The 57,671-nt window shown below is 40.5% G+C and carries 44 protein-coding genes and 1 pseudogene (1 of these 45 running past the window's edge); 36 read left to right on the forward strand and 9 right to left on the reverse strand.

The window, feature by feature from the left end:
* The 6 genes from infB to T546_RS0120770 form a co-directional block, all read left to right on the forward strand.
* Positions 1-2,259: translation initiation factor IF-2 (gene infB / locus T546_RS24125; protein ID WP_034600173.1), on the forward strand; the 2,259-nt coding region annotated here is incomplete at its 5' end.
* Positions 2,260-2,347: 88 nt separating this feature from the next.
* Complete coding sequence (rbfA, locus tag T546_RS0120750) at positions 2,348-2,710, forward strand: 30S ribosome-binding factor RbfA (protein WP_026893272.1); 363 nt, start codon at positions 2,348-2,350, stop codon at positions 2,708-2,710.
* A 12-nt stretch (positions 2,711-2,722) separates the two neighbouring features.
* Positions 2,723-3,673: a DHH family phosphoesterase gene (locus T546_RS0120755; protein ID WP_026893273.1), complete on the forward strand. Its 951-nt coding sequence runs from the start codon at positions 2,723-2,725 to the stop codon at positions 3,671-3,673.
* A 12-nt stretch (positions 3,674-3,685) separates the two neighbouring features.
* Positions 3,686-4,585 carry a tRNA pseudouridine(55) synthase TruB gene (truB, locus tag T546_RS0120760; protein ID WP_026893274.1) on the forward strand — a complete coding sequence of 300 codons (900 nt, stop codon included), beginning with the start codon at positions 3,686-3,688 and terminating at the stop codon, positions 4,583-4,585.
* 2 nt (positions 4,586-4,587) lie between these two features.
* Positions 4,588-5,541, forward strand: coding sequence for a bifunctional riboflavin kinase/FAD synthetase (locus T546_RS0120765; RefSeq protein WP_026893275.1), 954 nt, complete (start codon positions 4,588-4,590; stop codon positions 5,539-5,541).
* A gap of 57 nt (positions 5,542-5,598) precedes the next feature.
* Positions 5,599-6,642 (forward strand): C40 family peptidase, encoded by a 1,044-nt coding sequence (locus T546_RS0120770; RefSeq protein WP_026893276.1) that lies wholly within the window; start codon positions 5,599-5,601, stop codon positions 6,640-6,642.
* Between the two features lie 128 nt (positions 6,643-6,770).
* Here T546_RS0120770 and T546_RS0120775 read toward each other — a convergent pair whose 3' ends face one another.
* The 7 genes from T546_RS0120775 to T546_RS0120805 form a co-directional block, all read right to left on the reverse strand.
* Positions 6,771-8,846: a M6 family metalloprotease domain-containing protein gene (locus tag T546_RS0120775; protein ID WP_026893277.1), complete on the reverse strand. Its 2,076-nt coding sequence runs from the start codon at positions 8,844-8,846 to the stop codon at positions 6,771-6,773.
* 312 nt (positions 8,847-9,158) lie between these two features.
* Positions 9,159-9,869, reverse strand: a complete 711-nt coding sequence (locus tag T546_RS0120780) for an ABC transporter ATP-binding protein (RefSeq protein ID WP_026893278.1) — start codon at positions 9,867-9,869, stop codon at positions 9,159-9,161.
* A complete protein-coding gene (locus tag T546_RS0120785) occupies positions 9,856-10,722 on the reverse strand; it encodes an ABC transporter ATP-binding protein (RefSeq protein ID WP_026893279.1) in 867 nt (288 codons plus the stop codon). The genes T546_RS0120780 and T546_RS0120785 overlap by 14 nt, the downstream gene beginning before the upstream one ends.
* Positions 10,722-11,825 (reverse strand): branched-chain amino acid ABC transporter permease, encoded by a 1,104-nt coding sequence (locus T546_RS0120790; RefSeq protein ID WP_026893280.1) that lies wholly within the window; start codon positions 11,823-11,825, stop codon positions 10,722-10,724. The genes T546_RS0120785 and T546_RS0120790 overlap by 1 nt, the downstream gene beginning before the upstream one ends.
* A gap of 10 nt (positions 11,826-11,835) precedes the next feature.
* Positions 11,836-12,717: a branched-chain amino acid ABC transporter permease gene (locus T546_RS0120795; protein ID WP_026893281.1), complete on the reverse strand. Its 882-nt coding sequence runs from the start codon at positions 12,715-12,717 to the stop codon at positions 11,836-11,838.
* Between the two features lie 122 nt (positions 12,718-12,839).
* Complete coding sequence (locus tag T546_RS0120800) at positions 12,840-14,021, reverse strand: ABC transporter substrate-binding protein (RefSeq protein ID WP_026893282.1); 1,182 nt, start codon at positions 14,019-14,021, stop codon at positions 12,840-12,842.
* 204 nt (positions 14,022-14,225) lie between these two features.
* Positions 14,226-15,830 carry a CTP synthase gene (locus T546_RS0120805; protein ID WP_026893283.1) on the reverse strand — a complete coding sequence of 535 codons (1,605 nt, stop codon included), beginning with the start codon at positions 15,828-15,830 and terminating at the stop codon, positions 14,226-14,228.
* Between the two features lie 425 nt (positions 15,831-16,255).
* Here T546_RS0120805 and T546_RS0120810 point away from each other — a divergent pair, with 425 nt between their 5' ends.
* From T546_RS0120810 to T546_RS0120850, 9 genes are all read left to right on the forward strand, one after another.
* Complete coding sequence (locus tag T546_RS0120810) at positions 16,256-17,515, forward strand: BMP family ABC transporter substrate-binding protein (protein ID WP_026893284.1); 1,260 nt, start codon at positions 16,256-16,258, stop codon at positions 17,513-17,515.
* A 116-nt stretch (positions 17,516-17,631) separates the two neighbouring features.
* Complete coding sequence (locus T546_RS0120815) at positions 17,632-19,161, forward strand: ABC transporter ATP-binding protein (RefSeq protein WP_026893285.1); 1,530 nt, start codon at positions 17,632-17,634, stop codon at positions 19,159-19,161.
* On the forward strand, positions 19,158-20,258 hold the full coding sequence (locus T546_RS0120820) for an ABC transporter permease (RefSeq protein ID WP_081752422.1): 1,101 nt from the start codon (positions 19,158-19,160) through the stop codon (positions 20,256-20,258). Before T546_RS0120815 ends, T546_RS0120820 begins: the two co-directional genes overlap by 4 nt.
* Before the next feature lie 16 nt (positions 20,259-20,274).
* Positions 20,275-21,255 carry an ABC transporter permease gene (locus T546_RS0120825; protein ID WP_024838494.1) on the forward strand — a complete coding sequence of 327 codons (981 nt, stop codon included), beginning with the start codon at positions 20,275-20,277 and terminating at the stop codon, positions 21,253-21,255.
* 140 nt (positions 21,256-21,395) lie between these two features.
* Positions 21,396-23,372: an ATP-dependent zinc metalloprotease FtsH gene (gene ftsH / locus T546_RS0120830; protein WP_026893286.1), complete on the forward strand. Its 1,977-nt coding sequence runs from the start codon at positions 21,396-21,398 to the stop codon at positions 23,370-23,372.
* 277 nt (positions 23,373-23,649) lie between these two features.
* Entirely contained in the window at positions 23,650-25,800 is a 2,151-nt protein-coding gene (locus T546_RS24130) for a methyl-accepting chemotaxis protein (protein WP_051630009.1), read from the forward strand.
* Positions 25,801-26,022: 222 nt separating this feature from the next.
* Positions 26,023-27,384, forward strand: coding sequence for a Wadjet anti-phage system protein JetA family protein (locus T546_RS0120840; protein ID WP_026893287.1), 1,362 nt, complete (start codon positions 26,023-26,025; stop codon positions 27,382-27,384).
* Positions 27,381-28,031, forward strand: a complete 651-nt coding sequence (locus T546_RS0120845) for a DUF4194 domain-containing protein (protein WP_026893288.1) — start codon at positions 27,381-27,383, stop codon at positions 28,029-28,031. The genes T546_RS0120840 and T546_RS0120845 overlap by 4 nt, the downstream gene beginning before the upstream one ends.
* Positions 28,012-31,380, forward strand: a complete 3,369-nt coding sequence (locus tag T546_RS0120850) for an ATP-binding protein (protein WP_026893289.1) — start codon at positions 28,012-28,014, stop codon at positions 31,378-31,380. Before T546_RS0120845 ends, T546_RS0120850 begins: the two co-directional genes overlap by 20 nt.
* A gap of 123 nt (positions 31,381-31,503) precedes the next feature.
* On the opposite strand, the gene T546_RS0120855 is transcribed toward T546_RS0120850, so the two are convergent.
* Complete coding sequence (locus T546_RS0120855) at positions 31,504-31,956, reverse strand: GNAT family N-acetyltransferase (protein ID WP_026893290.1); 453 nt, start codon at positions 31,954-31,956, stop codon at positions 31,504-31,506.
* A 652-nt stretch (positions 31,957-32,608) separates the two neighbouring features.
* On the opposite strand from T546_RS0120855, the gene uvrA reads away from it, so the two are divergent.
* Positions 32,609-35,434 (forward strand): excinuclease ABC subunit UvrA, encoded by a 2,826-nt coding sequence (gene uvrA, locus T546_RS0120860; protein ID WP_026893291.1) that lies wholly within the window; start codon positions 32,609-32,611, stop codon positions 35,432-35,434.
* 551 nt (positions 35,435-35,985) lie between these two features.
* Positions 35,986-37,527: a glutamine-hydrolyzing GMP synthase gene (gene guaA / locus T546_RS0120865; RefSeq protein WP_026893292.1), complete on the forward strand. Its 1,542-nt coding sequence runs from the start codon at positions 35,986-35,988 to the stop codon at positions 37,525-37,527.
* 161 nt (positions 37,528-37,688) lie between these two features.
* Here the strand turns inward: guaA and T546_RS24815 are convergent, their stop codons facing one another.
* A complete protein-coding gene (locus tag T546_RS24815) occupies positions 37,689-37,889 on the reverse strand; it encodes a hypothetical protein (RefSeq protein WP_026893293.1) in 201 nt (66 codons plus the stop codon).
* A 681-nt stretch (positions 37,890-38,570) separates the two neighbouring features.
* Here T546_RS24815 and T546_RS0120875 point away from each other — a divergent pair.
* The 19 genes and pseudogenes from T546_RS0120875 to T546_RS0120980 form a co-directional block, all read left to right on the forward strand.
* Positions 38,571-38,750: a hypothetical protein gene (locus tag T546_RS0120875; protein WP_026893294.1), complete on the forward strand. Its 180-nt coding sequence runs from the start codon at positions 38,571-38,573 to the stop codon at positions 38,748-38,750.
* A gap of 168 nt (positions 38,751-38,918) precedes the next feature.
* On the forward strand, positions 38,919-39,218 hold the full coding sequence (locus tag T546_RS0120880) for a hypothetical protein (protein ID WP_026893295.1): 300 nt from the start codon (positions 38,919-38,921) through the stop codon (positions 39,216-39,218).
* Between the two features lie 294 nt (positions 39,219-39,512).
* Positions 39,513-39,698 (forward strand): helix-turn-helix domain-containing protein, encoded by a 186-nt coding sequence (locus T546_RS0120890; RefSeq protein WP_026893296.1) that lies wholly within the window; start codon positions 39,513-39,515, stop codon positions 39,696-39,698.
* A 218-nt stretch (positions 39,699-39,916) separates the two neighbouring features.
* On the forward strand, positions 39,917-40,507 hold the full coding sequence (locus tag T546_RS0120895) for a hypothetical protein (RefSeq protein WP_026893297.1): 591 nt from the start codon (positions 39,917-39,919) through the stop codon (positions 40,505-40,507).
* A 308-nt stretch (positions 40,508-40,815) separates the two neighbouring features.
* Complete coding sequence (locus T546_RS0120900; RefSeq protein ID WP_026893298.1) at positions 40,816-43,251, forward strand: type I restriction-modification system subunit M; 2,436 nt, start codon at positions 40,816-40,818, stop codon at positions 43,249-43,251.
* Entirely contained in the window at positions 43,245-44,501 is a 1,257-nt protein-coding gene (locus T546_RS24820) for a restriction endonuclease subunit S (protein WP_051630012.1), read from the forward strand. The genes T546_RS0120900 and T546_RS24820 overlap by 7 nt, the downstream gene beginning before the upstream one ends.
* Before the next feature lie 64 nt (positions 44,502-44,565).
* Positions 44,566-44,811, forward strand: coding sequence for a hypothetical protein (locus T546_RS26030; RefSeq protein ID WP_242842270.1), 246 nt, complete (start codon positions 44,566-44,568; stop codon positions 44,809-44,811).
* Positions 44,808-45,383 (forward strand): annotated as a pseudogene (gene rhuM / locus T546_RS24145) (RhuM family protein). The gene T546_RS26030 and the pseudogene rhuM overlap by 4 nt, the downstream one beginning before the upstream one ends.
* Before the next feature lie 154 nt (positions 45,384-45,537).
* A complete protein-coding gene (locus tag T546_RS0120925; RefSeq protein WP_026893301.1) occupies positions 45,538-48,669 on the forward strand; it encodes a type I restriction endonuclease subunit R in 3,132 nt (1,043 codons plus the stop codon).
* Positions 48,669-49,376, forward strand: coding sequence for a M48 family metallopeptidase (locus T546_RS0120930; RefSeq protein WP_034600177.1), 708 nt, complete (start codon positions 48,669-48,671; stop codon positions 49,374-49,376). The genes T546_RS0120925 and T546_RS0120930 overlap by 1 nt, the downstream gene beginning before the upstream one ends.
* Entirely contained in the window at positions 49,364-52,348 is a 2,985-nt protein-coding gene (locus T546_RS0120935) for a reverse transcriptase domain-containing protein (protein WP_156951384.1), read from the forward strand. The genes T546_RS0120930 and T546_RS0120935 overlap by 13 nt, the downstream gene beginning before the upstream one ends.
* A gap of 258 nt (positions 52,349-52,606) precedes the next feature.
* Entirely contained in the window at positions 52,607-53,296 is a 690-nt protein-coding gene (locus T546_RS24825) for an HNH endonuclease (RefSeq protein ID WP_026893304.1), read from the forward strand.
* Between the two features lie 20 nt (positions 53,297-53,316).
* On the forward strand, positions 53,317-53,913 hold the full coding sequence (locus T546_RS0120955; RefSeq protein ID WP_026893305.1) for a hypothetical protein: 597 nt from the start codon (positions 53,317-53,319) through the stop codon (positions 53,911-53,913).
* Positions 53,914-53,931: 18 nt separating this feature from the next.
* Positions 53,932-54,255 (forward strand): hypothetical protein, encoded by a 324-nt coding sequence (locus tag T546_RS0120960; protein ID WP_026893306.1) that lies wholly within the window; start codon positions 53,932-53,934, stop codon positions 54,253-54,255.
* Between the two features lie 226 nt (positions 54,256-54,481).
* The gene (locus tag T546_RS24155) at positions 54,482-55,351 is read left to right on the forward strand and encodes a helix-turn-helix domain-containing protein (RefSeq protein ID WP_034600180.1); all 870 of its coding nucleotides are present in this window, start codon (positions 54,482-54,484) and stop codon (positions 55,349-55,351) included.
* Between the two features lie 129 nt (positions 55,352-55,480).
* Complete coding sequence (locus tag T546_RS0120970) at positions 55,481-55,729, forward strand: hypothetical protein (protein ID WP_026893307.1); 249 nt, start codon at positions 55,481-55,483, stop codon at positions 55,727-55,729.
* A gap of 190 nt (positions 55,730-55,919) precedes the next feature.
* Entirely contained in the window at positions 55,920-56,087 is a 168-nt protein-coding gene (locus T546_RS25610; RefSeq protein WP_166429844.1) for a hypothetical protein, read from the forward strand.
* A 176-nt stretch (positions 56,088-56,263) separates the two neighbouring features.
* Positions 56,264-56,353: a hypothetical protein gene (locus T546_RS26500; protein WP_408643070.1), complete on the forward strand. Its 90-nt coding sequence runs from the start codon at positions 56,264-56,266 to the stop codon at positions 56,351-56,353.
* Between the two features lie 989 nt (positions 56,354-57,342).
* A protein-coding gene (locus T546_RS0120980) for a protein adenylyltransferase SelO (RefSeq protein ID WP_026893308.1) crosses the window boundary here: on the forward strand, positions 57,343-57,671 show its 5' end (the start). 1,105 nt of this gene lie beyond the right edge of the window; the window shows 329 of its 1,434 coding nt (coding positions 1-329); it begins with the start codon at positions 57,343-57,345; its stop codon lies beyond the right edge, outside the window.

Consider the following 57,671-nt stretch of genomic DNA (forward strand, 5'->3'; position numbering starts at 1 on the left):
GGAAGACCACAGGGCCAGGGCGGCTACCAGGGAAACCGTGACGGAAGACCACAGGGCCAGGGCGGCTACCAGGGAAATAGACCACAGGGCCAGGGTGGTTACCAGGGAAATAGACCACAGGGTCAGGGCGGTTACCAGGGAAACAGACCACAGGGCCAGGGCGGCTATCAGGGAAATCGTGATGGAAGACCACAGGGCGGCGGCTATCAGGGAAACCGTGATGGAAGACCACAGGGCCAGGGCGGCTACCAGGGAAATCGTGATGGAAGACCACAAGGAGGTCCAGGCGGAAGAAATGGAAGAGATGCCGGAGCTAAGACAGGATCCTTTGATACTCCAATCCAGGCAAAGCCAACCAGCAACCGTGCAACAAAGAATAACTATAAGAATGACAGATTTGATAAAAGAGACAAAGATGATGACAGCGTAAACAAAGGCGCAGTAAAAGGCGGTAAGGGCAAAGCTCCAATCCTGCCACCAACACACAGAGAAGCGAAGGTCGAAGAAGTAAAGACCATCATAATTCCAGAGAGACTGACCATTAAAGAACTGGCAGAAAGCATGAAGCTTACGCCATCAGCCATCGTAAAGAAGCTGTTTTTACAGGGTAAAATCGTCACTTTAAATACAGAAATCGACTTTGAACAGGCAGAAGAGATCGCGATGGAATATGATGTACTCTGCGAAAAAGAAGTGAAAGTAGATGTGATCGAGGAACTGTTAAAAGAGGAAGAAGAAGATGAGAAAGATATGGTTACCAGACCACCGGTTGTTTGTGTTATGGGCCATGTTGATCACGGTAAAACTTCCCTTCTTGATGCAATCCGTCAGACCAGCGTAACCTCCAGAGAGGCAGGCGGTATCACACAGCACATCGGTGCTTATACGGTTGAGGTCAACGGACAGAAGATTACATTTTTAGATACACCAGGACATGAGGCATTTACTGCCATGCGTATGAGAGGTGCTCAGTCCACAGATATCGCAATCCTTGTTGTTGCAGCAGATGATGGAGTTATGCCTCAGACCGTAGAGGCCATTAACCATGCAAAGGCTGCAGGCGTAGAGATTATTGTTGCTATCAACAAAATCGATAAGCCAAGTGCTAACATCGATCGTGCAAAGCAGGAATTATCTGAGCATGAACTGATTTCAGAGGATTGGGGCGGAAGCACTGTCTTTGTACCGGTTTCAGCTCATACAAAGGAAGGTATCAAAGAGCTTCTTGAAATGATTCTTCTTACTTCCGAAGTAAAAGAATTAAAGGCGAATCCAAACCGCCGCGCCAGAGGTCTTATTATTGAGGCAGAGCTTGATAAGGGCAAAGGCCCGGTAGCTACCGTACTGGTACAAAAAGGTACCTTACGTGTTGGTGATACCGTTGCAGCCGGATCCTGTTACGGAAAAGTTCGTGCCATGATGGATGACAAGGGACGTAGAGTAAAAGAAGCAGGCCCATCCACTCCAGTAGAGATTTTAGGTCTGAATGACGTTCCAAATGCAGGAGAAGTCCTGGTTGGAACTGAGACTGAAAAAGAAGCAAGAAGCTTCGCGGAAACATTTATTTCAGAAGGTAAGAATAAATTACTGGAAGATACAAAAGCTAAGTTATCATTGGATGATTTATTCAGCCAGATCAAAGCAGGTACTGTAAAAGAACTGCCGATCATCGTTAAGGCTGATGTACAGGGATCTGTAGAGGCGGTAAAGCAGAGTCTTGTGAAGCTGTCTAATGAAGAAGTTATGGTAAAAGTGATTCATGGCGGCGTTGGTGCCATCAATGAGTCCGACGTATCCCTGGCTTCCGCATCAAACGCTATCATCATTGGTTTTAACGTTAGACCTGATGTAACAGCTAAATCCATTGCGGACCGGGAAAAAGTAGATATGAGACTTTACAAAGTAATCTATCAGGCGATTGCAGATGTGGAATCAGCCATGAAGGGTATGCTTGATCCGATCTTTGAGGAGCAGGTTACTGGTCACGCCATTGTCCGCCAGACCTTTAAAGCATCTGGTGTAGGTACAATCGCAGGTTCCTATGTAATGGATGGTAAATTCGTAAGAGGCTGCAGCGTTCGTATTACAAGGGCTGGAGAAAAGATTTACGAAGGACCGTTAGCATCCTTAAAGAGATTTAAAGATGATGTAAAAGAAGTAGCAACCGGTTACGAGTGTGGTCTTGTATTTGAGAAGTTTAACGATATCCAGGAAGACGATATGATCGAAGCATATACCATGGTGGAGGTTCCCCGCTAGGAACCACTCCACCTGGATTTTAGAAAGATGAGCCCGTTTTTGCGGGCTGGTCTTTTTGAAAATGTGGATGAAAAGCGAAAGGAATAACATGCGTAAAAACAGTATAAAGAATACAAGAATCAATATGGAAGTCCAGAGGGAGTTAAGCCAGATTATCCGTCTGGAAATCAAGGATCCTAGAATTCACCCTATGACAACTGTAGTTGCTGTTGAGGTAACTCCAGACTTAAAATTCTGTAAGGCTTATATCAGTATTCTGGGAGATGAGGAAGCCGGCAAAGCGACCATTGAAGGTTTAAGGAGCGCAGAAGGCTATATCCGCAGAGAACTGGCAAGAAGAGTCAATCTTCGAAACACACCTGAAATTAAATTCATTCTGGACCAGTCCATTGAGTATGGCGTCAACATGTCCAGACTGATTGAAGAGGTTACAAAAGACATCAAAGATTAAGGAGGTGCACCTTTGAGTTACCTTGATACAATCCTTGAAGATGTAAAGAATGCGGCCATTATGGGCCATGTCAGACCAGATGGGGACTGTGTAGGTTCCTGTCTGGCAACATATAATTACTTAACAGAAAACTATCCTCAGATAGAGACGGTGGTATATCTTGAGAAGCCGTCGGAGAAATTTAACTATCTAAAACATTTTGACCGTATTGTCAGTGATTTTTCCAAAGACAAGGAGTATGACCTGTGCATTTGTCTTGACTGCAGCGATACCCTTCGCCTTGGAGAAGCGGTGAAGTATTTAAATACGGCAAAGAAAAGCATCTGTGTAGACCACCACATTACAAACATCGGCTATGCCGGTGAAAACATTGTGGAAGGACATTCCAGCTCGACCTGTGAAGTGCTTTACGGCCTTCTTGATGAAGCTAAGATCAGCAGGGAAGTGGCAGAATGTATCTATACCGGCATCATTCATGATACCGGAGTATTCAAATATGACTCTACATCCAGAAAGACCATGGAAATAGCCGGAAAGCTGATGGAAAAAGGAATTAATTTTTCCAGAATCATCGATGACAGCTTTTACCGAAAAACATATATACAGAATCAAATTCTTGGAAGGGCACTGCTGGAAAGCATAACCTTTCATGACAGCCAATGTATCTTCAGTGCGATCAGCAAGAAAGACATGGAGTTTTACGGTGTCTCAGGAAGTGATATGGATGGAATCATTGACCAGCTTCGGATAACGGAAGGTGTGGAATGTGCCATCTTCATGTATGAGACTGCCTGCAGAGAATATAAAGTAAGTCTTCGTTCCACGTCTGATCTTGATGTGAGCAAAATCGCTGTATACTTTGGCGGAGGCGGTCATAAAAAGGCTGCTGGCTGTACAATGACAGGAAGCGTTCACGATGTGATTAACAATCTATCGGATCAGATCGTAAAACAGCTTAATTAGGAGAAACGGACGATGGCAGACGGCATCATCAATGTGTATAAAGAAAAAGGATTTACCTCTCATGACGTCGTGGCGAAAATGAGAGGTATTTTAAAGCAGAAAAAAATAGGACATACCGGTACGTTAGATCCCATGGCAGAAGGAGTTCTTCCTGTCTGTCTTGGTAAGGCTACCAAGCTCTGTGATATGCTGACGGATAAGACGAAAACATATGAAGCGGTCTTACTTCTTGGAAAAGAAACCGATACCCAGGATGTGACAGGGACGGTTCTGGCAGAATACCCGGTTCACAGGGAGGAAGATGAGGTCCGGGAAGCGGTATTAAGCTTTCTGGGTCATTATGACCAGATTCCCCCAATGTATTCCGCGCTGAAAGTAGATGGCAAGAAGCTTTATGAGCTTGCCAGAGCAGGAAAAGAAGTGGAACGGAAGGCAAGACCGGTAGAAATTCTTAACATACGGGTGGATAAGATAGAGCTTCCCAGAGTCACTATGACAGTGACCTGTTCCAAGGGAACTTATATCCGTACCCTTTGCTATGATATTGGAAGAAAGCTGGGCTGCGGCGGCTGTATGGAGTCACTAATCCGTACCCAGGTCTCAGGCTTTTGTCTGGAGGAGAGTCTGACTCTGTCCCAGATAGAAGCGTTTAGAGACGAAGGAACCTTAGGAGAACGTATCCTTGCCGTGGACAAGGTATTTGAGGATTATCCCGCCATTATCATGAAGCAGGAGTTTGATAAACTGGTTCATAATGGTAACCCATTTTACAATCACCAGGCGGAAGGTTCCGTCCCGGATCATGGTCCGGTGAGAGTTTATGACAGTGAGAATCATTTTATTGGAGTTTATGAGCCTGACACAGAAAAGAACTTGCTTAAGCCCCAAAAGGTATTTCTGGGAGGAAAATAAGGATGAAGTATATAACCGGAACCAGGAAATTTCAGATCGAAGAACCATCAGTGGTCACACTTGGAAAGTTTGACGGACGCCACAGGGGCCACCAGAAGCTTCTTCGGGAAATGGCAGAAGTAAAAAAGGAAAAAGGGTATCAGATTGCCGTTTTTACCTTTGACATGTCACCAAGTATCCTGGATTCAGAAAGCACGCAGCAGGTCATTACTACGAATCTGGAGAGAAAAAATAATCTGGAGCGAATCGGCATCGACTATCTGGTAGAATACCCCTTTACCATGGAAACGGCTCATATGGACCCGGAGGAATTTGTAAAGGAAATACTGGTAGGTCAGATGAATGCAAAGACCATAGTAGTCGGCACGGACTGCACCTTTGGCTATCTTGGGGCAGGAAATGCGGACAGCCTAAATCAGTGGAAAGACCGGTATGGATACGAATTAATTGTCATTCAAAAAGAAAAGGATGATCACCGTGATATCAGCAGTACATACATCAGAGAGCTGCTGGATGCCGGAAATATGGAAAAGGCCAATGAGCTCTTAGGTGAGCCTTACTCCATTCATGGAAACGTAGTTCATGGCAATCATCTGGGAGGGCCAGTGTTAGGCTTTCCTACAGCCAATATTGTACCGGAGCCAGAAAAACATCTGCCCACCTTCGGCGTTTATGTATCCAGAGTCTATATAGAAGGCTGTTATTATGGAGGGATCACCAACATCGGAAAGAAGCCCACCGTGGAAGGTGGATCCCCCGTAGGAGCAGAAACTTACATTTATGGTATAAATAGGGATATTTATGGAAAGACTATAGAAGTACAGCTATTGCACTTCGTCCGCCCAGAACGGAAATTTGACGGATTGGAGCAGTTAAAAGTGCAGATAGAAAAAGACAGGGACTATGGAAGGGAGTATTTAAAGAGCCGTTCCACGGAACTCAATATCCAATTGTAAAGGAAAGGCGGTCACACCGCCTGGTTAAAAATGAATAACTTGCGAAGGAACGTGCATATGACTGACAAAGCATGGAAAGTGCTGGGCTTCGCGATCGCATGCGGCAGCGCCGTATGGATTGCAACAGCAGATGTGCAGGCCGCAGGAACCAAGACGACTGTGACTACCGGTACTCCGGTAGCTGGTATCGATGTCTATATGGACAAATACCAGGAAAATACCAAACAGAAGTCAGGAGAAAACCCGGCCGATCTTACGCAGGAAAAAATGAGAATAGGAACCTTTCAGACCATATTCAGTAACCTTGGAGTGGCGGTCGTAGAAGATTCCTTGAATATCAGAAAAGAACCAAAGAATGATGCGGAAATCGTAGGAAAATTAAGAAGCCATTCCGGAGCCAGCGTGCTGTCGGAGGAAAATGGCTGGTATAAGATAAAATCAGGGCAGATCACTGGTTATGTGTATGGACAGTATCTGGCGACAGGAAAAGAAGCAAGGGCCATCGCCTATTATGATATGAAGCTAATGCTTCGTGTTAACACCGATACCCTTCGTGTCAGAAACCAGCCAGGTACCGATGCTCAGATTTTAGGAAGAATCCATGAGGGAGAAACCTATCGGTTCCTTTCTGGAAGTGATGGCTGGGCCAAGATAGAATATAAGGGCCAGACTGCCTATGCCTATGTGCCGGAATTTGCCACCATAGCTTACACCATACCGGAAGCAGAGAAAAACAGTGACATGCGTACCCAGGTTGTAAATTATGCGGTTAATTTCGTTGGAAAGCCTTATAGGTGGGGAGGTACCGATCCAAATACCGGTGCAGACTGTTCTGGTTTCGTCCAGTATGTTATGGAGCATGCGGCAGGAGTACAGCTTGACAGAACTTCGAGACAACAGGCGGCAGAGGGAGAGGCAATTCCAGCCTCCAACATGGAGCCGGGAGACTTGTTGTTCTATTCCAGCGGAAGCCAGATCGACCATGTGGCTATGTATATCGGAAAAGGCCAGATCGTTCATGCAGCAAACCGAAGAAGCGGGATTAAAATTTCCTCGTGGAATTACAGGAAACCGGTTACCATACGCCGGGTGATCCAATAGTGAGACTTAATAAAAGATCCATATACGACCGCACATGTAAAAGAAAAGGAACTGTAACCATTTAGCCGTTTATGAGGGCTTTGTGGTCACAGTTCCTTTTTCATGTATCATTTTAGAATAAATTTCTTTTAGTTACCGTATACCTTCCATTCAAGGATACCGGTAGAGCTGGTTCCTTTTGATTCCATAACAATGGAAATGGCATAGGTTGAGACAGGAGTAAAGGTCGTGGTGTTATATTGATTGGTCTTTGTTCCAAGGCCCTTTGGATTCTTTATATCCTGCCATGCACTTCCATCCCAGTAATACATACGGTAAGATGCGGGAACATCAATTCCCTGTCCATCTTTAAACCAATAAATATCACTGCCTGTGATGGTATGGGGCTCATTAAATGTATACTGTACCCATTGAGAACCGGTCTCCGGCCAGTTACCGTAAACAGCAGCGCTTCTGTCATTTGAGTTAGCTGGATCAATTCCATCATTTAAAGCACTGATGCTTTCCCAATCAGAAACGTAGGAGCCTGTAGGAGCAGCTAATCCGGCGATGTTCTTTTGCTGTGGGTCAGGATCTGGGTCCGGGTCAGGATTCTGACCGTTGGAGGCCTGAACAAATGTCATCTCAGAACCCACATTGCTGATCTGGGATAGTTCAAGCCCTGAGGCTGACTGATTCCACCATTTGGAATTTGGTGCCGTGTTGCTGGTAAAGGAATCCTTGTATCCTTTCCGGAATAAGTCTCCTCTGTTTCCGCCGTTTCTATTTCTCTCCATATCATAATTTCCATCGGCCTGTTCCAGGGAAACTAAATAATGATTGCTTGATGTCATTTGATTACTGGAGTTATTTCCTTTTTCATCAATATGCCAGATGGCCAGTCCTGCATCAGGCAGGTCTGCATATCTGCCGGTTTTCTGGAGGTTCTCAATGAGGAAATATTCGTTTGACTGATTGCCGGACCATCTGTAGGCATAGGAATTACCATTGCCGTCAGAGACTGCAGCAAACTTGGTTCCTGCATTGTATTCATTCATATTTATGGGAAGGTTCCAGCGTGATATCACATTTCTGCAATATGGATCTGGTGGAACCGGATTTTTGTCATTTGCCACGGTACTCATTAAGCTGTACATACCAGTGCCCTGGGAATCACCATCGTAATCATAAAGATCCGGATATCCGTATATCATATGACCGCTTTCATGGCAGATGGTATAAAGAGACAAATCCCGTCCGATGTTAGTCATCTCATATTTCTGGATTCTGGCTCCATTGATATAATCAGACTTTGGATACCAGGCTTGATGAGGCCACAATCCCTTTGCCCAGCCTGCATCCGGAGTCCCGGCATAAAGAATGTTCACAGCTTTTAAGTATCCTTTAGAATCTGTCGTTAAAGAGGAAAGGTTATATCCAGAGCTTTTGAGCCACTGAAATACTTCTTCTGCAAACTCATTGGATTTTGCGTAGGAGCCTGTCTGCTCGTAAATGTCATCATAATATGTTTTTGGATGCTTTGCCGTATAGAATCCAATTAAATTATTGGTATAGGTGACTCTGCCGCCTGAGACATCATAATAATAATCTTTCACAGACCCATTGTTGTTAAAGCCTCTATACCCAGTTTCGTTGAAGAAGCGTTCTATTTCGGATTGGGAAATATCGCTTTTTTTATCTGGGAAATCAACCAGGATCGTCAGTCCCTTCACATCACCAGATGCCGCTACCTTGGAATCCAGCAGTGAATTTTCAAAACTGTATTCTGATTTAGGCGTATTTTTAAAATCATTTCCATGAAGCTTGTTCCTCACTTCATCCGCCTGTTCCCTGATTGCCTCACTCTTGATTTTTAAATGCTTTTGAAGGCCGCCGCCTCCCCGCTGAGGCTCATCATTAGAGTTAGTGCTACCATCGTTTGTCTTGTAAACCGTTCCCGTGGACACATAGTCTGTCTGGTCATCGTTTAATTCAGCATAGCAGATCCAGCCGTTATCATCACGGATCAGCGTATATCCGTCCGGGCTTTCAATATGCTGATAATATTCATCTCCCGTAATGGATACGGAAACCTTGGTTCCATCAGGCTGTGCTAATTCAAACTCTTTGTTGTTGTAAGGAGCAGCCAGAACAGCGTAGTTCGTCATGGAAGACAAGGATACTACAGCTAATCCAGTTGCGAGTAGCTTAATCATTTTACTCATTCATTTTCCCCTTTGCTTTTTTCTTTCGTAATAAACATAATTTCCTTTCAAATACTATTTTAAAATTCACATGGGAATCACCTCCTTAAATTTATTTATTACATGAAATTATTATCGAATTTATATTGCAATAGTTAATAAAATGGATTGAATATTAAGAATTATTAATGATATAGTTATATTTGCAAACATGTTGTTAAAAAACATAATATTAGTTAAACAAATTAGGGTTTTTGTCGAATAGAAGAGAAGAAAAAAGAAGCCATTGTTCCATAAGCAATCATTCACTTATGGAGCAATGGCTCCTTATCATTAGTTTTTCTTTTTACCAAGGTAAGCTGCTTTCACTGATTCATCAGCCAGAAGCTCTTTACCGGCACCGGATAAGGTGATTCTTCCGGTTTCCAGTACATATCCGATATCAGCCGTGTGAAGGGCCATATTGGCATTCTGTTCGATTAAAAGTACGGTCACGCCCTTTTTATTGATTTCCTTAATGATGGAGAACAAGTCCTTAACGATAAGAGGTGCAAGTCCAAGGGAAGGTTCATCCATCATGAGGATTCTGGGGTGGCTCATTAAGGCTCTTGCGACTGCAAGCATCTGCTGCTCACCGCCGGATAAGGTTCCGGAGAGCTGCCAGCTTCGTTCCTTTAACCTTGGAAACAGGCTGTAGACCCAGTTGATATCGTCTTCCAGGCTGTCGTTTCTTAAATAAGCCCCGATCTTAATGTTTTCAAGTACGGTCATATCGGGAAATACATGACGGCCTTCCGGTACAAGAGCAATGCCCTTGGATACCACCTGAGTGGTATCAAGTCCGATGAGCTCTTCTCCATCGAGAGTAATGCTGCTTCCGGCAGAAGGCTTTACAAGGCCTACAATGGAGCGGAGCGTGGTACTTTTACCGGCGCCGTTGGCACCGATCAGGGTTACAATGCTTTTATCCGGCACTTCAAATGAAATGCCCTTAACGGCTTCAATGCCCCCGTAGTTCACTTTTAAATTCTCAATCTTCAGCATCGTCACTCACCCCCAGATATGCTTCAATAACCCGTTCGTTATTCTGGATTTCTTCCGGTGTTCCCTGTGCAATCAGTTTTCCAAAATCCAGTACATAGATACGGTCTGAGATCTGCATGACCAGATCCATATGGTGTTCAATCATAAAAACAGTCAAATGATAGGTGTCCCGGATCTGTTTGATAAAATCCGTAAGCTCCTGAGTCTCCTGTGGATTCATACCAGCCGCAGGCTCATCAAGGAGAAGAAACTTCGGCTCGGTAGCCAGAGCTCTTGCGATCTCCAGACGTCTTTGCAGACCATAGGGGAGAGAAGAGGCAATCTCATCCTTTAAGTGGAGAAGATTCTGCTCCTCCAAAAGTGCGGTGGCCTCTGCACGCATCCGTTCTTCCTCTTTACGGTTTAAACGGAGAGTGGCGGAAAATACATTTTGTCTGGCCCGCATATGCTTTGCAATAAGAACATTGTCGAATACAGTAAGCTGACCAAATAAACGAATGTTCTGAAAGGTTCTGGCGATTCCCTTCTGGGTAATCTTATCCGGTGTGTTTCGGATAATGGAAATGGGTCTGGGAGTTACTTCACCTAAGTATGTTTTCTCCGCTTTCCCCTTGGGAGTATTAGAGAGAATGGTCTCTCCCATAAAATCCACCTTACCGAAGGTAGGCTCATAGATACCGGTAACACAGTTAAAGGCAGTTGTTTTTCCAGCGCCGTTGGGACCGATGAGTGCCACGATTTCGCCTTGGTTCACATCAAGAGTCAGTCCGTTGACAGCCACAACGCCGCCAAACTGCATGGTAACATCCTCCATATGGAGGACATTGACTGGAGTTTTTGCTTCCGCTGACATTATATGTTTTCCCCCTTATGTGTTTTATTTTTCCTCTTTAATCTGTCTGGAATGCTGCGGATCAGCCTTCCAAGGCCTTCCCATGAAAATTCATTGCTTCCCATGATTCCACGGCGGTAGAAGAGCACCACTGCCATAAGAAGAATGGAGAAGATGACCATACGAAAGCCGGAACGGAACAGAGGAATGTCAATGCCTCCAATGGTAAGAGGATTGTCAAAGAAACGAAGCCATTCTCTTCCGGCAGTAACTAAAAATGCACCGATAACGCTTCCTGTAATGCTTCCGATTCCACCAAGCACTACGATAAGAAGAATGTCGTAGGTCAAATTAATGGAGAAGGTCTTAGAATCGATGGAGCGCATGAAAATAGCAAGAAGACCACCGCCAACTCCTGTAAAGAAGGAGGAAATTACAAAAGCCAGCTGTTTATAACGGAATAAGTTAAGTCCCATAGCCTGAGCAGCCACCTCATCCTCACGAAGAGCCTTAAATGCACGGCCATAAGAGGAATTGATCAAAAGCACCATAAGGAGGATGCAGAGGGCGCATAAGCCAAAGGCCACAAAAAGGTTTGGAAAGCCTGGGATATTTTTAAGTCCGTAGGAACCATTGGTAATCTTATTAAGCTGTGGAGCAGAAATTACGGCACGAATGATCTCAGAAAAACCAAGGGTAGCAATGGCTAAATAATCACTTTTTAAACGAAGCACCGGAATCCCGATTAAGGCAGCAATGGCAGCGGAAAAAACTCCTGCCAGAATGAGTGCCAGCCAGAAGGGACACTGGATATTTGCAATGGCTGGCGCAATACCGTCTACATAATAAACGCTTGCGCGGTTGTCTACGGGGATTGTAAGAATGGCTACCGTATAAGCACCGATTGCCATAAATCCGGCCTGACCCAAGGAAAAGAGTCCGGTAAATCCGGTGAGCAGGTTCATGGAAACAGCTACCACCGCATAGATGGCACTTCGTTCCAGAATGGAAATCTGATAGCTGTACTGAGCACTGTTAGCCTGTAAAATACCCAGGATTCCAATGACAAATAAAAGGGCGATCAGGGTATAGAGTCTGTTTTTGGATATTGCTTTTTTCTTCATAAATGACACCTCACACTTTATCGGTTGTTTTCTCACCGAACAAGCCAGTAGGTTTGATCAGGAGAATGGCAATTAACAGAACAAAGGTAAATGCATCGCTGAAGGTGGAATACCCGGTTGCGACCAGGGCAGTTTCTCCAATTCCCAGGATAAAGCCGCCGATGACGGCGCCTGGAATGCTGCCGATTCCTCCGAATACCGCAGCTACGAAGCACTTTAAGCCCGGCAGTGAGCCGGAGAATGGAAACACGGTCATACGGTCTGTAAAATAGAGGATAGAGCCGACAGCAGCTAAAAGAGAACCGATTGCAAAGGTAAAGGTAATGATCCGATTAATCTTGATTCCCATTAAAGAGGCAGTATCGTAATCCTTTGCCACTGCACGCATCGCCATACCGATCTTTGTTTTGTTGATCAGGACCATAAGAACATACACAATAATGAGAGTCAGTACCGGTGTTAAGAAGGTAACGAAGGAAGCAGAAAGCCCCCCGATCTGATAAATCTTCTTTAAGACCGGAAGCTCAGGATATCCCTTTGGAAGGGCAGTAAATAAGTATGTAGCAAGATTTTGCAGGAGGTAGGAAACACCGATGGCCGATATCATAACAGACATTCTTGGAGCGGAGCGAAGGGGGCGGTAAGCGACCCGTTCAATGGATACGCCAAGAACAACGGTGATGAAGAGAACCAGAGGAATGGAAATGAACCATGGAAAACTTGCCATGGCAAATATCATGAAATAGCCTGCCATCATAAAAATATCGCCATGAGCGAAGTTTATGAGGCGAAGGATTCCGTAAACCAGCGTATAGCCAATGGCTATGAGGGCATATGCACCGCCAAGGGAAATACCGGTCAGGCACTGCTGTAAAAAGGTTGAAAGACTCATGTGGCGAAAGGCCTCCTATCTGTGAAGTATGTGGAAAAAGTACCCGTTACAAATGGAACGAGTGGGGAAGGAAATGCGTCCCCACTCATCCGGTGATGTTTGCATCATTGCGATGTAAGTTATTATTTTACGGTAGTTGTTGTCAGGAATTTGAACTTTCCGTTCTCAACGGTCTTAATAAATGCCATATCCTTTTTTGCATCTCCGTTTTCGTCAAAGGAGATATTACCGGTAACGCCTTCAATGGATACTCCCTTTAAAGCGTCTTTAATCTTTTCACCATCGGTGGAACCAGCGGTTTCAATTGCCTTTAATGCGCTTAAGTAAGCGTCATAGCCAAGAGCAGATACGGCTGGAATGATCTCATCCTGCTTGTTTTCCTTTAAGTAGGTTTTGAAACCAGAGATAAAGGAAGCTGCTTCGTCGTTGGCAGGCTCTGCTTCATCAAAGAAAGTAGAAAGAACGATTCCGTCTGCGGAGGTTCCTGCATTCTCAATGACAGTTGAGTTCTCCCAGGTATCACCAGCAGCAATGGTAGCAGTGATTCCAAGCTCACGGGCCTGCTTAATGATGAGAGGAGCCGTTGTAATGGAAGAAGGTGCAAAGATAATGTCAGGATTCTGTGCCTTGATGTTTGTAAGGATAGCCTTAAAGTCTGTCTGGTTTGTCTGGAACTGTTCTTCACTTACCACAGTACCGCCAAGCTTCGTAAAGGAGGTCTTAAAGAAAGAACCAAGTCCGGAAGAGTAATCATCTCCAAGCTGTGTGATAACGGCTGCCTTCTTTGCTCCATTGTCATTGGCATAGTTTGCCATAACAGTTCCCTGGAAGGGATCTAAGAAGCATACACGGAAGTAATAGTCATTTCCCTGGGTAACCTGAGGGTTCGTACAGGAAGCGCCGATCGCCGGAATCTTGGCATCTGCAAAAATCTGTCCGGCCGCAATGGAAACACCGGAACCATAGCTTCCGATCACTGCAGAAACCTTCTCACTTACAAGCTTCTGAGCTGCATTAACAGCTTCTGTTTTATCGGATTTATTATCTACTTCTACTAATACTACTTTATAGTCCTCTCCGCCGATCTTCACGGTTGGGTGAGTTTGGTTGGCGTAACGAACGCCTAAGACTTCCTGGAAGCCGCCGCCGCCGTTTTCTCCGGTGGTTGGCTCAAATACACCAATTTTTACAACCTTTTCGCCGCTGTTTGAAGATCCTGAGGAACCTGAGCTGCTGCAGCCGGCAACGAGAGAAGCACTTAAGCAAGCAGCAAGAGTAAGAGCAAAAACTTTTTTCAATTTCATAAAACATATCCTCCTTATTGTGTATCTCCTGTGAGTACAACTGTCTTCCCTGCGGACACACGTTGCATATTATTATAGCAGAAGATGAGAAAAGTGCAAGAAAAAATTAAAAGAAAATAATAATTTAAAGTAAATTCCTATTTTCGCAAAATAAAAATGGAGCCAGATTCTTAGAAAGAACCTGAACTCCATCGTTCGGTGTCATTATTTTTTATTTTCAACTGCTGCCTTGATGAAATCACGGAACAGCGGGTGAGGTCTGTTTGGTCTTGACTTAAACTCCGGATGGGCCTGTGTTGCGACAAACCAGGGGTGTGCCGGGATTTCTACCATCTCAACGATCCGTCCGTCTGGAGAGATACCGGAAAGCTTCATTCCAGCCTTCGTTAATTCCTCACGGTAATGGTTATTTACCTCATAACGGTGCCTGTGGCGTTCGTGAATCAGTTCTTCTCCATATACCTCATAGGATTTGGAAGACTTGTCCAGAACACAAGGATAAGAACCAAGGCGAAGAGTTCCGCCAATATCCTCGACATCATTTTGGTCTGGCATTAAATGAATCACAGGATGAGTGGTATCCATATCAAGCTCTGAAGTATGGGCATCGGCAAAACCGACTACATTACGGGCAAATTCCACGATGGCCATCTGCATGCCAAGGCAAATGCCAAGGAATGGAATGTTATGTTCGCGGGCATATTGTATGGAAGAAATCTTTCCTTCGATTCCACGGCTACCAAAGCCTCCCGGAACAAGAATACCATTGACATCGCTGAATAATTCATCTGCATTCTCGTTGGTAACGAGTTCAGAATCTACCCATTTAATGGTAACGTCGGCACGGTTATATACGCCGCCGTGTTTTAATGCCTCGACAACGGAAATATAAGCGTCATGGAGCTGAATGTATTTGCCTACTAATGCAATGGTCACTTCCTTTTCCGGATGCTTCCAGTTATCAATCATGGCAGCCCATTCTGTTAAATCAGGAGTAGGACATGGGAGCTTTAAACATTCGCATGCGACCTGAGCCAGATGTTCTTCTTCCATAACAAGGGGAAGTTCATATAATACCTCAACATCCAGGTTCTGGATTACGTGAGTCTTGGGGACATTACAGAATTGTGCGATTTTGCTTCGGATTCCGTCATCAAGGGGCTGTTCGGAACGGCATACGATGATGTCGGGCTGGATACCCATTCCCTGTAAATCTTTTACACTGGCCTGGGTCGGTTTGGTTTTTAGTTCTTCGGAAACTTTCAGATATGGAACCAGGGTCACGTGGATTAGCATTGCATTCTCGCGGCCTACTTCATGTTGGAATTGGCGGATCGCCTCTAAGAAAGGCTGGCTTTCGATGTCGCCTACTGTTCCGCCTACTTCTATGATAGCAATTTCTGTTTCGGAGGAATTGTGGTTGTGGTGGAAACGGCTTTTTATTTCGTCGGTAATATGAGGGATAACCTGTACGGTGCCTCCCCCGAAGTCGCCCCGTCGTTCACGGGTCAATACGGTCCAATAAACCTTTCCAGTTGTAACGTTGGAATTCTTGGTCAGGCTCTCATCGATAAAACGTTCGTAGTGGCCAAGATCTAAATCTGTTTCTACTCCATCTTCTGTCACGAAAACCTCTCCATGCTGAACGGGATTCATGGTACCTGGATCAATATTAATATAAGGATCGAATTTCTGCATGGTGACTTTATAGCCCCGGGCTTTTAACAGTCGACCAAGCGATGCTGCGGTAATACCTTTGCCAAGTCCGGACACAACGCCTCCGGTGACAAATACGTATTTCACTGACATAACAGTGTAACCTCCTTCTGTGGTGATGGTATGGGGATGTTTTCAAAAAAACGATTATACACCTATTCAAAAAAAAAATCCAGAGCCAAACATAAAAAACTAAAATAATTAAGTGGAAATTTTTTGGGTGGATTATATTTATATGGAAGTGGTTGGAATTTCTTCTATATATTATGGCGTTTGTTTTTCATTTTTATAGAAAAAGAAAAATGGGGGAAAATAGGATGGAAAAGGCTAAAAAACACCATACTATAATAACCGCTTATTAATGATAATTAAGCCCGCTTATGGTGAAAAGAAATAGTGTAAAAAATGACATTTTTCTTATTGACAAGCCTTAAAACGATGTTATACTGGGTAATGTAAATTTTGCAATTTATTGAGGTTAACAACACCAAAGCGCACACGTTTGAGGAGGATTAGTTATGAAATCAAAGAAGTTGGTTGGTCTGGCTCTGGCAGGACTTATGGCTCTGTCATTAACCGCCTGCGGTAACTCCGGTTCCCCATCCGCTACAGCTACAACAAAAGCAGAAGGTCAGGCAACAGAGGCTGGCAAAACAGAAGCTGCTGACCCAAAAGGCGGAGTCGCCAAAGAGGATTTAAAGGTAGGATTTATTTACATCGGCGATGAGAACGAGAGCTACACAGCCGCTCATTACAATGGTGCCCTGGATATGAAGAAAGCCCTTGGCTTATCCGATGACCAGATCATTGTAAAGTGGAACGTTCCAGAAGACGAGAGTGCAAAAGATGCAGCTATGGATCTTGCTGATCAGGGCTGCAACATTATTTTTGCCAACAGCTTTGGTTACGAATCCTATATTATAGAAGCTGCAAAAGAATATCCAGATGTTCAGTTCTGTCATGCAACCGGATATCAGGCAAAAACAAGCGGCTTAAGCAATATGCATAATTATTTTACTAACGTATATGAATCCCGTTATGTATCCGGTATCGTGGCTGGACTTAAGTTAAACCAGATGATTCAGGATGGAAAAGTAAAAGAAGACGCAGTAAAGATCGGTTATGTAGGCGCATATCCATACGCAGAGGTAATCAGCGGATATACTTCCTTCTTCCTCGGCGTGCGTTCTGTATGTCCGCAGGCTACTATGGAAGTGAAGTATACCAACAGCTGGGGAAGCTTTGATCTGGAAAAAGAAGCAGCAGATGCTTTGATTTCCAATGGCTGTGTATTAATCAGCCAGCATGCAGATACCACTGGCGCTCCTGTTGCTTGTGAGGCAGCCGGCGTTCCGGACGTAGGCTATAACATCTCCATGCTTGCAACGGCTCCTAAGACTGCACTTACTTCAGCCTCCATCAACTGGGCTCCATATGTGACCTATGCAGTACAGAGTGTGATTGACGGCAAGGCCATTGACACAGACTGGTGCCAGGGCTACAAGGACGGAGCTGTTTCCATTACCGAACTGAATAAGGATGCAGTGGCTCCTGGAACAGAAGAGAAGGTAAAAGAAGCAGAAGATGCCATTAAGGCAGGAACCCTTCACGTATTTGATACTTCTACTTTTACAGTAGGCGGCAAAAAGCTTGAAACCTATAAAAAGGATGGAAGTGACGTGGAATACGTATCCAATGGATATTTCCATGAGTCTGAATTCGGTTCTGCACCGGCATTTGATATCTTAATTGATGGCATTACTACCATTGATAAATAAATGCTCAGACGGAAATGAGTCAGGCTTAAAAGCGGCGCCAGATATTTTGGCCCCGCTTTTTGCTATTAAAGAATGGAATGGGAAAAGCAGGAAAAAACGAAACGGAGGATGTCCCGGTGAACGATAATTATGCCATTGAACTGAAAAATATCACCAAACGGTTTGGCAAGGTAACTGCCAACGACAAAGTCTGCCTGTCTGTAAAGAGAGGAGAAATACTTTCGATTCTGGGGGAAAACGGAAGCGGCAAAACAACACTTATGAATATGATTTCCGGAATCTATTACCCTGATGAAGGGCAGATTGCGGTGAATGGAAAAGAGGTATCCATACGGTCTCCCAAGGATTCCTTTGATTTAGGAATTGGTATGATTCACCAGCACTTTAAGCTGGTCGAGGTGTTTACCGCAGCGGAAAACATCATTTTAGGCCTTCCGGGCCAGGAGCTTCTTGACCGGAAAGCAGTCAGCGATAAGATCAACAGCCTGACCGCCAAATACGGATTTGATTTAGACCCTGACCAGAAGATTTACACCATGTCAGTGTCCCAGAAGCAGACCGTAGAGATCGTTAAGCTGTTATACCGAGGCGTGGACATCCTTATATTAGATGAGCCTACGGCAGTACTTACCCCTCAGGAAGCGGACCGTCTCTTTGCAGTACTCCGCAACATGAGAAAAGCAGGTCATTCCATTATCATCATCACCCATAAGCTCAATGAAGTACTTACCTTGTCTGACCGGGTATCGGTTCTTAGAAAGGGCCAGTATATCGGCACCATCGAGACAAAAGAGGCGACAGAAGAATCCCTGACCGAAATGATGGTAGGAAAGAAAGTCAGCTTGAACATAGAACGTCCGGATCCCGTTTCCCCGGAAAAGAGACTGGAAATACATGGGCTTACCTGTGTAAGCAAGGAAGGAATCACTACGCTTGAAAACGCCACCTTTGTCGCTAACAGTGGAGAGATTCTTGGAATAGCAGGCGTTGCAGGAAGCGGACAGAGAGAGCTTTTAGAGGCTATTGCAGGACTGATTCCAACCACCAGAGGTTCTGCCCTTTATTACCCTCCGGAAGGCGGAGAAAAGGAACTGACCGTTATGAGCGCAGCCGATATTGCAAAGGCTGGAGTCCGGCTTTCCTTTGTTCCGGAAGACCGTCTTGGTATGGGACTTGTTGGTACCATGGATTTAACAGATAACATCATGCTTCGAAGCTATAAAAAAGGCCGTTCCTTTTTTGCAGACCGAAGATCCCCTAAGGCACTGGCAGAAAAGCTGATTCATGAGCTTGGAATCGCCACACCGGGAACCTCAATACCAGTACGAAAGCTGTCAGGCGGTAATGTTCAGAAGGTTTTAGTTGGACGTGAGATCGCATCTGCACCATCTGTACTTTTAGTGGCTTATCCGGTTCGCGGACTTGATATTCATTCCTCCCACACCATCTACAACCTGCTCAATGAGCAGAAAAAGAAAGGGACCGCTGTCATCTGCGTTGGTGAGGACCTGGATGTGCTCATGGAATTATGTGACAGCATCCTAGTTATGTGTGGCGGAACCATAAGCGGTATCGTTGACGGCAGAACTGCCACAAAAGAAGAAATCGGAAAGCTGATGATGAAAACAGGAGGAAATCAGGAATGATGAAGGGAAAAGAGCCGCTGTTTCAAACGGCAAAGCGGGAATCCATTGAACCATGGAAGGCATGGATGATTCGCCTCATTGCGGTTTTTCTGTCTTTGGTAGTCTGTGCAGGAGTCATCGTGGCACTGACTGGACTGAATCCTATTGAAGTTTATAAAGGAATTTTTGAAGGTGCCGTAGGTACCAAGAGAAGAATCTGGATGACCATAAGAGATACCCTGGTGCTTCTTTGTATCGCAGTTGGTATCACACCAGCATTTAAAATGAGATTCTGGAATATTGGTGCAGAAGGTCAGGTCTTAATTGGAGGCGTAACCTCTGCCGCTATGATGATTTATTTTGGAAATACTCTTTCTCCTTTTATATTATTTCCCCTCATGTTCCTTGGAAGCGCCATTGCAGCCATGATCTGGGCCTGCATTCCAGCTTTCTTTAAGGCATACTGGGATACCAATGAAACATTATTTACCTTGATGATGAACTATGTTGCCATGCAGGTGGTTACCTTTGGCATCATTTTCTGGGAAAATCCAAAAGGATCTAACTCCGTTGGTACCATTAACTCTGCAACAAAGGGCGGCTGGCTTCCAAAGCTCTTTGGCCTTGAGTATGGCTGGAATCTTATCATTGTATTAGGACTTACCATTGCCATGTATTTTTACTTAAAGCACAGCAAGCAGGGCTATGAAATCTCCGTCGTGGGAGAGAGCGGCAATACCGCCCGCTATGCCGGAATTAATGTGAAAAAAGTAATTATGAGAACCGTAGCTCTTTCCGGTGCCTTATGCGGAATTGCCGGATTCATCATCGTAAGCGGTGCCAGCCATACGATTTCCACCAGTACGGCAGGAGGCAGAGGATTTACTGCCATCATCGTTTCCTGGCTTAGTAAATTCAACACCTTTGCCATGATCATCGTTTCTTTCTTCCTTGTTTTCATGCAAAAGGGAGCCGGACAGATCGCCTCTCAGTTCAATTTAAATGAAAATGCTTCCGATGTTATTACCGGCATCATTCTTTTCTTTATTCTGGGCTGTGAATTCTTTATTGACTATGAAGTAAGGTTCCGGGGCGGCAAACGTTCATCGGCAGAATAGGAAGGAGTAATAGATCATGGGACTTTTGGTAATCTTTATTCAAAAAGTGATCGGCCAGGGAATCGGAATTCTCTACGGCGCACTTGGAGAAATCCTGACAGAAAAATCAGGTAACTTAAATCTGGGGATTCCGGGCATGATGTATATGGGAGGCATTGCAGGACTCATTGGCGCCTTTTTATATGAAAATTCCACAGCGGCCCCCAATGGACTGGTTGGCGTGCTGATTTCCTTTTTATGTGCCTTTTTGTGTGCTGCATTTGGCGGACTGATCTACAGCATACTGACCATAACCTTAAAAGCAAATCAAAACGTGACCGGACTTGCCCTGACTACCTTTGGTGTGGGCTTTGGTAACTTTTTTGGCGGATCTCTTTCAAAGCTTGCCGGCGGTGTTGGACAGATCTCTGTTGCAGTAACCGGACAGGCATTTAAAACTCCCATTCCAGGACTGTCAAAGCTTGGAGTCTTGGGACAGGCTCTGTTTTCTTATGGTTTTCTTACTTATCTTGGTGTTGCACTTGCAATCGCACTTGCTCTTTTCTTAAATAAAACAAGAAAGGGCCTGAACTTAAGAGCAGTAGGAGAGAGCCCGGCGACTGCGGATGCAGCAGGAATTCCTGTTACTGCCTACAAGTATCTGGCAACCTGCATTGGCGGCGGTTTAAGCGGTCTTGGCGGTCTCTACTTTGTAATGGAGTATTCCGGAGGAACCTGGACCAATAACGGTTTTGGCGACAGAGGCTGGCTTGCCATTGCTCTAGTCATTTTTGCCCTTTGGAAGCCGGTGGGAGCCATCTGGGGTTCTTTACTGTTTGGAGGGCTTTACATCCTATATTTATATATCCCAGGCTTAAGCCGTGGGTCACAGGAAATATTCAAGGCACTGCCTTATGTTGTAACCATCATCGTACTCATTATTTCGAGTTTAAGGAAAAAAAGGGAACACCAGCCGCCGGAAAGTCTTGGTCAGGCGTATTTCCGTGAAGAACGATAAATTACATTTTTGAAAAATAAAACCAGTCCGGGTGTTTATAAGGATTTTATAATTCTTTTCTTGATTTATGGGGAGACTGACACTATAATGATAGAGATATATAATGGGTAGAAACTATCCGGATTGGAGACTTTACACAGATGGATAACAAGAATCAGAATCAAAACAAGATGCCGAAAAATACCCAGGCCATCGTTATATGGGTCGCTGCGTTTCTGATTGCCGTAGCAGGAATTTCTTATCTGCACAACGCGATTACAACGAGGACCAATAAAGAGCTGAGTTACGACACCTTTATGAATATGGTTGATGCGAAACAAGTAGAGTCTGTTCATGTAGACGATACAAAGATTACCATCACACCTAAGAGCACCTGGGAAGGATACAAGCCTGGAGTCAGCTATTACACGGTGCGTATGGACTCTGATTTAAAGCTGGTAGACCGGCTTTATGATGCAGGTGTAGATATCGTAAGGACTCGAAAAGACAGCAATTTCTTCATTCAGACCATAGTCAGCTATCTGCTTTTATTTGCAGCCATGGGATTCTTATTGAACTTCATGATGCGCCGGGTTGGCGGCGGCGGACTGATGGGAGTTGGAAAGAGCAACGCCAAGGTCTATGTGCAAAAGGAAACCGGCATTACCTTTAAGGATGTGGCGGGAGAAGACGAGGCAAAGGAATCCTTAACTGAGATTGTAGATTTCCTTCATAATCCGGGGAAATATACAAAGATTGGAGCCAAGCTTCCAAAAGGTGCTCTTCTTGTAGGCCCTCCAGGAACAGGTAAGACACTCCTTGCAAAGGCAGTAGCTGGAGAGGCTCACGTGCCCTTTTATTCCCTGTCAGGTTCCGATTTTGTTGAGATGTTCGTAGGTGTGGGTGCTTCCCGTGTCCGTGATTTATTCAAACAGGCTCAGGAATCTGCTCCCTGTATTATCTTTATCGATGAAGTGGATGCCATCGGAAAAAGCCGTGATTCCAGATTTGGAGGCGGCAACGATGAGAGAGAACAGACACTTAACCAGCTTCTTTCTGAGATGGATGGATTTGACTCTTCCAAGGGCCTCTTAGTCCTTGCGGCGACTAACCGTCCGGAGATTCTGGATCCGGCTTTATTAAGACCAGGCCGTTTTGACCGTCGTATTATCGTAGATAAGCCGGATTTAAAAGGCCGTGTGGATATTTTAAAGGTTCATGCAAGAGACGTACTTCTTGATGAGACCGTTGATCTTGATGCCATCGCTCTTGCAACCTCTGGAGCCGTTGGTTCTGATCTTGCCAACATGATTAATGAATCCGCCATTTTAGCAGTTAAGAACGGACGTCATGCCGTGGCTCAGAAGGATTTATTTGAGGCAGTTGAGGTCGTACTTGTTGGTAAAGAAAAGAAAGACCGTGTTCTTAATAAGGAAGAACGCCGTATCGTTTCCTATCACGAGGTGGGTCATGCGCTGGTCAGTGCTCTTCAAAAAGATGCAGAGCCAGTACAGAAGATCACCATTGTTCCAAGAACCATGGGTGCTTTGGGATACGTCATGCAGGTACCGGAAGAAGAGAAATTCTTAAATTCCAAGAAAGAGCTTCATGCCATGCTGGTAGGCTATCTGGCCGGCCGTGCGGCTGAGGAAATCGTATTTGATTCCATTACCACAGGAGCTGCCAATGACATTGAACAGGCAACTAAGATTGCCAGGGCTATGGTGACTCAGTATGGTATGTCAGATAAATTCGGCCTTATTGGTCTTGCTACCAAGGAAGACCAGTACTTAAGCGGTCGTACTGTGATGAACTGCGCAGAAGCAACTTCTTCCCAGATAGATGACGAAGTCATGAGAATGCTGAAGGAGGCCTATGAAGAGGCCAAATCCCTGCTGTTGGAGAATCGTGATGTCATGGATAAGATTGCAGAGTTCCTGATTGAAAGAGAAACCATCACTGGTAAGGAATTCATGAAGATTTTCCGAGAGGCAAAAGGAATTCCTGAGCCGGAGGAGAAAAAGAAGGATTCTGAAGGGGAAGATAAAGCAGAACCTTCTGACGGTCTTACAGACTGGGTAGAGGAAAAGGAAGCCGAGAAAGAACCAGATTCTCACTTTGGAGATATTAAAAATTAGATGAATCAAACCGCTGTTAGCTATGGCTGCAGCGGTTTTTTTATATTAAGAAATTACGCTCTATTACATAAAAAGCTCTGCCGGTCGGGATGCGCATGACGCTCTGCAGATTGTCAGAGACTATAGCATTTCTTTGCTTCCTTGATGAACTCTAATACGGTCCCACTGCTATAAATTTACAATATTTGACAAATATCTACTATTTGTTATATAATTCAATTACAATTTTTCAAAGAATTTATGATTAAAATACAAAGGATAAGTGGGGGATATGACCATGGAAAGGAAGAGTCAATTTTTACAGAAGGCCATCAAAAAGAAAGAGGAAGGCCAGGGATCACTTGGGAAGAGACGATCCATCAAAAAGACATTGTTAATTGGTATCATCAGTCTCTCCGTTTCAATCTCTATTCTTTTTGGATTAGTTAACGGTTTCATGTTTTACAGTGATACGAAAGATAATACTGATAAGAGGCTGATGGAATCAGCTCAGGCGTATGGTCAGGCTGTAGAGAATGCCATCGATGTATATAAGACAAAGATTGAAGCCGCTGCCCAATACACAACCATTACCGACCAGAACAAAAGCCCGGACCAGAGAAAAGAAGCCTTAGACAAGCTGGCAAAGCAATATGGCTTTATCGATCTGATTACATCAGATGTCAACGGAAAGGCCAGCAATGGAACCGATGTGAGCAATAAGGAATACTTTATCCAGGCAATGAAGGGAGAGACCTATCTTTCTTCCACCTTCCATAGCGATGCACTTGGAAAGACCGTTCTGGTCATTGCCACTAAGGTGAATAACGGACAATTCAACGGAGTAATCTCAGGAGCCCTGGATGCAGATACCTTTAGCAATATGATTGACGGCGTTTCCATAGGAAAATCAGGCTATGGTTTTATCGTAGATAAAACAGGTAAGGTGGTTGCTCATAAGAACAGAGAGACCGTAGCCAAAGAGACCAATTATATTGAAATGGGCAAAACAGACAAAGCGTTTGCCGTACTTTCTAAAAACATTCAGGATATGGCAAATGGAAATACAGGAATCCGGGAATCAGCCTTAAAGGGTAAGGTCCTGATTATGGGATATACACCAATTAAGAATACCGATGGCTGGTCCATTGGAATCGTATCCGATAAGTCAGAGATGATGATGGCATTTTATCAGTCAGTAGGAATGACAGCCCTAATGACTGTACTGCTGATTGGTGTATCGTTGCTCTTTGCGTTCCGAATCGCCACTCCTATTGTAACTCCCATCATCAATCTGGTAAAACGCATTGAGGCCCTGTCAGAGGGAGATTTACATACCGAAGTACCACAGGTGAACTCAGGTGATGAGCTTGAAATCCTGTCTCATTCCTTTACGGAAACCGTGAATACCTTAAATCAATATATCAATGAGATATCCATGATCTTAAGCAGCCTGGAAAAAGGGGATTGTACCGTTACAACCTCCCAGGATTATAAAGGTGATTTTGTAAAGATCAGAGATTCTTTAAATAGAATTACTTCAAACCTGAATTCTGTATTTGGTAAGATCAAGGAATCCTCAGAACGTGTAGCAGACGGATCCAAACAGATTTCAGATGCTTCCACGGCTTTGGCGGCGGGAGCTACGGAACAGGCAGCTACGGTGGAAGAATTAAGTTCTTCTATCACTCAAGTTGCAAACCGGGCTCAGGAGAATGCAGCCAATGTTCAAAAGGCAACCGATTATGTAAAACAGGCCGGTGACGGAATGAATGAAGGCAATGCCTATATGGAGAGACTGGACCAGTCCATGAAGGAAATCGGACAGGCTTCTGATAAGATATCCAGCATAACCAAGGTGATTGAGGACATTGCATTCCAGACCAATATTCTGGCTCTGAATGCAGCAGTGGAATCTGCAAGAGCCGGCGAAGCAGGAAAAGGCTTTGCAGTCGTTGCCGATGAAGTACGGAATCTGGCTGGCAAATCCGCGGAGGCCGCCAAGCAGACAGCAGAGCTTATAGGACACTCTGTTGAAACCGTCTCAGAGGGAGGAAAAATAGCCCGTGAGACCACCCGTATCTTAAAGGAAGTGGCAGAGCATTCTGCACTGGTAGAAAAGACGATCCAGGAGATTGCAGAAGCCTCTTATGAGCAGGTGGAAGCCATTGATGAGATTAACCAGGGCCTGACCCAGGTATCTGTAGTGGTACAGACCAATGCGGCTACTGCGGAAGAAAGCTCTGCATCCAGTGAAGAATTAGATGCCCAGGCACAGTTATTAAAACAGGAAGTGGAAAAATTCCGTCTACAGGATATGGGAGCTGCCCCAGTTAAAGAGCAGGAAGCGTTTGACAACGGATATTCTGCATACAATGCTGTTTCCCATGTTTCCCAGGAGATTGAGATTCCAGAAGATGTACAGAGCTACCATTCTTCAAAATATTAATCATCACTAAGGCTTAAATTCCTTACACAGGCAGATACCATCAGCAAGTATAATGTTATTGTAAGAAATGGAGATTTTTGCTATAATGTAAGGAGAAGCCTTAATAAAAACATAACGGCTGTCATGAACCTATGATAGCCGTTTCTTTTTGTCCGTTTCTGCAAAAATGCCGCTGAAACTAAAGAATCTTAGCAGAAGGACGGGAGAGGAAGCGAAAGAAATATGATACTGATGAATGAAATACCAGACCGCTTTTGGGGATTGTTCCGTTCCATCAACCGGTCTACCTACATAGAAGCTTTGCTGAGAATCAATGAAGAATATGAATATAGCAACTACTTTTTAAGCAGAGAGGTCTGTCTCCAGGTGCTTGACGATTATTTTCTCCAGAAACGGTTCGTCATCTGGCAGGATGAGCTGGAAGAGGAAGCCGATGAGCTGGAGCCCCCTGCCGCCAGAGTTCTTAACTGGCTGTTAAGAGCCGGCTGGCTTCGAAAAGTAGATGATTATGCCTCCATGACAGTCCATATCGTAATCCCTGATTACGCAGCTGTTATGATTGAGGCATTTTTTAAGCTTACCACAGACGAAGAAGATGAGACCCAGATTTATATCCAGAACATTTACGCCATCCTTTTTTCCCTGAAAAATGATCCAAGAGCCAGCATCAGCCTCTTAAATACGGCCTATGTCAATACGAAACGGCTTAACAAGACACTTCAGGACATGCTTCACAACATGGACAAGTTCTTTGCAAGCCTCCTTGAAAAACGGGCATACGGAGAGCTTTTAAAGGATCATCTGGAAGGTTATGTGGAAGAGATCGTAAAAAAGAAATACCACATTTTAAAAACCTCTGATAATTTCTACCTCTATAAAAATGATATCAAGCGCTGGATCAGCGCCATGCGGGAGGATGTCCAGTGGATGGAAGAGATGAGCACCCGCAGCCGGAATAAAGTAACGGCAGCAGATGTTTCCGAAAAACTGGATCAGATTGAGCGGGGATTTGATGATATTGAGCACCGGATCGCCAACATGGATAAGGAACATTCCAGGTATATCCGTGCGACAGTAACAAGGCTTAATTATCTGTTGAACCAGGAAGACAACATGAAGGGGCTTGTCATCCGTCTGTTGAACCACTTATCCGAGGCAGAGGATCAGGAAGCTGCGATTCAGGAGACTGGCAATCGGCTGAACTTATCCCAGGTATCCATTTTATCGGAGCATGCTCTATATAAGAAAAGAAAGCCAAGGTCCATCTTTAAAGAGACCCTGGCAGCGGATGAGGAATCCGTGGAGCTGACAACTCAGGAGATTTTAAACTTAAACCGGCTAAAGAACCGTTACAGCCGGAAAGAGATTGAAAGCTACTTAGCTTCTCATATGGATAACGGGCGTATGGAAGTGACAGAGCATACGGTGAAAACGGCAGAGGATTTTGAAATGCTTATTCTGGCTTATGATTATTCGACCAGACGAAAAAGCATTTACGGAGTGGAAGATCCGGAACCGGAATTGATTGACAATGGCAGATACCGCTATCCCAAGCTGGTGTTTGTAAGGAGGAATGAATCATGACATACGAAGAGACTGCTGGCGCCATCGGCCAGATCCCATATTATGACGCTTTAAGCCAGGAGGAAAAAAGAGAGGTCACCGACGGCTTAAAAATACTCCTGCGTCAGACCTTTGTGCTGGAGCACAAGTACGATAAGCGGACCGAGCGCTTTGCCTATAATCAGGAATTTCGAATCTGCAACAAGCACCTGGAATTTATCCGTTCCTATCTAGCCGTAATCGGTGTGTCCGTTCTGGAAAACAGTCAGCTTGGGATCATCTATATTCAGGGAGAGACAACCATGGGAGACAAACTTCCAAAGCTTGCCACCCTTTATCTTCTTGTACTAAAGCTTATTTACGACGAACAGATGGCAGAGGTATCCACCAGCGTCAATGTTTACACCACATTAAGCGATATCCACGAAAAGCTTGGAAGCTACCGGCTCTTTAAAAAGCAGCCGGCGCCTACTGAAATCAGAAGGACCATAGCATTGTTAAAGAAATATCAGGTATTGGAGCCCTTAGACCTTCTGGAAGATTTAGAAGGGGACAGCCGACTGATCATTTACCCCTGTATCAATGTGGTGCTTTTTGGTGACGACGTGAGGGGCCTGTTAGAATCATTTGAAGAAGGAGAGGACAGCGATGACGAATCAGAAATTTGAGGCTCTTTCCAGGATCCTGTTAAACAACTGGCACTATATCAACCGGAAAACCTTATCCTTTCATAAAGAAATCAACTTCTTTACTGGTCATTCCGGCAGCGGAAAATCCACGGTCATCGATGCCATGCAGATTCTTCTTTATGCCAATACCGATGGCCGGGGCTTCTTTAATAAGGCAGCTGCCGATGATTCCGACCGAAATCTTATTGAATATCTGCGGGGCATGGTAAACATTGGGGAGAACAACGAATTTGCCTACTTAAGAAACCAGAATTTCTCAACTACCATAGTGCTGGAGCTGGAGCGAACCGACACCGAGGCCTTCCAATGCGTTGGTGTTGTTTTTGATGTGGAGACCTCCACCAATGAAATCTCCAGAAAATTCTTCTGGCACAAGGGGCCATTATGGGACAATGGATACCGGACGGCTGACCGGGCCATGACCATAGAGGAAATTACTGCAACCCTTCGTTCTAATTATACGAAGGAGGAGTATTTTGCAACGTCCCATAACGAGCGGTTTCGGAGACAGCTCTATGACGTATACTTAGGCGGCCTTGATTCAGAGAAATTCCCTCTGCTCTTTAAGCGGGCCATTCCATTTCGAATGAATATCAAGCTGGAGGATTTCGTAAAGGAATACATCTGCATGGACCAGGATATCCATATTGAGGATATGCAGGAAAGCGTCATGCAGTATGGCCGTATGCGGAAGAAAATCGAGGATACGTCGGTTGAGATCGGCATTTTAAAGGAACTATCGGATCAATACAACCGGGTCCAGGAGTTCAATGAACAGATCCATAAAAATATGTACTTTTTCCGAAAAGCGGAAATCAAGGACTACCAGACAAAAATCCAGGCTTTGGCGGATAAAACAGGACTTGCAAAGGAAGACCTTCTTCGTCAGGAAGAGCAAAAGACCAGTCTGGAAGGTCAGGTGAAGGATTTGACGCTGCAGGGAGAAGAGCTTCTTCGAAGAATCTCTTCCACCGGATATGAGGACTTAAAAAATCAGTGGAATGCGACTGAGGAACTGATCGGTCATTTAAACAAAAGTGCTGTCAAATGGTCCCAGACCTCGGATAAGCTGAAGGAATGGGTGGAGGAAGATACCACCGCAAACCAGACCATTTGGGATATCGAAGCATTTGGCAAAAAGGAAGCAGATGAGGAAACTCTCATCCGGTTAAAACGTTCCATTGCCGAGATGCAAAAAGAAACGGAAGAGACCAAAAAAGAAGCAGAAGGTACCTTACGTGATATCCGAAAAAAAGAGCGCCAGACAAGCGAAGAACTGACCCAGCTTAAGGCAGGCAATAAAGCCTACCCCAAATATTTAGAACGGGCCAGAGCCTATGTCCAGAAGCGTCTTTTAGAAGAGACGGGAAAGGCCGTTGAAGTGTGGGTTCTGGCAGACCTTCTGGATATCAAGGACGAGACCTGGAGAAATGCCGTTGAGGGCTACATGGGCAATCACAAGCTGTCTCTGGTGGTAGCTCCAGCTTATGCCAAGGCGGCGCTTGGAATCTATGGAGAGCTTGACAAGAACGAATACTATAACGTGGCAGTTCTGGATACGGAGGAAGCGTCAAAGCATACCAGCGAGGTAATGGAAGGAGCGTTGTCCCAGGAGGTAGTGGTGCGTGAGTCCTACTTACAGCCTTACATCGATCTTCTCCTGGGCCGCGTTGTAAAATGCCTGACTGTGGAGGAGCTTCGCCGCTGCAAGGTAGGGGTGACTCCTGACTGCATGCTGTATCACACCTTCCGGCTCCAGCATATGAATCCGGACAATTACACGAAATTTGCCTATATCGGCAAGGACAGTGTCCGCAGAAGAATCCGTTTGCTGGAAAAGAGCCTCATTTCCATGGAGGAAGAGAAAAAGCCTCAGGAAGAAGTCTTAAAAGAATGTCAGAGAATCCTTTCCATGGAAGCCTTATCAGAAGAAACAAGCGTTTATCTGGAATGGCAGCAGGATATGAACTCCTTAAAGGAAAAGGAAAAAGAAAAAAAGAAGCTGGAACAGAAGCTTGAGAAAATAAAGGCCCAAAATGTCAGCGAGTGGGAAAAGGAACGGGAAGCCATTTTAACACTGTGTGACGGAAAAAGGGCAGAGCAAAGAGCCTTAGACAAGCTGATCTTTGAATGCAGCGGTAAGATCGAAGGGTATCAAAAAGAGATTCTGGAGCTTCAGTCACAGCTGGTGGAGAGGACAAGCAGCCTGGAGCCAGAGGAAGAGCTGGAAGAGGAAAGCAGAGCGTACTTTGATACGGAAGAAATCCCAAGGTACGACCGGTTGAAGGACCGATTCTATGCTCTGTCAAAAAAGGCGGAGGAAGCAAGAGATGATGCCTTTTCTATTCTGGTCTCTGCCAGAGGAGAGTATGGAAGGAAATATCCCAACAGAAACTGCTCCCTTACCTCAAAGGACAATGAAGAATACGACAGGCTCCTGGAGCTGATGGAATGCGGAAACCTGGAAGAGTATCGGAAAATGGCAGCAGAGCAGGCAAAATCAGCTGTTCTTCATTTTAAAGACGATTTCATGTTCAAGATACGAAGCGCCATTCGGGATGCCATTCAGCGAAAGGAAGAACTGAACCGGATCATCAGCCGTCTTGATTTCGGAAAGGATAAATATCAGTTCGTCATAGGTAAAAACAAAGGACCTGACGGCCGTTATTACGACATGTTCATGGATGACTCCCTGGAGGTAAATCCCTCTCAGCTTACAGATTCTGTAGATGACCAGATGAACCTGTTCACCATGGAGCACGAAAATCAGTACGGCGAAATCATCAATGACTTAATCAACATCTTCATCCCACCAGACAATGCCACCCCGGAGCAGATGGAGGAAGCCAAGAGAAATATGGACCGGTATGCAGATTACCGCACCTATTTATCCTTTGACATGCAGCAGCTGGTGCAAAATGAAGATGAAGTCATTAAAATCCGCTTAAGTAAAATGCTTAAGAAAAACTCCGGCGGCGAGGGGCAGAACCCCCTTTACGTGGCACTTCTGGCAAGCTTTGCACAGGCCTACCGCATCAGCCAGTCCCCTAAGGTACAAAGAAATCCTACCATTCGCCTGGTGGTTCTTGATGAGGCATTCTCCAAGATGGACGCAGAAAAGGTAGCAAGCTGTATCGAGCTGATCCGTGGTCTTGGTTTTCAGGCAATCATCAGTGCCACCAACGACAAAATCCAGAATTACGTGGAAAATGTGGACAAAACCTTTGTCTTTGCCAATCCAAACAAGAAGTCTATCTCTATTCAGGAATTTGAACGGGAAAGCTTCCCGGAACTGATGCAGGAGCTTGATGAGGACGTGGAGAGCTAAAAAGAACATCTATCCTTATAAGGAAGAAATTACAGAGTAAAAAGTCGAACAGGGCTAAAGCTGTGCAGATCAATAGATCAATGCGCTTGCTTAGGCCCTGTTCCTATGAATTAAGCAGGTAAATTATAATACCTTTTTCATGCAGATGGAATCAGCCATATCTTTATATTGCCCATAATTAGGAATGGTCTCAAACCCTATGCCCTGGTATAAATGGATTGCCCTGGTCATAGGTCTGCCGGTCTCCAGGATCAGAGCTAGAAACCCTTTTTCTTTGGCATAGACCTCAATCAGTTCCATAAGCTTTTTGGATATTCCCTTACCCCGATATTCATCACGCACATAAACCCGCTTTACCTCAGCACATTCTTCATCATACCGCTTGAAGCTGGCACATGCGACGGGAGAGTTATTGTCATAGGCCACGATCACATCCTTAATATCATCTAAGTAATTGTACTGGGCATATTGGGAGCGGTTCTTTTCCCCACCAACCTGTTCATTTAAAGATTCATCCAGCTCCTGGCATAGTAAAATGAAATCCTGACTGACTGAATTTGTATATTCAAACCTCAAGTTTTTACCTCCTTGTATTTATCCCTTTTTTGTAAGATTCTGCAAGCTTTCAACACGTACCCACTCTTGTGTTGATACATACGCATATGCACATGTAATGTATTACTGTGTACCTCTAAATGTTTTTCGAGGATAAATAAAATCATATATAATAGAAAGGTGGATGTCAAGAAAAGCGGCTTTTCTTCTTGATAAATAAATATTATTTCTGCATAAGTAAGAAACGCCTTTAGATCTTACTTCACATCATATCATATCATATCATGTGCCATTAGCCTGTGAACTTATGGAGCATGTCACGTTACATTCTATGTGCATTCGCATATGAAGAATCAGGGGTGCCCCCCTAGCCACTCTCGTACCTGATCTATATCAATCCCTCATTCATTTTCTTCCTGCCTTGATTGACGTATCCTGGAATGGATGCGATTTCATAGTTATTTTTCACTGCTGTTTGTTATATAATGGAGTTTGCTGGTCTTTCATCAGAGAGACCAAATTGTAGATTTATTATCGAACAAATGTTTGCAAAAAGCAAAATAGTGTGATATAATTGGAAAAATCAGTTGTTGTGTTATAAGGGAGTGGGCCGAGGAGACCCCCATCCTGAGGCAGTGTCATTCAGGATGTCAGTTGATAACAGGAGTACATTATGGCAAAACAGTATATTAAGATAAGAGGTGCCAATGAGCACAATTTAAAAAACGTTACCGTGGATATTCCAAGGAATGAGCTGGTAGTTTTAACGGGCTTAAGTGGTTCGGGAAAATCTTCCCTGGCTTTTGATACCATTTACGCAGAGGGGCAGAGACGCTATATGGAGTCCCTTTCTTCTTATGCCAGACAGTTCTTGGGCCAGATGGAAAAACCGGATGTGGAGAACATTGAAGGACTTTCACCGGCCATTTCCATCGACCAGAAGTCTACCAACCGTAATCCACGTTCCACCGTAGGTACGGTAACAGAGATCTATGATTATTTACGACTACTCTATGCCAGAGTAGGAATCCCTCATTGTCCAAAGTGCGGACGGGAGATTAAGAAACAGACCGTAGACCAGATGGTAGATCAGATTATGGGGCTGCCGGAGAGAACAAAGATTCAGCTTTTGGCTCCAGTGGTTCGCGGAAGAAAAGGCGAGCATGCAAAGGTTCTGGAAAACTCCAGAAAAAGCGGTTACGTCAGAGTCCGCATTGATGGCAATCTCTATGAGCTGTCTGAAGAAATCAAGCTGGACAAGAACATTAAACATAACATAGAAGTCGTCGTAGACCGTCTGGCTATCCGGGAAGGCATAGAAAAACGACTGACAGATTCCATCGAGACCGTGATGGAGCTGGCAGATGGCCTTATGATCGTAGACGTAATAGATGGAAATCCTATTAATTTCAGTCAGAGCTTCTCTTGCCCTGACTGCGGCATCAGCATTGACGAAGTGGAACCAAGAAGCTTCTCCTTTAATAACCCATTTGGAGCCTGCCCGGACTGTTTTGGTCTTGGATATAAGATGGAGTTCGACGAAGATCTGATGATTCCTGACAAGAGCCTTAGCATTGATGAAGGAGCCATTACCGTACTTGGCTGGCAGTCCTGTACTGATAAGGGAAGCTATACCCGCGCGGTCCTGGATGCGTTGGCAAAGGAGTATCATTTTAAGCTGAATACTCCCTTTGAGGATTATCCAAAAGAAGTACATGACATCCTGATCCATGGAACCAATGGTAAGGAAGTAAAAGTATATTATAAGGGACAGCGAGGAGAAGGTATCTACGATGTTGCCTTTGAGGGACTGGTACAGAATGTTGCCAGAAGATACCGGGAAACCTATTCTGAATCCTCCAAGGCTGAATATGAGACCTTTATGCGCATCACCCCATGTCCAGCCTGCGGCGGCATGAGACTGAAAAAAGAATCACTTGCCGTTACAGTTGGAGATAAAAATATTTACGAAGCCACCAATATGTCCATCGTCCGCTTCCGCGAGTTCTTTGACCAGATGAATCTGACTCCTATGCAGCGCGCCATCGGTGACCAGATTTTAAAAGAGATCAGAGCAAGAGTTTCCTTCCTCATTGATGTTGGTCTTGATTACCTGACCTTAAGCCGTGCCACAGGAACCTTATCCGGCGGCGAGGCCCAGAGAATCCGTCTGGCCACTCAAATCGGTTCAGGACTGGTAGGTGTAGCTTATATCTTAGATGAGCCAAGCATCGGTCTTCACCAGAGAGATAATGACAAGCTGTTAAAGACCCTTCTTCATCTGAGAGACCTTGGAAACAGTGTAATCGTGGTAGAGCATGACGAAGACACCATGATGGCAGCCGATTATATTGTGGATATTGGTCCAGGTGCCGGAGAGCACGGTGGAAATGTTGTTGCAGTAGGTACTGCAAAGCAGATTATGAAGAATAAGAATTCAGTCACTGGAGCTTATTTAAGCGGACGCATTAAGATTCCAGTACCAAAAGAGCGCAGAGAGCCAACCGGATATCTGACTGTAAAGGGAGCACAAGAGAATAATCTAAAGAACGTCGATGTTTCGTTCCCTCTTGGAGTCATGACCTGTGTCACCGGTGTATCCGGTTCTGGTAAGAGTTCTCTTGTCAATGAGATTCTTTACAAAGCTCTGGCAAAGAAGCTGAACCGGGCAAGAACTGTTCCTGGAAAGCATAAGTCCCTGGAGGGTGTGGATCAGCTTGATAAAATCATAGCCATCGATCAGTCCCCAATTGGAAGAACACCAAGATCCAACCCTGCCACCTATACAGGTGTATTTGACTTGATCCGTGACTTATTTGCCTCCACCCCCGATGCAAAGGCAAAAGGCTATTCCAAAGGCCGTTTCAGCTTTAATGTTAAAGGCGGACGCTGTGAAGCATGTAATGGTGATGGTATTATTAAGATAGAGATGCACTTTCTTCCTGATGTCTACGTACCTTGTGAGGTATGTAATGGAAAACGTTACAACCGCGAGACATTAGATGTAAAATATAAAGGAAAAAACATTTATGATGTTCTTGACATGACCGTGGAAGAGGCCGTAAAGTTTTTTGAAAATGTACCATCTATCTCAAGAAAAATATCTACCCTGAATGATGTAGGACTTTCCTATATCCGTCTTGGACAGCCTTCCACAGAGTTATCTGGCGGTGAGGCTCAGAGAATTAAACTTGCTACAGAATTAAGCAAGCGTGGTACGGGTAAGACCATTTACATTTTAGACGAGCCTACCACCGGACTTCATTTTGCTGATGTTCACAAGCTGATTGAGATCTTAAGAAAGCTTTCAGAGGGTGGCAATACTGTAGTTGTCATTGAACATAATCTGGAGGTCATCAAGACTGCGGACTACATCATTGACATTGGCCCCGAAGGAGGAGACAAAGGCGGTACTGTAATCGCCCAGGGTACACCAGAAGACGTGGCACTTTGTCCCGATTCTTACACCGGCCATTATATAAAGAAATATTTAGAATAAGTAAGGTTTCATAACTATAATGATATTGAAGATTCCGCCTTTTGTAGCATGCCTGTCAGAAATGACAGCAGTATGGATCAACAGGCGGGATTTTCCCGTATCATAGCAGGTATGATATATTGGAACAAGGGAACATATAACAGATAGGTCATTTTTCGGGGATAATTTAAGAATGCACATGCAGTATGCGGTGGTTTATCACAGCAGTAGCAGTCTATAATAGTTCTAAGAAAAGGAAGACGCTGGCAGAAGGGGGATTCTGCCAGCGTGATATGAAAAAGTATTATGAGAAAAAATGCTTTTTTCGTTTACAAGGAATATCATAAATGTTTCATGTGATGAAACTTTGACCAAATTGTGAAATAAACGTGAAAACAGGAGAAGCACCACCACTGGCTATTTGATGGCTGTTTGGGAGTGTCTCACCTAATATTTTGTGACTTTCCACATGTTTTTTTTGAATTCGAGAAAATGCTTGTCAAGCCCAAGGAAGTAGAATATAATGTAACCCAAAGCGCTATTTGTCAAAGATGAAATTAGGAGGAATACCCGTGAAAAGAGAAATGATTATCGTTCTGGATTTCGGCGGACAGTACAACCAGCTGATTGCCAGAAGAGTCAGAGAATGCAATGTTTACTGTGAGGTTCATCCCCACACGCTGTCACTGGACAAGATTAAGGAAATAAATCCCAAAGGAATTATTTTTACAGGTGGTCCAAACAGTGCATATAAGGAAGAGTCACCTCGCTGTGAAAAGGAGCTCTTTGAATTGGGAATCCCGATTCTGGGAATCTGCTATGGTTCTCAGTTAATGGCACATATGCTGGGCGGCAAGGTAAACACAGCTCCTGTCAGTGAATACGGCAAGACTGAGGTTGACGTAGAAGCAGACAGCAAAATCTTAGAAAATGTAAGCTCCAAGACCATCTGCTGGATGAGTCATACCGATTATATAGAAAAAGCACCAGAAGGCTTTAAAATCACCGCTCACACTCCCGTCTGCCCAGTTGCAGGCATGGAATGCGAAGAGCGTGGCCTCTATGCCGTACAATTCCACCCTGAGGTTATGCACACCCAGGAAGGTACCACAATGCTTTCAAACTTTGTTTACAACGTCTGCAAATGTTCCGGTGACTGGAAGATGGATTCTTTCGTAGAAACCTCTATTCAGGCAATCCGTGAAAAGGTAGGAGACGGAAAAGTGCTTTGCGCATTATCCGGCGGCGTAGACTCTTCTGTAGCTGCTGTTATGCTTTCAAAAGCAGTAGGAAAGCAGCTTACCTGCGTATTCGTAGATCACGGCTTACTCCGTAAGAACGAAGGCGATGAGGTAGAAGCCGTATTTGGACCAGATGGACACTATGACTTAAACTTTATCCGTGTCAACGCTCAGGATCGTTTCTACGACAAGTTAAAGGGCATAGAAGACCCAGAGAGAAAGCGTAAGATCATCGGAGAAGAATTCATTCGTGTATTTGAAGATGAAGCAAAGAAGATCGGCGCTGTAGATTTCTTTGTACAGGGAACCATTTATCCTGACGTTATTGAATCAGGACTTGGAAAATCTGCTGTGATTAAATCCCACCACAACGTAGGCGGTCTGCCAGAGCATGTGGATTTTAAAGAGATCATTGAACCGTTAAGACTTCTTTTTAAGGATGAGGTTAGAAGAGCAGGTCTGGAACTTGATATTCCGGAATACCTGGTATACCGCCAGCCATTCCCAGGCCCAGGGCTCGGCGTTCGTATTATTGGCGAAGTAACTCCTGAAAAGGTGAAGATTGTTCAGGAAGCGGATGCGATTTATAGAGAAGAGATTGCAAAAGCTGGAGTTGATAAAGGATTAGGACAGTACTTTGCAGCTCTTACTAACATGCGTTCTGTTGGATGTATGGGAGACGAGAGAACTTACGATTATGCGATAGCACTTCGTGCGGTATTAACTTCTGACTTTATGACAGCGGAATCTGCAGAACTTCCTTGGGAAGTTCTTGGAACAGTGACCAGAAGAATTGTAAATGAAGTGAAAGGCGTGAACCGGGTGCTGTATGATTGCACTGGGAAGCCGCCGGCTACTATTGAGTTTGAATAAAAATTTTGAGCCCGCAAAGCCTTGTAAAATAAGGATTTGTGGGCTCTCTTTATGTCGTTTGGTACTGTTTTGGTACTATGCGGACATCTATTCTATGAATAAGAAAATCTCACTTTTTTGTGCAAAATCAAAGATTTTGTATAAAATTCTTTCGGAAGAGCTTAGGCATGTGGCCATGTAATCTTCCATTCAAAATATTCATTGGCACTAATGGTGCGATCTGCAAGTTCTTTTTTCTTTGTATTCCATTCTAACAGAAAATCATTTACCAATCCATATTCAAAAGTTAATGCTACTGGAGCACCTGACGTCATGTACTCATTGTCATTGTAGGTCATCTTGACATCGGCGTTCTTTGTCACAGGATACATTTCATTCAGACGAATGAGATTGCCAGGAGCAGTGTATTCAGGGAAATGTTTTCCTCTTCCTTCTCCGTCTGAACTGGAAGAAAGACTTTCTTCTAACCAGAAAAGTGTTTCGATGATATCTTCAGCGGCACCAAGGCTATAATTATCAAGTGTTTTGTAGTTACATTGTAACGCCTCAGCAATTTATGGATGAAATGTTTACGCAAGAGCATTTTGGCTATGCCATGTAATACTCTTATAAAATGATTCCCTACTATTATTCCAAGAATCCGTTATATTATAAGCGATCAAATATGACACCATTCCAGAAGAAGTATTACCGGAAGATCTATCGGTTGCGTATGATTGAACAAAAAAGATTCTATGTCGATTCTGTTAAATATGCCAAAGATTTGTGTGAACTTCAGCGACTATAAGATGAGTATTTACTCATATGCAAGAATCATATTGAAACTTTTGAAGGCTTATTGGATTATCATGTAAAGCAGGAAGAACGATGGAATGAAATCGAGTCAAGGCAGAAAGAAATTTATAAAATAAAGTCTATAAAGAAACGTTCATATAAATCGGAGGAGAACTGGTCAGAATTTCAGATTTGGTATCTGGGAATGGAGAAAAGAACTTGATGAGCTGAAACTGAAAAAGAAGAAAGTCAAGTATCAGCTGAAGCTGGTGAAGAATTGCATCTATGAGCGTCTGGATACGGTAATTGGTGTGATTAATGAGGATGAACCAGTCCTTGGAAGCGGTTATATTGATGTACCTGAATTTGAAGAGGTAAAGACACTAGAGGTAGTAAATGAATCAGATGTTAGAGAGACGGATTATATTGATAAAGCTTATTACTATTGAACGTATTCCAGATGAAATGGGGTTAGAATCGCTGATAGAAGTTAAGTCTGATGATGTGAGGGTTCCTCTGGTAGATAATTTTACTTAAATAGAATCTACAAATTTGGATTTAAGAGAGGATGTCTCCGTTGGAAATGATTTTGATCTTAAAGCAGATGCAGAGCGAAAATGCCTAAAACTTATGCAGAATATAGTTTTTTATCTCTAGAAGAAAAGATGGAGCTCTTTGCAGTATTGGATTATGTTGAGTCATTAGATGTTATGCGATTAGTAAAGCAGTATTTTCAAGAAATTGGTCATGATTATAGCATTAATGAAGTTATGGAGGAATCAGATAAAATTTATGAGGGGGCTAGACAAATTAGTATCAGTAGAAATGTAGATCTGATATGTAATGATTTACAGGAAGCAGGATTATCTTACTGGTATTTGACGGTGACTGAGAAATCAAAGTTATTTGAATTCTGAGTGGATGATAATCATTATAATCTGGCACTTCATACTGCTGTTTTGAAGAAAATAGGAGTTGATATGGATTTTGATGAGCGATATGAGGATTATCAGAAGGTTTATGAGGCAGGACTGGAAATACAGAGAAAAGATAGTTAGAGAGACAGGGGACGATAAGTTCCTTGTCTTTAAGACTATTTCCTATTAAATCATATGTAAGAAGTCGAAATTTGGTTGCTAATATGACAATTTAGAGATACAATAATTGTAGTTGTGTAAAAACTGAAAGTTAGACAATTTGGAGGAAAATGTATGTCTGAAACAATGGAAAAATGGTCGAGTTTAGAAGAAACAGCAGAGTATCTGGGAGTAACAAAAGATACCATACGAAACTGGATTAAAAAGGCAGATATACCAGCACATAAAGTGGGTAGATTATGGAAGTTTAAATTATCTGAAGTAGATGCCTGGGTAAAAAGTGGTAAGGGTGCGCTGTAGTGTTGGATTTTGATAGAAGACTACGATAATAATTTGAGTAAGAATCACATAAAAAAGGAACAGGTCTAAAAATGATGTACGAGTATGAAGAAGCGTTATTAAGTCCAGAAATATCTTATGATAGATTAATTTCTAGTATTACAATGCAAAAATAATTATATAAATATCAATGTTTTTATGATAAATTAGGAAAACAGAATCCTTATTGGAAGGATAATATGAAAGGTACATTTCATTTGAGTTTAGGATCTGAATTTGAAGGTAAAAATGATTGTAAGCCATATATTGATATTGATCAAGTAAGTTGTTTTATAGAAAACTTTTTATTTAGAATAAAAATTGAAAATAATAAAATTGAAGATATTAGGATGCAGCTTGCTAAAAACATAACGAATAATTCACTTGATAATATAGCATCTAATTATCTAACCAGTATTAAAATTGGATGTTTTACAACAAATGCTGATAATAACATGATGCGTAGTAAATATGCTTGCTTTAGAAAAGGTTACTGTATTGAATATAATACAGAAGGGAATATATTGTTTAGAAATTCAACATTACCGTTGGTCTATAGAAATATCCCATATGATTCCTCCATATCATTTGCTAATCAATTAATTTTAGAGTGCTGTAGGGAAGGGAAAAATAGGACTATTGAAGAGCAATTAGAAATTTATTTATCGATTTATGAAAAAATCATGAAAACAACATATATCTTAATTTTTTTAAAGAAAAGAGAAAATTGGAGTTTGAGAAAGAATACAGAATGTTTTTGCTTAAGAATAGGACCACAAGAGTTGGTTTAATTAAAGATTCAGATTATCTTGATGAAAAATTTAATATAGATTTATCAAGTCAAGTATCTGCTATATATTTATAGGAAAAATTTGACGAAAACGAAGGAAGCAGTGAATTATTAACAAAAATCTGTAGTGTTTTAGAAGAAACAAAGATTCAATTGTACAGGAAAAGTATTAAAGATGGGAAAATTATTAATGAAAAAATCATTTAATAATACTTATATTTTAATGTAAAGTCCTATTGCAAAAAGAGAAAATCATTAAAGCAAGCAAATGGATGAAGAATAAAACTTGAAATACCGGAGGAAACAAAAGTGGCTATCAAAAAAAGTGAGATTTACAGCCAGATATGGGCTGCATGTGATAAATTGCGTGGTGGAGTTGAACCAGCGAGATATAAAGACTATATATTGACCTTATTATTTGTAAAGTATGTATCAGACAGATTCAAAGGAGATCCTTATGCAGATATAGTAATTTCTGAAAGTGGTTCTTTTGATAAAATCGTAGAACTAAAAGGAAAACCAAATATCGGTGAGGGAATAAACATTGTAATCAGTGCGCTTGCTGAAGCGAATGAACTTAAGGGCGTTATTGATGTTGCTGATTTCAATAGTGATGATTTGGGAACAGATAAAGAAGCCGTTGATAAACTAACGGGTTTAGTGGCAATATTTGAAAAGCCAGAGTTGAATTTTGAAAAAAATAAAGCAGGTGGTGATGATATTCTTGGCGATGCTTACGAATATCTTATGAAAAAATTTGCGGTTGATTCAGGTAAGAGCAAGGGACAGTTCTACACACCTGGAGAAGTTTCCAAAATTATGGCTAAGGTAGTTGGAATTGATAAAGCTGAAGGAACAGATAAAACCGTTTATGATCCAGCATGTGGATCAGGTTCTTTGTTGATTCGTGCAGCAGACGAAGCCCCTGTAAGAGAGGATGGAACTTCGGTTGTGGCAATATACGGACAGGAGAAAGATAAAGCAACAGCAGGTTTAGCAAGAATGAATCTTGTACTTCATAACAAAGCCAATGGAGTAATTTCTGGTAATAAAAGCACAATTTCATCACCGGAATATAAAGATGATAGAAATTCTACATTGCTAAAGCGCTTCGATTATATTGTAGTAAATCCACCGTTTTCAGATAAATCTTGGATGGATGGAATTCAAACACCAGATTTATATGGCAGATTTGATGGTTTTGAAACACCACCAGAAAAGAATGGAGATTATGCATGGTTTTTGCATGTTCTTAAATCTTTAAAGTCAGATGGTAAAGCAGCAATCATACTTCCTCATGGAGTACTATTCAGAGGAAATACAGAAGCCAATATTAGAAAAAAAATTATTGATAGAGGATACATTAAAGGTATTATCGGGTTGCCAGCGAACTTATTTTATGGAACTGGAATTCCAGCGTGTATTATTATTGTAGATAAAGAAGATGCAGAAATAAGAGAAGGAATCTTTATGATTGATGCATCGAAAGGCTATATAAAGGATGGAAATAAAAACAGACTTCGTGAGCAGGACATTCATAGAATTGTAACAGTATTTAATCATCAGATGGAAATTGAAAAGTACTCCAGATTTGTGCCAAATAGAGAAATAAAAAAAGATAATGAATATAATCTTAACATCCCAAGGTACATTGATAATAGTGAGCCAGAAGATTTACAGGATATCAATGCACATTTGAATGGAGGAATTCCATGCGTTGATATTGATAGCCTTAATGCGTATTGGACTGTTTATCCTTCTATAAAAGGCACTTTGTTTGCAACATTAAGAGAAGGTTATTATAAAGCTATAGTAGCTAAAGAAAATATTGTTTCCACGATATTGAATCATGAAGAATTTATAGCCCATGCTGAAAAAGTGGATGAGGCTTATTCAGTGTGGAAAGAAAAAGTTATCCCTATTTTAAGTTCATTAACAGTTGAAGATAATCCGAAGAGTATCATTAAGATCATTGCAGAATCATTGCTTGAACAGTTTAAAGAAGTGGACTTAATCGATGAGTATGATATTTATCAGGTTCTTATGGAATATTGGGAAGAAATCATGCAGGATGATGTATACGCGATTTGTTACGATGGATATGAGACTGGAAAAGAAATTGCATATGAGTATGTAATGAAAAAAGATGTAAAGACAAATAGAATTAAAAGTTTTGAAGGAAAATTAATACCGAAAAAGATAGTTATTGAAACTTATTTTTTAGAACAAGCAAGGGCTATCCAAAAACTGAATGAAGATTTAGATGAAGTGGTTTCTAAAATGGAAGAAATGGTAGAAGAAAATACAGGTGAAGATGGATTGTTCTCAGAACTCGATGACATGAAAAAAGGCACCATAACTGCCAGAATGAAAGTGATAAAAGGTGATCCTGAGGCAAAGGACGAGTTAGATGTATTAAATCAATATAGCAAATGGATTGATGCAGAATTAAACTTTAAAAAAGCAATAAAGCAGGCAGAGGAAGATTTGGATAAATTAGTAAGAGAACAATATGGTAAATTGACAATTAATGAAATAAAGAATCTTTTAGTCGAGAAAAAATGGCTTATATCTATATATGACGGTATTAATTCAATTCATCAGGCAGTATCTCATAGACTATCTAATAGATTGGTAGAACTTGTTGTAAGATATGAGTGTACCATGAGCCGATGTGGTGATGAAGTAAAAGAATATGAGATGAAAGTGAAAGCTCATCTGGAGAGGATGGGGTTTTCATGGTAGATGAATTATACAAAACAACAGATTTGGGAAGAGTGCCCTATAATTGGAAAGTAAAAAACATAATGGATGTTGTTGAATCTATTAAAATTGGTCCTTTTGGAAGTCAGTTAAAAAAAGAATATCTAATAAAAAATGGAAAATATCGAGTGTATGGTCAGGAAAATGTGTATAAAAAAGATTTTACTTTTGGTGAACGTTATCTTACAAAAGAACATTTTCAGAGGTTAAGAAGTTGTGAGCTGATAAGAGAAGATTTTGTTATTAGTAGTATGGGAACTATAGGAAAATGTCATGTTATTACTGAAAATATCATGACAGGAATTATGGATTCTCATTTAATTAGATTACGATTAAATACAACATTAATTGACAGTAAGTATTTATTGTATTTATTTGGAAATGAAACGGGTATTATAATTAATCAAATTTCAAAATTAAGTGTAGGAGGAATAATGGATGGTCTCAGTACGAAGATTATTAAGTCATTAAATGTTGTTTTACCTCCTATTGCAGAACAACACGAAATAGCAGAAGTTTTGTCAGATGTTGATAAGCTCATTCAAGCTCTTGAAAGGTTAATTGAAAAGAAAAAAGCAATAAAGCAAGGAACAATGCAAGAATTGTTGACAGGAAAGAAAAGAATTGATGGATTCTCAAAGAAGTGGGATAGGGGTATTTTGGGAGATTTGTGCGATATTTACAGAGGTGGTTCACCTAGGCCAATTCAGAAATATCTTACAAATAATTCAAATGGTGTTAATTGGATAAAAATTGGGGATGTTTCAAGAAATGCAAAATATATAGAATCTACAGATGAGAAAATAATACAAGAAGGAATACGTTATTCTAGAGTTGTTCATAGTGGTGATTTTCTTTTGTCTAATTCAATGAGTTTTGGTAGACCATATATTTTAAAGCTAGATGGGTGTATACACGATGGATGGCTTGTTATACAAGATTATAAGAAAAATTTTAATACAGAGTATTTATATTATATGTTAATGTCTCCATTTGTATTAGATCAATATTTAAGTAAAGCAGCGGGAAGTAGTGTTTTAAATTTAAATAAAGAATTAGTTTCAACGGTAGAGGTTTTGATACCAGAGTTAAAAGAGCAAGAAGCAATAGCTGGTAAATTAGCAACATTTGATGATGAAATAAATTCACTAGAACTAAAACTGGAAAAATATCGTCAAATCAAACAGGGAATGATGCAAGAACTATTAACCGGAAGAATTCGTTTAATATAGGAGGTGTATAGAAATATGAAAAAATCAAATGCAGAAATATTACTCTATAGCCTAGATAATAGTAATGTGTATGCTATTGTTTTTTCAAAGATGCAACATTCTGGTTAACCCAGAAATCCATGGCAGAACTTTTGATTGTTCTACGGATAATGTTTCATTACATTTGAAAAACATTTATGAAGAGGAAGAATTAGATAGAGATTTAACTACCGAGATATTCTCGGTAGTTCGAAAAGAAGGCAATAGAAAAGTAAACAGAGAATTAGAATTCTATAGCTTAGATGTTATTATTGCAGTTGCTACCGTGTGAACTCAAAAAATGCGACACATTTTCGTCAATGGTCAACCAAGACTTTGAAAGAATATATTCAAAAAGGTTTTGTTTTAAATGACGAAATGCTCAAAAATGGGAAGCCGTTTGGCAAAGATTATTTTGATGAATTATTAGACAAAATCAGAGAGATTCGTGCAAGCGAGAGACGAGCTTACCAGAAAATCGCAGATATATTTGAACAGTGCAGCTATGACTATGATAAGAACAGTAATTTGACCAAAGAATTTTATGCCTTTGTCCAAAACAAACTTCATTATACACTAACAGGAAAAACAGCAGCGGAACTCATTAGTGAAAGAGCAGATGCATAACATCCTACTATGGGATTGACGACATGGAAAGATGCATCGGATGGAAAAATTTTAAAGCGTGATGTAATTGTAGCTAACAACTATCTCAATGAAAAAGAAATTAAAAAAATAAATCGTCTGGTGACTATGTTTATCGACTATGCAGAACTAATGGCAGAAGATGAAGAGTTAATGAGTATGCAGGATTGGCTCAATGAAACAGATAACTTTTTGAAAAATAACCGAAGAAATGTATAAGAAGGGAAGGGCACAATTTCACATAAAGATGCATTGCAAAAAGTAGGTGATGAATATCAGATTTTTCGAGTAAGGCAAGATAGAGAATATATATTGGAATTTGACAAAGACATGGAAAAGTACTTAAAGGGTAAGAACTAGAAGGGAGTTACTTATGAGTGTTGGGGAAGTGGAAAAAAAGACACAAGAGAGAATCATAAACTTATTCGTAAATGAATTAGAATATACCTATCTGGGAGACTTTACAGATAAGAAGAACTCTAATATAGAGCTGAAATACCTTATAAAGTTTCTACAAAGACAAGGTTATTCTGATGTCCTGATTAAGCGTGGAATAAAGGCGCTTCAGGATAAAACGACAAACCAGCAATTATCACTGTATGATCTTAATAAAGAAACTTATGCTATTTTACGATATGGGTCGAAAGTAAAAGAAGGTGCTGGAGAACAGACCAGAACTGTAAATTTTGTAGATTGGGAACATCCTTTGAATAACGATTTTTACATAGCGGAAGAAGTATCTATTTCAATTTCCAATAACAGTACGACGAAAAGACCAGACCTTGTTTTATATATTAATGGAATAGCTTTTGGTGTAATCGAGTTAAAACGTAGTACAGTATCAATGGCAGAAGGCATCAGACAGAATTTAACCAATCAAAAAAAGGAAATGATTCGTCATTTCTTTGCTACTATTGGTTTGGTGATGGCTGGAAATAATGCACAAGGTTTAAAATATGGTGTAATCAATACTTCCGAGAAATATTATCTTACATGGAAAGAAGATAAAGAAGCAACTGATGAGATTTCAAAAGTGGTTAAAAAGACCATTGATAAATACCCAATTCGTTTAGATAAAAATTTAATCTCGCTTTGTAAGAAAGAGAGATTAATTGAGATATTATATAATTTCATGATCTTTGATAGTGGAACGAAAAAGACATGTAGACCGAACCAATATTTTGGAAATTTAGCCGCTCGTAGTTTTGTGAGAAAACATGCTGGAGGGGTTATTTGGCATACTCAGGGTTCTGGTAAATCACTTACTATGGTTTGGCTTAGTAAATGGATAAAAGAGAATATTTCCAATAGTAGAATTTTGATTGTAACGGATCGTGATGAATTGGATGAGCAGATTGAAGGCGTATTTACGGGTGTAGATGAAAAAATAGTACGTACCACTTCTGGGAAAGACCTGGTAAGTAAAATTAACGATACTTCACCAGTGCTAATGTGCTCTTTAGTTCACAAGTTTGGTCGACGAGGCGGAAGTGCAACAGAAGCAGATTATACAAGCTTTATGGAGGAGCTGATGGCATCTTTACCACCGAATTTCTCACCGAAAGGAGATTTTTATGTATTTGTAGACGAATGTCATAGAACCCAGTCGGGGAAATTACATAAAGCGATGAAAACGATTTTGCCTAATGCATTGTTAATCGGTTTTACTGGAACTCCGCTTATGAAGAAGGACAAGCAAAAAAGCATTGAAGTTTTTGGACCTTATATACATCGATATAAATTTGATGAAGCGGTAAAAGATGGAGTTGTTTTGGACTTAAGGTATGAAGCCAGAGAGGTTGAACAAAATGTTATCTCACAGGAGCGTATAGATGCATGGTTTGATTCAAAAACAGCTGGCTTAAGTGAAACAGCAAAGGCGCAGTTAAAGCTGCGCTGGGGATCATTGCAGAAAATGTTTAGTTCAAAATCAAGGCTGAGTGTTATTGTATCTGATATCATGTTTGATATGGAAATGAAGCCGAGATTAAAGTCAGGCAGAGGAAATGCTATGCTGGTAGCAGGTAGTATTTATCAGGCATGTAAATACTATGAATTGTTTCAATCTGCAGGGTTAAAAAAATGTGCGGTTGTAACTTCATATGAACCTAACATCGGAGATATCCGAACTGAAACAGTTGGAGAAGATGGTGAAACAGAAGCAGTGCAACAATATGAAATCTATCGCAAAATGTTAGATGGAAAAGATCCGGCAACTTTTGAAAAGGAAGTAAAAAAGAAATTCATCGAGGAACCAGATGAGATGAAACTTCTTATCGTGGTAGATAAATTATTGACCGGATTTGATGCACCACCAGCAACCTATCTTTACATAGATAAATCAATGAGAGATCATGGATTGTTTCAGGCGATTTGTCGTGTTAATCGATTAGATGGTACGGACAAGGATTTTGGATACATCATTGATTACAAAGATTTATTCCGTTCTTTAGAAAAGACGGTGGCAGATTATACGGCTGAAGCGTTCGCTGAATATGATGCAGAAGATATCTCTGGATTGTTAACAGATCGTTTTGATAAGGCAAAAGACCAATTAGAAGATGTTTTGGAAAGTTTATATGCTTTGTGTGAACCAGTTGAACCACCTAAGAATGATGTAGACTATATTCATTATTTTTGCGGAAAGAATACAGAGCAATTTGATGTTGAAGAGTTAGAAGCAAATATGCCAAAGAGAGAACAGCTATATGATCTGTCGGCATCAGCTCTTCGTTCATTTGCCGAAGTTTCTGGGGAGTTGCAAGAAAGATATCATTACTCGTTGTCTCAGATAAAGAAACTGGAATCTGAAGTTAGTAATTTTATAAAAATCAGAGATGTAGTACGTGCAGCAAGTGGCGATTATATTGACTTAAAAGCATACGATCCAGATATGCGCCACTTAATCGATAATTATTTGTCAGCAAATCCAAGTAAAATTTTGACTTCATTTAATGATATGTCTATCGTTCAGTTGTTGGTCGATAGAGGTGTAGATGCACTATCGGGAATGCCATCTGAGAAAAAAGAACAACAGGAAGCAGTGGCAGAGACTATTGAAAACAATGTACAGAAGGAAATTGTTGAAAAGTCCCATAGCAATCCGAAATACTATGAGAAAATGTCAGCTTTGCTTAAAGAACTGGTTGAGAAAAGAAAACAAGATGTTCTAAATTATCAGCAGTATTTGCAGGAAATTATCGAGTTGGCTAAGAAAGTACAAAAACTAGAGACAAATATGTTTTATCCGGAAACCATACGTACTAGCCCCGCTTGCAGGGCATTATATGATAACTTGGATTCTGATCAATCACTGACTATGCAGGTGCATGAGGCTGTTATGGAATATAGAACCGATGGATTTCGTGGAAACGTTGTAAAGGAACGACAGATAAAAAGACAACTAGCAAGAGTTCTTAGTGTATTCTGCAAGATAAATGAAAGAAATGAAAGTGAAATTGTTGAAAAAGTGTTTTCAATAGTCAAAGAACAGGATGAATATTAATGGAAGATCAAATTGTAATTAGTAATATTGAAATGTTGGTCGAAAGAAAAGATATTAAAAATATGTATATCCGCATCCTGCCACCAGATGGAAAAGTGAAAATTACCGTTCCAGAAGCTATTTCGGATGATGCAATTCGAATGTTTGCTATTTCAAGAATAGCTTGGATTAAAAAGCAAAAAGCAAATTTTCAAAATCAATCCAGACAAACGAAACGCCAGTATATATCAGGAGAAAGTCATTTTCTATGGGGAAAACGATACCGTTTAGAGGTTGTATATTCTGGTGTGCGCAATGATGTGTTTATAAAAGGAGACAAACTGTTCCTTCAAGTTAGAAAAGAAAGTACGCAGGAACAACGCGAAACTGCAATGGAAGAGTGGTATCGAGAGCAGATAAAGCAAGCGATTCCAGCAGTCCTTGAAAAGTATGCAAAAATAGTTGGGAAAGCGCCAGATGATTGGCGTGTAAAGAATATGCGAACAAAATGGGGAACGTGTAATCCTATAAAAAGAAGAATCTGGTTGAACCTACAGCTTGCAAAAAAAACACCGGAATGTTTAGATTATGTAATCGTTCATGAGCTGGTTCATCTTTATGTTAAAAATCATGATGACGAGTTCAGATCGTATATGGATCAGTTTTATCCGAATTGGCAAGTAGTGAAGAAGCAGCTGAATGAGCAGATGTTGGATTGGATGGAGTAGAGGAAGCACAGATGTTTGATAGCTTGGATAATGTACGTTATATGGTAGAGGGTTCTTACAAAAAGCTTAAATCATATTATTATTATGATAAGACATTGTTGTATATAAAAATGAAAATAGTAGAATTTGAAGCAGATGAGAAATTTAAAGACAAACTGGAAATCTTATCAAAGAACTTATTCGAGGACAACCTGGAGTATTTTGAAGAATTGAAAAGGCAGGTAAAATTTTGTGTTTTGCCAAAAACGTTTAAGAGTATAAATAACGATATAAGGCTAATACGAGGAAATGTAGATAAGAATAAAAAAATTTCCAAAGTGAATTTTACAATAGAGTTACCTGTGGAATTATTAATTTTAGACTTAATGTGGACTCTGTTTGTAAAAAAAATATATACAGAACATCATGGAGATTTCGTTTATTCTCATGCAGGTCAATTTAAAAAAGGAGTTTTTAATAAGGAAGAGGAATTGATTGCGGGAATAGATTTTAAATCTAATCGTTGTTTTGAACCTTATTTTCAATGCTATACAAAGTGGAGAAATACAGCATTAGATTCAGCATTAGAAACATGCAAAAATGAAAATACGGTTATGATTAGTTTAGATTTGAAGAGCTTTTATTATAATATTAATTTTGATTTTGGAGATTTAGCAAAAGTATTTGATAATGATGCAAGATATACAGAAATAGAATTTCTTACATCAATGATAAGTGACATATATACTAAATATACAGAATTAGTTGCCAAGTACAAAAAAGGAATAACAAAATCAGTGGAGAAAACGGTATTCCCTATTGGTTTAATAAGCCCATTAATATTGAGGGATATAGCACTTGAGGGGGTTGACAATAGTATAAAAAAAGGTCTTTCGCCTAAGTATTATGGAAGATATGTTGACGATATGCTTATAGTTGTTGGAACTGGTCCAATAGAACACATATCAACAGAAGAAATTATTGAAGACATCCTAGTCAAGAAGCGAATATTAAATGCCAAGAATACAAAAGGGGAATATGAATTTTTTGAAGAACCATCAGTCAAATTGCAAGGCGAAAAGGTCAATTGTTTTTATTTTGAAAAAGGTAAAGAAAATATTCTCCTTGATGTGTATTGTAAAAAAATTAAAAAAAATTCAAGTGAGGCAAATCTGTTACCAGACATAGATGTTTTAAGTGATTCATTTAATAGTAGAGCCTACACTATGAATTCTAGTGATGATTCCATGAAAATAAGAAATCTTGAATTTATGGAAAGTGATAATTATAATGCAACATTATTCATAAATGGTTTAAAGGGAATTTTAAAAAATGCATCTTATGATAAAAAGTATATTGAAAATTATTTGACAGATATTGTTAATTTTTATTCGGGAAGCCAGGCAATTGAATTTTCAAATACATGGAGAACAATATTCGAGTTATTAATTTTATGTAAAGATAAGGATAGGGCAAACACATTTTATCTTAATGTCAAAAAAGAGATAGAAAATATTTCGTTTGATTATATTGAAGAGGATGAAATTCTTTCAAAAAAGAAACTGACAATATTAAATAATTTGAAACGTTCTTTAGTGCTTAAGCTTGATATTTCGATTGGGTTGGCTGTTGCATTGGATTACGACAGGGGAAAGCAGAAAAAGCATAAAATATTAGGACAAAAGATAAGACAGACAAATATGCTAAGTCATAATATGGTCTCTTTTCCATTAATAAATTATTCAATGGATGATAGTATTGATGAAATTTCGTTAATAAATTTGGATTTAAATAAAATTTTATCAAATGTTACTCTTAGAAAAAAGATATTTAAGTTAGATGAAGAAAAAATACGTTGGTCTCCGAGATTTATTCATTTGCATGAATTGTATTTTTGTTTTTTTTACTTTTACATAGGAAGTGAAGAAAAGCTTTTGAATGAAAAAAAGAAAACGATATTTAAAAGCTATGTTAGAATTAACTGTTTAAGTGATAAAATCCCCAATCCTATAATTTGTGATGAGGAGAAAAGTTTTTCAGAACTTAATATAGAAAGAAAAGATGTTGTTATAACTGATAATTGTGAAAAGAAAAATACTAAAGTGGGTTTGGTGAATACAAAAATTAATGAAGATGAAGTTCTTGAAATATTATTGAATCCGGCAAAGGGTACAACTGTTAAAAAAAAGCAGAGTCTATACAAAATTTTAAATGCTGCAAAGGAAGAAAAGGTGAAATACTTGGTTTTTCCTGAATTTTACATGCCGGCATTGTGGCTTAGTGATATCGGTAATTTTACAAAACAATTTGGAATTACAGTTGTCACAGGACTTCAATATATTACTTGTAATGAAAGAGTTTTTAATTTTGTTTGTGTGATTGCAAGTACATGTGGAAAGACATATTTTAAAAATATGATTCCATTGATTAGAGAAAAAAACTATTATGCACCAGAAGAAAGAATGGAATTAGCTGCATTAGGATATGTAAGTAAAAATCCTTCTAAGGCGTCTTATTACATGGTGAATAATGGTAAAGAAACATTTAGTACAATTCTATGTTTTGAATTTACAGATATTGCCTCGAGATTAATAATGAAGGGTGAACTGGATTTCTTGTGTGTACCACAATTAAATAGGGATACAAATTACTTTTCAAGTATAGTTGAATCAGCTGCGAGAGATTTGCATACTATAGTCGTTCAAGCAAATACTTCAAAATATGGAGACTCAAGAGTGACGGGTCCGTATAAAACGGATTTTAAAGATATTTTAAAGATAAAGGGTGGAGAAAACGATATTCTTATTGTTGGAGAGTTAGAGGTAAAATCATTACAAAAGTTCAAAAATAGTTATTATAGTGATTTTGAAAAACAAGTGAGAAAATGTTTGGCTTGTACAAAGGTTCGAACAGTATCGCATTTATCACAAAAATGCACCAAATGTTTGAATAAAAAAGGAAAAATTAAAGGGCTACCGCCAAACTGGAAGTAAAGGATGAGGAACTAATAAATGAAAGAGGAGGAACATAATGAGCAAATTCAGTTTGATAGGAAAACAAAAAAACATGCCCGTTATCGCTAGTGAAGCAATCGCCGCTAAATTAGTTGACCTTTGAAATGGAGATTTATAAACATGAAAAAATCAAGAAATTCTAATATGGATTCAGCAATATCTATAGCAGCATTTGTTATTCAAATGATGAAAGGTGATTATTTAGATGTCTCACATTAGTTTGAATATTTTGATGTTATGGAAACGGCAGTAAAAAAATGGGAGAAACCGCATAAGAAAACATTAGTACATGAATATACAAGAGATATGTATCTTGAAAGTCAAAATTATACATTAGATAAACATTTTCCAGTAGAAGAAATTATTGAGATGCAGATGCTTCTTGAAAACTATAGCATAGATTATTCAAGTGTAGGATATACGGATGTAAGCGAATTGGAATTTGATGATTGTAGTGATGAATTGGAGGAATATGCAGAAAAATTACAGAATTTCTTTATAGAAAATACTTTGGATACAGTTGTAGATGATGTGTTTTCTATATTGTATATGGATAAAAATTTTTTGCACGAATTCAATAGACAATGTTCAGATAAAATACAAGACATGGAAAAAGCAGATTATCCAAACTTACTTAAAGAAGATGGAGTGATTGAGAGGATAAGTTATTATCCTACATGGTTTAAATATGGAATTGAATATAGGGATAAGCTTAGATGTTCACTATGTGGATGTGATTTATCGAGCTCGTTTACCACAATCGTAGATGAAAATTTTGATCATATCATTCCATTACAAGCAGGTGGTAACAATGATCCATCTAATTGGCAGTTGACTTGTGAAAGTTGTAATAAATCGAAAGGTGCAAGAAGCAGCGCTTACAAAAATATTATTTTTCCATTTTGGGAAATGGATGTAGAAATCTAACTTAAATTAGAGGTGACAAAATGTGTATATTGAATGGAGAATTTCCATATGATTGTACCGTATATAGTGAAGAAGAATTAAGAGCAAGTGAGGGTCATGATGCGATATATGAATTTGATAGTTCTGAAATTGATAATGAAGAAAGATTAAAACAGATTTGTGATAATATCAAAATCAAATATGTTGGAAAGCATGTGTGGGCACTATATGGTTCAAATAAAGAGAATGAATGGATTTGCTTGCAGGTTGCAAGCAGAAAAACAGAGGACGTAGTAAGCGAAATATTAGAAGATATAGAATGTATGACGAAGCGGGATTCAATCAGTGGTAGAGTTTGGCGTAGTAAATTTCACTCGAATGTATTTCAACCAAACTATGAATATGTTTTGTCAGATTTAAAACATCAGAAGTATAAACTAATGAAAGAGAACTTTAGAAAACTAATGTTTGTTGCTCCAAAAGAAGAAATTCTAGGAAAAGAAGGTTCAGCAATTGCTCGAAAAGAAATATATCAACACATTGAAGTAAAGTATGCTTGCAATACAAATTCCTTGTTTTGGAATGCTTATGGCAAAGAACATAAAATGGTGACACAATATATATCAAAAAATAATTAGAGGAATGGCGATGCATAGATGAATAAAAGAAGAACGCTTAAAAAAGTATCCGTAAAAATGAAGAGCAGAATACAAAAAATGCCAGGACCTCAGTTATATAAACCTAGAGAGAAATTGCAAAATTGTATTTGGGAATTCACAATAGGAGATGCGGATGATAAACCATCTGTACCACATGCTCATGATAGGGAAACTGGATATAGATTAGATGCATGGACAGGGGATATATATCCAGCTGAAAAAGAAAGAGTAGATACAATAGGAAAATTGAAACCAAAGGAGTTAAGTAAATTGCACAGAGATCCAAGATTTGTTGAATTTGCGCAAAAACAAATTAAATAGTATAGAGAAGACAAACCACATGTTAGTTTTTATGTACCAGAGTGGTTTGAATTGAAGAATATGCATAAAAGGGCAGTTACTATGAAACAATCAAAGCCAATAACTAACTTTGTATTTATTGGACAAGCAAATATCCATGCATAAGGAATTGTTGAAGTGATGAGTTTGTGTGAAGCAGACATGAAATAATCAGGTTCGGAAATGCTTTTTATAGATTGGAGACAATATGAATGACAACCAGGAAATTGGTAGAAATCTAAGAGTCCTTCGTAAGATACACCATGAAACACAAGAAGGATTAGGAGAACTCTTAGGCTTAAGTAAGTCTGCAATCTCGGCTTATGAGAAAGGCGAGAGAGCATTAGATACACAGAAGTTGCAGCTCTATGCAAATCATTATTGTAAAACTGTGGATGAATTAGTGAATGGGGATTTGACAGGTCTTAAATCCATGAGATATTTTCATGGAAGCAAAGAACAGATGAAAAAGATGTTCAATTATTTATTTCCAAGAGTTTATTCGGACGAAGCAAGTCATAACAAAAATTTTCAAAGTGCATACGAAAAACATACAAAAATTTATGAAGCTATGTATGGTATGGAGACACCAAGTAAAGTATTAGTAAGCCGATGCTGGGAAGAGTATTCTGGTGCATTAGAGGAGTCTGAACTTGTTGAGGCAGCAGTTAATATACTTGGTCTTCTTTTCATTTGTTGGACTTCCATAGCGGATAAAAAAAATATAGAAATTGGTAATATGATTAAAACAAGTGGAACGATACCTCTTGAAATAAAGAATCTCTTAGCAGATGGGGATACTGTAATTGATCCTGAAATAGAGAGATTACGAGAACAGTTTCTAGAAGAGTATGATGATATGGCAATGGAGTTGATTGCCTATGCAAAAGCATCAATGGAATGGGCAGAATGTGGAGATTTTTATTTGGCAATGAAATATATAGTAGGAATGCAGGATAACTATCTATCACTGGAGATGAACCAACAAATAGGTATTCAGATGATATGCTCCCTATGTGAATTGAACAATCCATATGCACTTCGATATTTACTGGAACAGGACGAGATAATAGAATAATGATTTAACCAAAGGACTTTGAAGTTTTTTCAAGGTCCTTTTTCCACGTTTTGTTGATCTTTTCTTTGAAATTATCTTGTATGATTAACTTAGAACAAAAGTAAACGAAAATCATTGGAGGATAAGCATATGACAAATACAAGTGACGTGACAAAAGTTGGAACAGATGTAGTAACACAGGGAATTAGAAGGTTTAACAATGGTACTATTACAAAAGATAATGTGATCATAGTCGCATCGATTATTACAATTGGCTCCTTAATTGCAATTCATGATTTAATCGTACATGGCTATGGAGCAGAAGGTGAATATGATCCAGAGACAAAGAAGGCATCGGTGAAGATAAAGCCAAATGCGTACTATGAAAAAGCAGTGTAAATTAGTAAAAGATGTCGTGTTCCCCCTTTGGTAGTTCGGGTAAGGGGGCTAGAGAGTGTCGGATTGGTACCATTATAAAAAACTAAATAGAAATTGTACGTAGATTCTCAGTACAAAGAAACGTCCAGTGGATTTTTTTATATTAAAATGAAATTCGAGTAAGTGAAAACAAAATCCTGACCCACATGCTGTGACAGGATTCTTATCCATTTTTAACGTAGATTCAGATACCTTTTCGAATGCAGCCATGACCGAAGATGAAATCAATCAGATTGTAGCGGATTCAGGATGTGATTCCACACAAGAAAAGGTGATTCGATTTGCACTATTGAAAGTGGGGCATCCATTCAGTCAGTAACAGCGTACTAGTGGAAGAGCATATGACTGTAGTCTCATTGCCTATTACGCGTGGAAGGAGGCAGGTGTCAGGAAAGTCCATTAATGAATGCTTAGATGAGTTAGAGCTTAGTTTTACCAATGGTGAGATTGTAGCTTTTTGTACTGTTATCAAAGAAGTACAGAGAAGAAAAGGGTATTAGCCAAAAACATCTGGTAGAAGCTATTGGGGTTAGCAGGAAAACAATCTCGCTAATGGATAATATAAAAAGAACTTATATGAAATGATAGAAGACAATGGTGGAAATCGCTATTATACTGATAATATGATGGAATGTTTTAATACAGAAGAATTATTTTTAAACTTTTCATTTGCCTGATTATTTTGTTACAGGTAACTACTTGATAGTTTATCAGTAGATGAGAAGGGATAGACGGAATAGAAGAAATAGAAGGAGTCTGCATTATAGTGTTTGCTTTTCTGGTTTTTAATAACCTTTGGATTGAAATGCAATAAATTAATTTTCTACTCAGAATGAGTTAGAACTGGCACATATTTTCGGTTGCATTTTAGCGGAATCAATTTTATAATTATAGCAATGGAACTGCAAACCACTTTCACATCATTTTATGATTAGAAAAGACTGGATTGCAAACCATTGGATACCATGAGAATGACGCGGAAATGTCTTGCTACTGGATTGGTACTAAAAAGTGTTTAAACGATATGGAATGGGTAAGAAAACTGAAATATACTATACAAATATGTATAGAAATAGAATGAGATATACGAAAAAGTACAAAGAACTTTGCGAGTTTGAATAACAAACAGTTTCGGGAACCCCTAGTGTTTATGTGGGTTCCCGGTTTTTTTTATGGCAAGTGACACCCAAATGACACCCTTGTTACCATATTCAGTTGTTTTATAAGAATTCTGTTGGCATTTCCCATTTTGAAACACAAAGAATGGTACCGGGTACCAGCTGATAATATCCATCTTCCGGATCAAAAGCTATTGTAAGCATAGTAGTATTATAATTATTTATTTATCGTAGATCTACTATTAATTATGTTAAAATAGAGTATAAGATGTTTCATTTTATTTCTATTTATTCTTATATGGCTGCTTAATATTCATAACGATAAAACTCAGTAAAATCTATTCCTCTTAAAACTTGGCTAAATGGATAAGTTAACCCTGCATTTGAAACATAAAAAAATGAAATAGGTAGATACTAAGAGAGTTTTATATACTGTTTCTTAAGGAGGATGAAAAAATGGAACAGGGAAAATGGAATTTTAATAACAGCTATGCTAAATTGCCGAAAATTTTCTACACGAATCAATCCCCAACCACTGTGCGTGCCCCAAAGCTTATTATTTTTAATCATCCATTGGCGTCTTCCTTGGGAGTACCTCTGGATTTGAATGTCTTTGCAGGAAATGAAATTCCAAAAGGTGCAGAGCCTTTGGCACAAGCATATGCCGGGCATCAGTTTGGGTATTTTACCATGTTAGGAGATGGACGTGCCATTCTGCTTGGTGAACAAATAACAGATTCAGGAGAACGTTTTGATATTCAACTAAAAGGCTCTGGACGAACCCC

The organism is [Clostridium] aerotolerans DSM 5434 (genome assembly GCF_000687555.1).
In the GTDB taxonomy this organism is placed as follows: Bacteria; Bacillota; Clostridia; order Lachnospirales; family Lachnospiraceae; genus Lacrimispora; species Lacrimispora aerotolerans.

What these genes read in the sequence shown, in the direction of transcription:
- rbfA (WP_026893272.1), top strand. Translation starts at nt 2,348, where the DNA reads ATGCGTAAAAACAGTATAAAGAATACAAGAATCAATATGGAAGTCCAG.
- truB (WP_026893274.1), top strand. Translation starts at nt 3,686, where the DNA reads ATGGCAGACGGCATCATCAATGTGTATAAAGAAAAAGGATTTACCTCT.
- T546_RS0120765 (WP_026893275.1), top strand. Translation starts at nt 4,588, where the DNA reads ATGAAGTATATAACCGGAACCAGGAAATTTCAGATCGAAGAACCATCA.
- T546_RS0120770 (WP_026893276.1), top strand. Translation starts at nt 5,599, where the DNA reads ATGACTGACAAAGCATGGAAAGTGCTGGGCTTCGCGATCGCATGCGGC.
- T546_RS0120775 (WP_026893277.1), bottom strand. Translation starts at nt 8,846, where the DNA reads ATGAGTAAAATGATTAAGCTACTCGCAACTGGATTAGCTGTAGTATCC.
- T546_RS0120780 (WP_026893278.1), bottom strand. Translation starts at nt 9,869, where the DNA reads ATGCTGAAGATTGAGAATTTAAAAGTGAACTACGGGGGCATTGAAGCC.
- T546_RS0120785 (WP_026893279.1), bottom strand. Translation starts at nt 10,722, where the DNA reads ATGTCAGCGGAAGCAAAAACTCCAGTCAATGTCCTCCATATGGAGGAT.
- T546_RS0120790 (WP_026893280.1), bottom strand. Translation starts at nt 11,825, where the DNA reads ATGAAGAAAAAAGCAATATCCAAAAACAGACTCTATACCCTGATCGCC.
- T546_RS0120795 (WP_026893281.1), bottom strand. Translation starts at nt 12,717, where the DNA reads ATGAGTCTTTCAACCTTTTTACAGCAGTGCCTGACCGGTATTTCCCTT.
- T546_RS0120800 (WP_026893282.1), bottom strand. Translation starts at nt 14,021, where the DNA reads ATGAAATTGAAAAAAGTTTTTGCTCTTACTCTTGCTGCTTGCTTAAGT.
- T546_RS0120805 (WP_026893283.1), bottom strand. Translation starts at nt 15,830, where the DNA reads ATGTCAGTGAAATACGTATTTGTCACCGGAGGCGTTGTGTCCGGACTT.
- T546_RS0120810 (WP_026893284.1), top strand. Translation starts at nt 16,256, where the DNA reads ATGAAATCAAAGAAGTTGGTTGGTCTGGCTCTGGCAGGACTTATGGCT.
- T546_RS0120820 (WP_081752422.1), top strand. Translation starts at nt 19,158, where the DNA reads ATGATGAAGGGAAAAGAGCCGCTGTTTCAAACGGCAAAGCGGGAATCC.
- T546_RS0120825 (WP_024838494.1), top strand. Translation starts at nt 20,275, where the DNA reads ATGGGACTTTTGGTAATCTTTATTCAAAAAGTGATCGGCCAGGGAATC.
- ftsH (WP_026893286.1), top strand. Translation starts at nt 21,396, where the DNA reads ATGGATAACAAGAATCAGAATCAAAACAAGATGCCGAAAAATACCCAG.
- T546_RS24130 (WP_051630009.1), top strand. Translation starts at nt 23,650, where the DNA reads ATGGAAAGGAAGAGTCAATTTTTACAGAAGGCCATCAAAAAGAAAGAG.
- T546_RS0120840 (WP_026893287.1), top strand. Translation starts at nt 26,023, where the DNA reads ATGATACTGATGAATGAAATACCAGACCGCTTTTGGGGATTGTTCCGT.
- T546_RS0120845 (WP_026893288.1), top strand. Translation starts at nt 27,381, where the DNA reads ATGACATACGAAGAGACTGCTGGCGCCATCGGCCAGATCCCATATTAT.
- T546_RS0120850 (WP_026893289.1), top strand. Translation starts at nt 28,012, where the DNA reads ATGACGAATCAGAAATTTGAGGCTCTTTCCAGGATCCTGTTAAACAAC.
- uvrA (WP_026893291.1), top strand. Translation starts at nt 32,609, where the DNA reads ATGGCAAAACAGTATATTAAGATAAGAGGTGCCAATGAGCACAATTTA.
- T546_RS0120880 (WP_026893295.1), top strand. Translation starts at nt 38,919, where the DNA reads ATGCCTAAAACTTATGCAGAATATAGTTTTTTATCTCTAGAAGAAAAG.
- T546_RS0120890 (WP_026893296.1), top strand. Translation starts at nt 39,513, where the DNA reads ATGTCTGAAACAATGGAAAAATGGTCGAGTTTAGAAGAAACAGCAGAG.
- T546_RS0120895 (WP_026893297.1), top strand. Translation starts at nt 39,917, where the DNA reads ATGAAAGGTACATTTCATTTGAGTTTAGGATCTGAATTTGAAGGTAAA.
- T546_RS24820 (WP_051630012.1), top strand. Translation starts at nt 43,245, where the DNA reads ATGGTAGATGAATTATACAAAACAACAGATTTGGGAAGAGTGCCCTAT.
- T546_RS26030 (WP_242842270.1), top strand. Translation starts at nt 44,566, where the DNA reads ATGTGTATGCTATTGTTTTTTCAAAGATGCAACATTCTGGTTAACCCA.
- T546_RS0120925 (WP_026893301.1), top strand. Translation starts at nt 45,538, where the DNA reads ATGAGTGTTGGGGAAGTGGAAAAAAAGACACAAGAGAGAATCATAAAC.
- T546_RS0120930 (WP_034600177.1), top strand. Translation starts at nt 48,669, where the DNA reads ATGGAAGATCAAATTGTAATTAGTAATATTGAAATGTTGGTCGAAAGA.
- T546_RS24825 (WP_026893304.1), top strand. Translation starts at nt 52,607, where the DNA reads ATGGAAACGGCAGTAAAAAAATGGGAGAAACCGCATAAGAAAACATTA.
- T546_RS0120955 (WP_026893305.1), top strand. Translation starts at nt 53,317, where the DNA reads ATGTGTATATTGAATGGAGAATTTCCATATGATTGTACCGTATATAGT.
- T546_RS0120960 (WP_026893306.1), top strand. Translation starts at nt 53,932, where the DNA reads ATGAATAAAAGAAGAACGCTTAAAAAAGTATCCGTAAAAATGAAGAGC.
- T546_RS24155 (WP_034600180.1), top strand. Translation starts at nt 54,482, where the DNA reads ATGAATGACAACCAGGAAATTGGTAGAAATCTAAGAGTCCTTCGTAAG.
- T546_RS0120970 (WP_026893307.1), top strand. Translation starts at nt 55,481, where the DNA reads ATGACAAATACAAGTGACGTGACAAAAGTTGGAACAGATGTAGTAACA.